The organism is Aeromicrobium flavum (assembly GCF_007992115.1).
Lineage (GTDB): Bacteria > Actinomycetota > Actinomycetes > Propionibacteriales > Nocardioidaceae > Aeromicrobium > Aeromicrobium flavum.
On record NZ_BJZQ01000010.1, the window covers coordinates 1 to 56892 of the forward strand.

Consider the following 56892-nt stretch of genomic DNA (forward strand, 5'->3'; position numbering starts at 1 on the left):
CCCGCCACTCGCCGAGTGGCGGGCGTTTCTGCGCCACTCGGCGAACCGGTGTGCGCCACTCGGCGTCAGGCGCGGCGACGGGAGAAGCGCACGACGTCACCGGGACGCACCTGCGCCAGTGCGTCGGTGTCGGCGTCGACCACCACGCCGATCACAGGGTAGCCGCCGGTGACGGGATGGTCGGGGCCGAGCACGACCGGTCGGCCCGCGCCCGTCACCTGGATGCTGCCGCGCACCACGGGCTCGCTCGCGAGCTCACCCGGCCGTGCTCGCTCGAGCGGCGGACCCTCCAGGCGCACGCCGATGCGGTCCGAGACCGGATCGACGCGCCAGGCGGTGGACAGCAGGGCGTCGACGGCGCTGGCGGTGAACCAGTCGTCCCGGGGGCCGAGCACGACCCCGACCGTCACGCCGCCGGACGAGAGATACGCCGGGTGGGTCTGCAGCGAGACGGGCCCGGCCGCCGAACCGACCGTCAGTTCGTCGCCGACGGTGAGCGGCGCGGGTCCGAGGGAGGCCAGGGTGTCGAAGGAGCGGCTGCCGAGCACCGGGGCGGCGGTGAAGCCCCCGGCGACGCCGACCGTCCACCGCATCCCCACCACCGGCGCACCCAGCCTGAGGACGTCGCCCGGCCGGAGCGCCAGGACCCTTCCGGAGTCCATCGGCCGGCCGTCGATCGAGACCGGACCGGCGGCCCCGGTGACGGCGACGACGTGCGGGCGGGTGGCCAGCAGGGCCAGCCCGCCGCCGAGGGACTCCACGACCGCACCGTCGCCGGGGTTGCCCGCGAGGTCGTTGGCCTGGCGGAGCGCCCGTCGGTCGAACGCCCCCGACGCGCCGACGCCCAGGTCGGCCAGTCCCGGCCGGCCGAGGTCCTGCAGCACGCTCAGGGCGCCGGCGTGCATGACGCGCAGGCTCATCGCTCGACCGCCACGAAGCGCACGGTGTCGCCCGGGTGCAGGAGGGCCGGGTCGTCACGGGTGAGGTCCCACAGGGGCGCGTCCGTGCGGCCGATCAGCTGCCAGCCGCCGGGGGAGGGGCGCGGGTAGATGCCGCTGAAGGGACCGGCGAGACCGACGGAGCCCGCCTCCACCCGCGGTCGCGGCCGGTCGAGGCGGGGCACCTCGAGCCGCGGGTCGCCTCCGCTGAGGTAGGCGAAGCCGGGCGCGAATCCCGCGAAGGCCACGCTCCAACGCGACGCCGTGTGCCGGCTCACGACGTCGTCGACTTCGAGGCCGCAGTGGGCCGCGACCGCCTCGAGGTCGGGCCCGTCGTACACGACCTCGATGACGATGTCGCGCCCGCGAACCGGGGCGGCGTCACCGACGTCGGTCGCGGCGACGAGCGCCCTCAACTCCTCGGGCCGGCCACGCAGCAGGACGGTCGTGGCGCCGAGGGCGGGTGACCGGTCGCGCAGTGCCACGTGCCACCGGCGCGCCTCGTCGGCGTCGGCGCAGTCCAGCAGGACGGCGCGGTCGCCGCAGGGCAGGACGCGCACGTCAGCCGAACGCCCGGACGTCGACGTCGTGCTCCGCGAGGACCTCGCGCACCCGGGCGAGCAGGCGCTCGGCGCCCGCACTGTCGCTGTGGACGCAGAGCGAGCCGACGGAGTCGGCGAGGGCGAGGGCCTGGGCGGCGGCGACCTCGGGGTCGGTCAGGACGGCGCCGGGCTGGTCGCGCGGGACGAGCGAGCCGTCGTCGGCGTAGGCGCGGTCGGCGAACCCCTCCAGCACGGGGCGGATCCCGGCGTCGGCGGCGATCTCCAGGGCCAGCGACCCCGGCATCCCGACGAGGGGCAGGGGTGTCCCGTCGGCCAGCAGCGCCTCGACGACCGCCTCGGCCTGGTGGATGTCGTGGGCGATCCGGTGGTAGAGCGCGCCATGGGGCTTGACGTAGGTGACGAGCCCTCCCGCCGCGTCGGCCAGCGTGCGCAGGTGGTCGACCTGGCGGCGGACCTCGTCGACGAGGTCGCGCGGCGGCAGGTCGACGACGCGTCGTCCGAAGGCCTCGCGATCGCGGTAGCCCACCTGGGCCCCGATCGCGACGCCCTCGGCGACGGCCGCCTCACACGTGGCGCGGATGAGGTCGTCGTCGCCCGCGTAGGCGCCGCAGCAGACGTTGGCGCTCGTCACGAGGGTCAGCAGGCGGCGATCCTCGCCGGACCGCCAGCGCTCGGCGGACTCGCCGAGGTCCACGTTGAGGTCGACGGCGCCGGTCATGGCCCGACGCTATCGCGGGTGGGGCAACGCTGGGAGTGACGTTCCGGGGGTCACCACCGGCGTGTCGACCCCGCGAACGTCACGCTCAGCGTTCCCGCGCGACCAGGAAGGCGCGACCCTCGCCGGCGACGCGGGTGAGCACCACCGTGGCGGTCCGGGAGCCGCTGAGCTTCAGCCGGGCGATGAGGCGCTCGGGGACGATGTCGATGCCGCGCTTCTTGACCGTGAGGGTGCCGATGTCGCGCTCGCGCAGGGCGGCGCGCAGCTGCTTCTCGCGGAACGGCAGCTCGGCCTCGACCCGGAAGGCACGCCCGAACGGCTCGGCCGCGGGGGAGTCCGTGGTGATCCAGGCGATGTGCGGGTCGAGCAGGTGGCCCCCGAGGTCGCCGGCCAGCTCGGCCACCAGGCCGGCGCGGATGACGGCGTCGTCCGGCTCGACGAGGTGCGACAGCAGCGGCCCGGTCGCGGCCTCGGCGTCCCGGCCCGTCAGCGTGGCGGCGGCCGGCAGGACGGTGGCTCGGCGGTGCGTCGGCAGGTCGAACCCGGCGCCCCACAGCGAGGCCTCGACGAGGTCGCCGCCGTCGGACACCCACTCGGCCTGCACACCCGGCGGCACGGCGTCGTGCGCGATGCCGGGCATGACCTTCGCGACGGCGCGTCCGTGCAGCAGGCCGGTGACGAAGTCCCACGACGGGACGAGGGCGTCGAGACGGAAGGTGCGGCCGGAGCCGTCGCGGCGCGCCGGGTCGACGAAGGCCACCTCGTCGGGCGCCGGTGCGATGGTCGTGGCGTCGCCGACCTCGACCGTGCCCTCGAGTCCGAGCGCCGCCAGGTTGGCGCGCGCGATCGCGGCGCGGACGGGGTCCTGCTCGACGCCGTGCACACGGAGCCCGGCCCGGGCCGAGGCGATCAGGTCGCCCCCGATCCCGCAGCCGAGATCGACCAGGGCGGTGCCACCCAGCCCGGCCAGCCGGGCGGCCCGGTGCGCGGCGACGGTCGCCCGGGTGGACTGCTCGAGGGCGTCGGGCGTGAAGTACATCCGCGCGGCGTCTGAGCCGAACTTGGCGACCGCACGGCGCCTCAGGTGGTGCTGGGTCATGGCCGCCGCGACGAGCTCGGCCGGGTGGTCGCGGCGCAGGCGGGTGCCCAGGGCCAGGTCCGACTCGCCCGGCGCGGCGTCGGACACCCGCGCGAGGAGGTCCTGCCCGGCGGGCGCCGTCAGGGCGGCGAAGGTCTGCGGATCCACGCGCCGAGTCTGCCACCGCACCGAGACTGCTGGCACTCCGTTGGGGTGAGTGCCAGCCGGTGCTACGCTGGCGTTTGGCACTCCCCCCGGGTGAGTGCCAACTCGAACGTTACTCATCCGAAAGGGGAGGTCGACCAGTGTCGGTCACCATCAAGCCGCTCGAAGATCGCATCGTCATCAAGGCCGGAGAGGCCGAGCAGACCACCGCGTCGGGTCTCGTCATCCCCGACACCGCCAAGGAGAAGCCGCAGGAGGGCGAGGTCGTGGCCGTCGGCCCCGGTCGCGTCAGCGACAGCGGCGAGCGCATCCCCGTCGACGTGAACGTCGGCGACAAGGTGCTCTTCAGCAAGTACGGCGGCACCGAGGTCAAGCACGGCGGCGAGGAGTTCCTCATCCTCAACGCCCGCGACGTGCTCGCCGTCATCGCCTGAGTCCACCCGCCCAACCGTTTAGGGAGCACTCATGCCCAAGATCCTGGAATTCGACGAGGGCGCACGCCGCGCCCTCGAACGTGGTGTCGACAAGCTCGCCGACACCGTCAAGGTGACCCTCGGCCCCAAGGGCCGCTACGTCGTCCTCGACAAGAAGTGGGGCGCCCCCACGATCACGAACGACGGCGTGTCCGTCGCCCGTGAGATCGAACTGGACGACCCGTTCGAGAACCTCGGCGCGCAGCTGGCCAAGGAAGTCGCCACCAAGACGAACGACGTGGCCGGCGACGGCACCACGACCGCCACGGTCCTGGCGCAGGCGATGGTCCACGAGGGACTCCGGTCCGTCGCGGCCGGCGCCAACCCGGTCGGCCTGAAGAAGGGCATCGAGGCGGCCGTCGAGGCGGTCGTCAACGAGCTCCACTCGCGCGCCCGCCAGGTCGACTCCGTCGCCGACATGGCCGCGGTCGCCACGGTCTCCAGCCGTGACGCCGTGATCGGCGAGCTCATCGCCGAGGCCTTCGACAAGGTCGGCAAGGACGGCGTCATCACCGTCGAGGAGTCCAACACCATGGGCACCGACCTCGAGTTCACCGAGGGCATGCAGTTCGACAAGGGGTACCTGTCGCCGTACATGGTCACCGACACCGAGCGCATGGAGGCCGTCATCGACGACCCCTACATCCTCGTGAACCAGGGCAAGGTCTCGGCCGTCGCCGACCTGCTGCCCCTGCTCGAGAAGGTCGTCCAGTCGGGCAAGAGCCTGTTCATCATCGCCGAGGACGTCGAGGGCGAGGCCCTGTCCACGATCGTGGTGAACAAGATCCGCGGCACGTTCACGTCCGTCGCGGTCAAGGCTCCGGCCTTCGGTGACCGTCGCAAGGCGATGCTGCAGGACATCGCGACCCTCACGGGCGCGACCGTCGTGACGCCGGACGTCGGCCTCAAGCTCGACCAGGTCGGTCTCGAGGTGCTCGGCACCGCGCGTCGCGTGGTCGTCACGAAGGACGACACCACGATCATCGACGGTGGCGGCGAGCAGGCCGAGGTCGAGGGCCGCGTGGCCCAGATCAAGGCCGAGTTCGAGCAGACCGACTCCGAGTGGGATCGCGAGAAGCTCCAGGAGCGCCTCGCCAAGCTGTCCGGTGGCGTCTGCGTCATCCGCGTCGGCGCGGCCACCGAGGTCGAGCTCAAGGAGAAGAAGCACCGCATCGAGGACGCCGTCTCGGCGACCCGCGCGGCCATCGAGGAGGGCATCGTCCCCGGCGGTGGCTCGGCGCTGGTCCACGCGGTCGGCGTGCTGGACAAGGACCTGAACCTGTCCGGCGACGAGGCCCTGGGTGTGCGCATCGTCCGCAAGGGCGCCGACGCCCCGCTGGAGTGGATCGCCCGCAACGGCGGCGTCTCCGGCGAGGTCGTGGTGTCCAAGGTGCGCGAGTCCGGTGAGGGCTACAACGCCGCCACCGACCAGTACGGTGACCTGCTCGCGCAGGGCATCCTCGACCCGGTCAAGGTCACGCGCTCGGCGCTGGCGAACGCCGCCTCGATCGCGGCCATGCTGCTCACCACCGAGACCCTCGTGGTGGACAAGCCGGCCGAGGAGAACGACGAGCACGCCGGTCACAACCACTGATCGACGCCTCGACGACGAAGGCCCCGGGCACTGCGCCCGGGGCCTTCGTCGTCCCCGCGTGAGACGGGGGCAGACAAGACGGGAGCCGCCCAATAGCCTAGGCCCCGACCCGGTGTCCGCACCCGTTGATAGGACGTCTTCCATGACAACGCCAGCGACCACCTGCCCGTGGTGGTGCACCGACCACCGATCCGGCCCGACGACGCAGGACGAGCAGCACGCCCGGGTGTTCCCCGTGCCCGACGGTGCGTGGGTCGCGATCCTGCTCGGCGCGCTGCCGTCCGACCGTCCCGAGCTGGCCTACGGCGCCGAGTCGTACACCGTCTCTGCGGGGGAGGGGCGGGCCTTCGCTGCGGCCCTGCACCACGCGGCCGACCTGTACGAGCGCATCGTCGACGAGCACGGGCGCCTCGGCCGGTCCGCCCGCGGCCGGGTCAGCGCTCGGGGGACTCCATGAACCTGCGCACCTCGAGCAGCAGTTCGCCCAGCTGCAGGCCCAGGGCCGACTCCAGCGCCAGGATCGTGTCGAGGCTGGGGTTGGCCGACGAGCGACCCGTCGCGTTGTTGTTGCGGTTGTTCTCGAGGTTCTGGATCTGGTTGCGGCTCAGCCCCGACTGGTGCGCGAGCTGCTCCTGCGTCATGCCTCGCTCCTCGCGGCGGCGGCGGAGCCAGGTGGCGAACGCGCTGGCGACGGCGGCCGTCTCGTCCGAAGGGGTGCGCTTGGGCATGCACAACAGCATGGGCCCCATGTTCGCACGGCGCAGCCCAATAGCGTAGGTGCCCCTCGTCCGGCCGGACGGTCGGAGAAAGTCCGTGACGTCGCTCACATCCTATGTTACATTCGCAATGTCACATTCGATCTGCCGAGGAGACCGCCATGACCGTCACCGACGATCGCACCGCCGTCGAGTTCCGCCAGTCCATCGCGATGGACACCGAGCTCGAGCGCCTGCTCGAGTCGGCTGCCGTCCTGTCGTACGACCCCGACCAGGAGATCGACTGGGACAAGCCGCTCGACCCGCACAAGTACGGGCTCAATCCCGAGTGGTCGACGCTGTACGGCACGCCGTTGTGGGACGCGATGACCGAGCAGCAGCGCATCGACCTCACCCGTCACGAGGTCGGCTCGATCATGAGCACGGGCATCTGGTTCGAGACGATGCTGCAGTCGATGGTGCTGCGCTCGCAGTACTCGGCCGACTACGGCGACCCGGAGTTCCGCTTCGCGCTCACCGAGATCGCCGACGAGTGCCGCCACTCGCTGATGTTCAGCAAGACCTGCAGCAAGATGGGCGTCCCGCACTACCGCCCCCGCCGGCTCTTCCACGAGCTCGCCCGGGTCTTCCGCACGACTGCGAACGGTGAGATGTCGTACGCGTCGATCCTCGTGGCCGAGGAGGTCCTCGACGTCATGCAGCGCGACTGGATGCGCGGCGAGAACGTCCTCGAGGAGGTGCGCACGACCAGCAAGATCCACGTGGTCGAGGAGGCGCGCCACATGAAGTTCGCGCGGATGGAGATCAAGGAGTACCTCCGGGGCATCTCCAAGCCGCGGCGCCACCTCGCCGCGTTCACGATCTCGATCGTCGCCGCGATCATCGTCGACTCCCTCGTCAACGACGACGTCTACGCCAACGTGGGCCTCGACCCCGAGGAGGCCAAGGCCGCGGTCAAGGCCAACACCCACCACCAGAACCTCATGCGGATGAGTTGCGTGCACCTCATGGACTTCCTGTCCGAGGTCGGCCTGCTCACGCCCGCCGCGATGCGGATGTACCGCACCGTCCACATGCTCTGACGCGCCTCGCCCGACGACCCGACACCCGAAAGATCCCGCCGTGGCCTACGCGATCACCCAGTCCTGCTGCAAGGACGCCTCGTGCGTCTCGGTCTGTCCCGTCGACTGCATCCACCCGACGCCCGACGAGCCCGACTTCGGCACGGCCGACATCCTCTACGTCGACCCGAAGGCGTGCATCGACTGCGGGGCGTGCGCCGACGCCTGCCCCGTCGCCGCGCCCAAGGCCATCGACCTGCTGAGCGGGTCGGAGGCGGTCTTCGAGCAGCTGAACGCCGCGTACTACGAGCGCCGCCCCGAGCGCGAGGCACCGCCGGTCCACACCTGGGAGGAGATGGGCGGCGACCTCGCGCGCACCCTCTCGATCGCGATCGTCGGCACGGGGCCGGCCGCGGCCTACACGGCGCGCCAGCTGCTGCTGTCCACCGACGCCAAGGTCACCATGATCGACAAGCTCCCGGTGCCCGGCGGGCTGGTGCGCGGCGGCGTCGCCCCCGACCACACGGACACCAAGAAGTTCGCCGACCTCTTCCACTGGGCCTACCGGCACCCGCGCACCAAGATGGTGATGAACGTCGAGGTGGGTCGCGACATCACGCACGACGAGGTGCTCCAGCACCACGACGTCGTCATCTACGGCGTGGGGGCGCGGCGCGACCGCGAGCTGGGCGTCCCGGGCGAGGACCTGTCCGGCGTGTACCCGGCGCCTGACGTGGTCGGCTGGTACAACGGGGCGCTCGACATCGACCCCGCCGACATCGTCCTGGCGGGCGACCGCGTGGTGATCGTCGGCAACGGCAACGTGGCCCTCGACCTGGCGCGGCTGCTCCTGCACGACCCGGCCGTGCTCGCGCGCACCGACATGCCCGACCACGCCGTGCGCGCCTTCGGCGACCTCGACGTGCGCGAGGTGGTCCTGCTCGGCCGGCGCGGACCGTCCGCCGCCGCGTTCACCCGGCCCGAGCTGCTGATGATGCCGCCGGGCATCGACGTCGTGGTCGCCCGCGACCAGTTCACCGAGGACGAGCTGGCGGAGGCCGAGCCCGAGACCAACGCCGCCGTGCTCGCCGGCCTGCCCCTGGTCGACGTCGACCTCACCACGCCGCCGGGCGACCGTCGTCGCCTCGTCTTCGCGTTCGGTCGTCAGGTCGTCTCGGTCGAGGGACAGGACCGGGTCGAGGCCGTGCAGGTCGCGCCGTCCGGCGTGCCCGAGCAGGCCGTCAAGGTGCCCTGCGGCACGCTGATCCGCGCCACCGGACACCGTGGCACCCCCGTCGCAGGACTCCCGTTCGACGAGGCGACCGCGACGGTCCCCAACGAGCACGGGCGCGTCGTCGACCCCGCCACCGGGCGGCCGGTGCCGGGCACCTACGTGGTCGGGTGGATCAAGCGCGGAGCCACCGGTGGCATCGGCACCAACCGCACGTGCGCGCACGAGACGATCGCCACGATCATCGCCGACGCCAATGCCGGGCAGGTGCCGTGGGCGCCGCGCCGACGACTCACCTTCGGGGCGTACGTGCGCGGCCGGGTCGACGGCGTCGTGGGGCGCCGGCGCATGCTCGCGATCGAGAAGGCCGAGGAGCGTCGCGGCGAGCGCGAGGGCCGTCCCCGGGTGAAGTTCGGGTCCGTCGACGAGATGCTCAAGGTCAGCCCGGCCACCAGCGTCCACTGACGGCCGAGATCATAGCCCGCGCGGTCGGGCGACGGTTTCGCCGCGGGTAGACTCGGGCCATGGTGGGCATCCCCGACAAGTTCGCGTCCCTCGGTCTGACCTACGACGACGTCCTGCTCCTCCCGGGCGAGACCGACGTCATCCCCAGCGAGGTCGACACCACGACCCGGCTCACGCGCGAGATCTCGCTGCGGATCCCGCTGCTGTCGAGCGCGATGGACACCGTCACCGAGTCGCGGATGGCCATCGCCATGGCCCGCGAGGGCGGCATCGGCATCCTCCACCGCAACCTCTCGATCGACGACCAGGCGTACCAGGTCGACCTCGTCAAGCGCACCCAGACGGGCATGATCCCCAACCCCGTCACCATCGGCCCGAAGGCCACCCTCGAGGAGCTCGACGAGATCTGCGGCGAGTACCGCGTCTCGGGCCTGCCGGTCGTCGACGAGGACAACACGCTGCTGGGCATCGTCACTAACCGCGACCTGCGCTTCACGCCGGTCGCCGAGTGGGCCACCACGCTCGTCGCCGACGTCATGACGTACATGCCGCTGATCACCGGCCCGGTGGGCATCTCCCGCGAGGACGCCTCGGCCCTGCTGCGCCAGCACAAGCGCGAGCGGCTGCCGATCGTCGACGCCGACGGCAAGCTCGCCGGCCTCATCACCGTCAAGGACTTCGTGAAGTCCGAGCAGTACCCGATGGCCAGCCAGGACGCCGAGGGGCGCCTGCTCGTCGGTGCCGCCGTCGGCTTCTTCGGCGACTCCTACGACCGCGCCAGCCGGCTGATGGAGGCCGGCGTCGACGTGCTCGTGGTCGACACCGCCCACGGCCATGCGCGCGCGCTGCTCGACATGGTGCGCAAGCTCAAGGCCGATCCGGCGTTCGCGCGCGTCCAGATCATCGGCGGCAACGTCGCCACGCGGGCGGGTGCCCAGGCGCTCGTCGACGCGGGGGTCGACGCCGTCAAGGTCGGCGTGGGTCCGGGCTCGATCTGCACCACGCGCGTCGTCGCCGGCGTGGGCGTCCCGCAGATCTCGGCGGTCTACGAGGCCTCCCTGGCGGCCGAGCCCGCCGGCGTCCCCGTCATCGCCGACGGCGGCCTGCAGTACTCGGGCGACATCGCCAAGGCGCTCGTCGCCGGCGCCGAGAGCGTCATGGTGGGCTCGCTGCTGGCCGGTTGCGAGGAGAGCCCCGGCGAGCTGATCTTCGTCGCGGGCAAGCAGTACAAGACCTACCGCGGCATGGGCTCGGTGGGCGCGATGGCCTCGCGCGGCAAGAAGTCCTACTCCAAGGACCGCTACTTCCAGGCCGACGTCACGAGCGACGACAAGATCGTGCCCGAGGGCATCGAGGGGCGCGTCGCGTACCGCGGCCCGCTGTCGTCGGTGGCGCACCAGCTGATCGGTGGCCTGCACCAGTCGATGTTCTACGTCGGCTCGCGCACGATCCCCGAGCTGCGCGAGCGCGGCCGCTTCACCCGCATCACGACGGCGGGCCTCAAGGAGAGCCACCCGCACGACATCCAGATGACGGTCGAGGCGCCGAACTACACGATCCTCTGATCGCCCCGCCTCGCTGAGTTGCACGTTCGGCCGCGCGACGACGGCGTGTCGCGGACGCAACGTGCAACTCAGCGGGGACGGCGGCCCCGATAGGCTGGGGCGCGTGAGCATCGACATCGGACTGGCCAAGCGCGGTCGGCAGGGTTACCACTTCGACGACATCGCGATCGTGCCCAGCCGGCGCACGCGCGACCCGCACGAGGTCTCCACCGACTGGCAGATCGACGCGTACCGCTTCGACCTGCCCATCATGGCCGCGCCGATGGACTCGGTCATGAGCCCCGAGACCGCGATCGCACTGGGCAAGTTCGGCGGCCTCGGCGTCCTCAACCTCGAGGGCCTGTGGACCCGCTACGAGGACCCGCTCCCGCTGCTGGAGGAGATCGCCCGGATCGAGCCGGCGCAGGTCACCCGGCGGCTGCAGGAGATCTACAGCGAGCCGATCAAGGCCGAGCTCATCACCGCGCGGCTGCAGGAGATCCGCGCCGCCGGCGTCACGGTGGCCGGTGCCCTCAGCCCGGGCCAGACCAAGCAGTTCGCCGACGCCGTCGTCAAGGCCGGCGTCGACCTCTTCGTGATCCGCGGCACCACGGTCTCGGCCGAGCACGTGTCGGGCAACGCCGAGCCGCTGAACCTCAAGGAGTTCATCTACGAGCTCGACGTGCCGGTCATCGTCGGCGGTTGCGCCACCCACCAGGCGGCCCTGCACCTGATGCGCACCGGTGCGGCCGGCGTCCTGGTCGGGTTCGGCGGCGGCGCCACGCACACCACGCGCAGCGTCCTAGGTGTCGCGGTCCCCATGGCCTCGGCGGTCTCCGACGTCGCCGCGGCGCGACGCGACTACCTCGACGAGTCGGGCGGTCGCTACGTGCACGTCATCGCCGACGGCTCGATCGGTCGCAGCGGCGACCTGGCCAAGGCGTTCGCCTGCGGCGCCGACGCGGTCATGATCGGCTCGCCGTTCGCGCGGGCCACCGATGCACCCGGCCACGGCTTCCACTGGGGCGCCGAGGCCTGGCACGACGACCTGCCGCGTGGCGAGCGCGTCGAGATCGGCACGGTCGGCTCGCTCGAGCAGGTGCTGTTCGGCCCCTCGCACGTGCCGGACGGCACGATGAACCTCGTCGGCGCCCTGCGTCGCGCGATGGCCACCACCGGCTACACCGACCTCAAGGAGTTCCAGCGGATCGAGGTCGTCCTCGGGTGACGCTGACCGTCGCGACCGGCCAGTTCGCCTCGGCGGGCGACGTCGAGGCCGACATCGCCACCGTCGTGCGGGCCGTCGGGCTGGCCCAGGGTGCCGACCTGCTGGTGATGCCCGAGCTGTTCCTGGGCGGCTACCGGATGCCTCCGGTCGTGGTCGGCGAGACCGACCCGCGCCTGCAGCCCATCGAGCGGGCGGCTGCGGCGGCCGGCACCGTCGTGCTGGTGGGGGCGTGCCTCGACGGGCCCGACGGGTTCACGATCTCCACGCTGGCGTTCGGGCTCGGCGACGACCCGGCCGGGCGCCGGGTCTACGACAAGCAGAACCCCTGCGACGCCGAGAACGACCACGTCGTGGCGGGCGCCGACAGCGTCATCATCGACGTCCGGGGCTGGTCCGTCGGCCTCTCGATCTGTTACGACGGCTGCTTCCCCGAGCATGCGCGCGCTCTCGCGCTGGCCGGGGCCGAGGTGTACGCCGCGTCGGTGGCGTACTTCGCCGGCAGCGCGCACCGGCGCGAGCTGTACTACCGCGCCCGAGCCCTCGAGAACGGCATGTACGCCGTCGTCTCCGGCCTCGCCGGCGCCGTCGCCGGCGCCGAGTTCGACGGCGGCAGCGCGGTGTACGACCCCGAGGGCCGCGTGGTCGCCGAGGTCGGTGGGGGAGAGGGCGTCGCCGTGGCCACGCTCGATCGCCCGGCGGTGAAGGCCACGCGCGCCCGCCACCCCATGCTCGCCGACCTGCGCGAGCCCGGCCCGGTCGTGCGCCGGTGACCTCCACGATCGTCGAGGTCGACTTCCTCGACCCGCGAGCCGTCGACCTGCGGGCGCGGATGGCCGCCGAGATGAGCGGCCTGTACGGCGCGCCCCGGCACGTCGGCGCCGAGGACATCGACCCGGCGTCGGTCGTCTCCTGCCTGCTGGTCCTCGACGGCGAGACGCCGGTCGGCACGGTCAGCCTCCGCCGCCTCGGCGACCTGGTCGAGGTCAAGCGGATGTTCCTGCTGCCGCAGACGCGGGGCACCGGACTCGCGCCTCGGTTGCTGGCCGCGATCGAGGGGCGCGCAGGCGCCGTCACCGACCGCGTGGTGCTGCACACCGGCGAGCGCCAGCGCGCCGCGATCGCGCTGTACGAGCGCTCGGGGTACCGGCCGATCGAGGTCTACCCGCCGTACGATCAGGTGCCCGAGTCGGTGTGCTTCGCCAAGTCGCTGGCTCCTCCGACGACGACGTAACTGCGATTCGCACGATGTGACACGCCCTGTGTCACATGACGGCCATCCGAGGTATTGTCCCTTCCATGCCCGATGTAGCCCAGATCACAGTCGCGCCCGCGCGCATCGCCGAGCTCACCGCCCTGATCCGGGCGACCGGCACCGAGACCCGGACCACCGTGACACCGCTGACCGGCGCCGACGTGGCCACGATCCCCGTCTCGACCGAGCAGGACGTGCTCGACGCCTTCGAGGCCGCACGGGTGGCACAGCGCGGCTGGGCGCGCACCCCACTGCGTCGCCGCACGAAGGCGCTGCTGAAGCTGCACGACCTGATCCTCACGCACCAGCGCGAGCTGCTCGACCTGGTGCAGCTGGAGTCCGGAAAGGCCCGCAGCCACGCGTTCGACGAGGTCCTGCACACCGCCCTGACGGGCCGCTACTACGGACGCCGGCTCTCGCGCATCCTCGGTCCGCACCGCCGCGCGGGCGCCTACCCGCTCATCACGGGGATCCGCCAGTACCACCAGCCGAAGGGCGTCGTCGGCCTGATCTCGCCCTGGAACTACCCGCTGTCGATGGCCCTCGTCGACGGCCTCGCCGCGGTGGCCGCCGGCAACGCCGTCGTGCACAAGCCCGACAGCCAGGCCCCGCTCACCGCCCTGGCGATCATCGAGCTCATGCACCGCGCGGGCTTCCCGCGCGACCTGTGGCAGGTCGTCAGTGGCGCGGGCTCGGTCATCGGGTCGACGATCATCGACCACGCCGACTACATCTGCTTCACCGGCTCGACCGCGACCGGCAAGCGCATCGCCGCCCAGTGCTCCGAGCGGCTCATCGGCTGCTCGCTCGAGCTCGGGGGCAAGAACCCGATGGTCGTGCTGCCCGGCGCCGACGTCGAGAAGGCCGTCGAGGGCACGGTCAACGCCGCGTTCAGCTCGGCCGGCCAGCTCTGCGTCTCGATCGAGCGGATCTACGTGCACGACTCGATCTACGAGCAGTACCGCGACGCGCTCGCCGAGCGGCTGGCCCGGGTCAGCTACGGCGCGAACGCCGACTGGGAGGTCGAGATGGGCACCCTCGTCTCGCCCGCGCAGCTGGCCACGATCGAGAAGCACGTCGCCGACGCGCTGGACCACGGCGCCAGCCTCGTCTCCGGCGGCCGCGCGCGTCCGGACATCGCGCCCTGGTTCCACGAGCCGACGGTGCTCGAGAACGTGCCCGAGTCGGCGCTCTGCTTTGCCGAGGAGACCTTCGGACCGCTCGTCTCGCTCTACCCGTACCGCAGCGTCGGCGAGGCGGTCGCGATGGCGAACGACACCGTCTACGGCCTCAACGCCAGCGTCTGGGGGCCGGTCAAGCAGGCTCGCAAGGTCGCCCCGAAGATCAAGGCCGGCACGGTCAACGTCAACGAGGGCTTCGCCGCCACGTTCGGCAGCATCGGCGCCCCGATGGGCGGCATGAAGGAGTCCGGCACCGGCCGCCGCCAGGGTGCCGAGGGCCTGCTGCGCTTCACCGAGGTCCAGTCCGTCGCCGTGCAGCGGGTCATGCCGGTCGGCGGCCCCGCCGCCGTGCCCAAGCGCACCTTCGCCGCGGCGATCACCGTCGGCCTGCTGCTCCTGCGTCGCTTCACCCGGAAGGCCTGAGAGGGATCATCATGAGCGAGTTCGACTACGACGTCGTCATCATCGGCTCGGGGTTCGGCGGCAGCGTCTCCGCGCTCCGGCTCACCGAGAAGGGCTACAAGGTCCTCGTGGTGGAGGCCGGCCGGCGCTTCGCCGACGAGGAGTTCGCGAAGAACTCCTGGCACCTGCGCGAGTACCTGTGGGCGCCGAAGATCGGGTGCTACGGGATCCAGCGGATCAACCTGCTGCGCAACTCGCTGGTGCTGGCCGGCGCCGGCGTCGGCGGCGGCTCGCTGGTCTACGCCAACACGCTCTACGAGCCGCTCGACCCGTTCTACGAGGATCCGGCGTGGAGCCACATCACCGACTGGAAGAGCGAGCTGGCGCCGTACTACGACCAGGCCAAGCGGATGCTCGGCGTCAACCCCGTCACGGCGATGAGCCCGGCCGACACCGTGGTCAAGGAGACGGCCGACCGGCTCGGCTACGGGGACAGCTTCCACTTCGCGCCCGTCGGCGTGCTGTTCGGCGAGCAGGAGGGCCAGGAGGTCGGCGACCCGTACTTCGGCGGCGTCGGACCCTCGCGCCGTACCTGCCTGAACTGCGGCGAGTGCATGTCGGGATGCCGCCACAACGCCAAGAACACGCTCGTGAAGAACTACCTCTACCTCGCCGAGCAGGCGGGGGCGGAGGTCCGTGAGCTGACCACCGTGGTCGACGTGCGGCCGGCCGCCGGCGGCGGGTACGAGGTGCATGCGAAGTCCACGAGGAAGTGGCGCGGCAAGCAGCCCGTGATCCGGGCCGAGCAGGTCGTCTTCTCGGCCGCCTCGCTGGGAACCCAGCGCCTGCTGCACCGCCTCCGCGACTCCGGCAGCCTGCCGCGCATCTCCGACCGCCTCGGCCTGCTGACGCGCACGAACTCCGAGGCGCTGATGGGCTCGGTCGCGATGAACCGCGACGTCGACTACACGCGTGGCGTCGCGATCACCTCCTCGATCCACCCGAACGACACCACGCACATCGAGCCGGTCCGCTACGGCAAGGGCTCGAACCTGATGATGTTCGTGCAGATGGTGCTGTCCACCGACGGCAGCGGGCACGGCAAACCGAGCGTGCTGACCGTGCTGAAGAACATCGTCAAGGTCGGGCCGAAGCTGCCGAAGCTCTACGACGCGTTCCACTGGTCCGAGCGCACGGTCATCGCGCTGGTGATGCAGGCGCGCGACAACTCGATCACGACCTACACGAAGCGTCGGCTGTTCGGCGGGCGCAAGATGACCACGAAGCAGGGCTCGGGGGAGCCGAACCCGACGTACATCCCCGAGGCGCACCGCGCGGTCACCGAGATGGCCGACTACATGGACGGCGTCCCGGGCGGCATCGTCACCGAGCCGATCGGCATCCCGATGACGGCGCACTTCCTGGGCGGCTGCGCGATCGGCGACTCGCCCGCCACGGGTGTCATCGACCCGTACCAGCGGCTGTACGGCCACGAGGGCCTGCACGTCATCGACGGCTCGGCGATCAGCGCGAACCTGGGCGTGAACCCCTCGCTGACGATCACCGCGCAGGCCGAGCGCGCCGTCTCCCTGTGGCCCAACCGCGGCGAGCGCGACGAGCGCCCGCCCCTCGGCGCCGCCTACCGCCGCCTCGAGCCGGTCATGCCCAAGAACCCCGTCGTCCCCGTCGACGCCCCCGCCGCCTACCGGCTGCCGATCGTCGGCGTGTCCTGATTCCCGCCTCCGGCGGGCGAGATCTGTAGCGTTTCCCACCCGTTTCGCCCCGAGAACGGGGAAAGGCGGTGGGAAACGCTACACATCTCGGTCCCGCGAGGGACGGAAGACTCCGGCCGGCGTGAGGACCAGGTCGACGGGGCGGTCGTGCGGTTCGTGGGGGACGTGGGGGAGCAGCTCGTCGTCGTGCACGAGGGCGCAGACGACGCCGGGGAAGTCGGCCAGGGCGCGGTCGTAGTAGCCGGCGCCGCGACCGAGACGGTTGCCGGCGTGGTCGACGGCCAGGGCCGGCACGAGGGCGATGCCGCACGTCGCGAGCGCCCCGGGGCCCAGCGGCCGACCCGACGGCTCGGGCACGCCGAGCGGACCGGACTCGACGGCGCCGGCCGTGTGCTCGACCCAGTCCATCGAGCGGTCCGCGCGGCCGACCGGCACGAGGACCGGCACGTCCCGCCCCGCGAGCCACGCCAGCAACGGACCAGTGCCGGGCTCGCTCGGCAGCGACAGGTACGCCGCGACCCGGGTGGCCCGTGCCAGGGCCGGCAGCGCCGCCGCGTGCAGGGCGATGGCCTCGGCGGCGGACTCCCGCTCCGCCGGCGTCCGCGCGCGCCGTCGCGTGAGCAGCGCCTCGCGCAGGTTGACCTTCTCGACCGCCGTGCTCGCCGACATGGCGCTAGCCTAGGGCCGATGAAAGCACTGGCAGACGCACAGGACAAGATGCGCTCGGACGGACTGCCCGAGCAGGCGATCGACGTCTTCACGGCGTTCTACCACCAGCTCGAGGGAGGTGCCTCGGGCCTGATCCCCGAGGCCGAGGTCGAGCCGCTCACGGACGTCGCGAGCATCGCGAGCCTGGACTACGACGAGGACACGCTGCGCCGCGCGGCCGCCGAGACGGTCGTCATCAAGCTCAACGGCGGCCTGGGCACCACGATGGGCATGCAGCAGGCCAAGTCGCTGCTGCCGATCAAGCACCGCCTCAGCTTCCTGGACCTCATCGTCGACCAGGTCACCCACGTGCGGCAGACGCTCGGGGTCGACCTGCCGCTGCTGTTCATGAACAGCTTCCGCACCCGCGACGACACGCTCGCCGCGCTGGCTCGGTACCCGAAGCTCGCCGTCGGCGACCTGCCGCTGGACTTCCTGCAGAACCGCGAGCCGCGTCTGCGGGCCGACACCCTCGAGCCCGTCGAGTGGCCGGCCGACCCGTCGCTCGAGTGGTGCCCGCCGGGTCACGCCGACCTGTACACGGCGCTCGACGCCTCGGGCGTGCTCGACCAGCTGATCGAGGCCGGCTACCGGTACGCGTCGATCTCGAACGCCGACAACCTCGGCGCCGTGCCCGACCCGGCGATGATGGCGTGGTTCGCCGAGACGGGCGCCCCCTACGCGGCCGAGGTCTGCCGCCGCACGCCCGCCGACGTCAAGGGCGGCCACCTGGTCGTGCGGCGCTCGGACGGTCGCCTGATCCTGCGCGAGACGGCGCAGATCGCCCCGGAGGACCGGAAGGCCGCCGCCGACCTGACGGTGCACCGCTACTTCCACACCAACAACCTGTGGTTCGACCTGCACGCCCTGCGTGCCGAGCTCGACAAGGCCGAGGGCGTCCTCGACCTGCCGCTGATCCGCAACCAGAAGAAGGTCGACCCCACCGACTCCTCCAGCCCGGACTGCATCCAGATCGAGTCCGCGATGGGCGCGGCGATCTCGGTCTTCGAGGGGGCGACGGCGATCGAGGTCGACCGCGCCCGCTTCCTGCCGGTCAAGACCACCGACGACCTGATGCTGCTGCGCTCGGACGTGTACGACGTCGGCCCCGACTACCAGCTGCGCGCCCGCGTCGACGACGTCCCGTCCGTCGAGCTGGACAAGCGCTTCTTCGGCGCGATCGGCGAATTCGACCGCCGCGTGCAGTTCCCGGTGTCCCTCGTCTACGCGTCCTCGCTCACGGTCCGCGGCGACTGGAGCTTCGGCGAGAGCGTCATCGTGCGCGGCGACGTGGTGCTCGAGGACGAGGGCCGGCCGCGCCACGTGGCCTCCGGAACGGTGCTGTCCGGGATCTGAGGCGGATCGCCGGTTAGGCTGGCACGCATGTCGTCAGGAGCACTGCCCCCGCGGACGCGTCCCGTCAGCGTGGCGCCCGGTCGACTGACCGTCGAAGACCATCTCGAGACCATCCTGCGCGGCGTCGGACCGCTCGCGGCCTACGACCAGCCGGTCGTGGAGTCCCTCGGCCTGACCCTGCATGAGGACGTCGTCGCGAACGACGACCTGCCGCGCTTCTCGTCGGCCGCCGTCGACGGGTACGCCCTGAACGCCACCGACGTCGTGGGCGCGCGCCCCGGCGAGCCGGTCGAGCTGCCGGTCGTGGCCGAGATCGTCCCCGGCCTGGGCAAGCCGTTCGCCATCAGCGGCGGCTCGTGCGTGCGGATCATGGCCGGCGCGCCGCTGCCGCGTGGCGCCGACGCCGTCGTCCCGGCCGACTCCACCGACGGGGGCCGCACCAAGGTCGGCATCGGCCGCGCGGTGCTGGCCGGCGCCAACGTGCGGCACGCCGCCGGCGACCTGTCCCGCGGCGGCGTGGCGCTGCCCGAGGGAGCCGTCCTCGGCCCGCGTGAGATCGGGTTGCTGGCCGCGATCGGCCGCGACCGCGTCAAGGCTCGCCCCCGCCCGCGCGTGGTGATCATGTCGACCGGCCGCGAGCTGCGCGAGCCCGGTGCGCACCTCGACGCTGACTCCGTCTTCGACGCCAACTCCTCGATGCTCGCCGCGGCCGTCCGCGACCTGGGCGCCATCGCCTACCGGGTCGGCGTGGTCGACGACGACCCCGCCCACTTCAAGCGCGTGCTGTCCGACCAGCTGGTCCGTGCCGACCTGGTGGTCACCACCGGCGGCATCACCGGCGACGAGCGGGCCCTGGTGAAGCAGACGCTGCTCGAGGTCGGCGAGGTCACCTTCTCCGACATCGCGATCGCGCCCGGCCGCACACACGGCTTCGGCCGCGTCTTCGACGAGCAGACACCGGTCATCACCCTTCCCGGCGATCCCGTCTCGGCGTACGTCGGCTTCGAGGTCTTCGTCGTGCCCGCGATCCGCCGGATGCTCGGCCGCACGCCCTACCGACGTCCGCAGGTGCACGCCGTCCTCGCCGAGGACCTCACGTCCGACACCGGCCTGCGCGAGTACCGCCCGGCGTTCTTCGAGGTGACGCACCGCGGCGCCAAGGTCACGCCGCTGCCGCACACCGGGCCGCACCTCGTGGGGGCGCTCGCCAAGGCGAACGCGCTGATCGTGGTGGGCGAGGACGAGAGCGCACTCAATCTCGGCGACACCGTCCGCACGCTCGTGCTGGACCGCAACTTCTGATGGCGCGCGGGTGGCCGGCGACCCTCTCGGACGGCCTGGTAGGGGTGCGCCCGCTGGTGCGTCGCGACGCCACCACGTGGGCGCGCCTGCGCAGTGAGAACGCCGAGTGGCTCGGCCCGTGGGAGGCCACCATGCCGCGGGGCGAAGGACTCGCTCCCGAGTCGTACGGCGCCACGATCGCCACCTTGCGCCGCCGGGCCCGCGACGGCCAGGCGATGCCGTTCGCCGTCACGTGGGCGGGCGACATGGTGGGCCAGGTGACGGTCAGCGGCATCACGCGGGGATCGGCGCTGTGGGCCAGCATCGGCTACTGGGTCGCCCGCAGCCACGCCGGCCGCGGCGTCACCCCGACGGCGGTCGCGCTCGTGTGCGACCACCTGTTCACGCGGGTCGGGCTGCACCGCATTGAGATCTCGATCCGCCCGGAGAACGCCGCGAGCCTGCGCGTCGTCGAGAAGCTGGGCTTCACCGAGTTCGGCCTGGCGCCGCGCTACCTGCACATCGCCGGCGACTGGCGCGATCATCGCGTCTTCCAATTGCTGCGCGAAGACGTGCCCGAGGGAGTGCTGAGCCGGGTGCACCGGAGCCGCCCCACGTCCTGAGTCGGACGGGACGGTGGTGAACTCTGGTGCGACACACCCGAGTCGCTCCCACGGATCACGCCCGGCTGGACCTACGGTTTCAAGCGTGGAGGGTTCCAGCGGATTGATCGTCGCGTTCGTCGTCGCACTGTGGGCGGCGTACTTCGTCCCGCTCGTCCTGCGTCGGTACGACGAGGCGGGCAAGAACTCGTCCCTGGACCACGACGGACCCACCCGTCGCGTCGTCGAGCCGCGCCGCGCCAGCGTCGCCGCGGAGGAGCGCCCCGTCGTGAAGCAGGCCCCCGTGCAGCAGGTCGCCGTGCAGCAGGTCGCCGAGCCGACCGCTCCGGCCGCCGAAGACAAGACTTCCCCTCGTGTCGACCGGACTTCTCCGGCGGTCGACACGCAGCGTCCGCGCCTCTCGCGCGATGCCGCCAGGATCGCCGCCCGTCGCCGTCGCAACGTGCTGCTGACGCTGGTCGGCGTACTGGCGGTGCTCACCGGCCTGACGATCGCCAAGGTCGTCGCGGTGTGGACCCCCGCCATCGGCGTCGGCCTCATCGTCGCCTGGCTGGTCCTGTGCCGCGTCATGGTGCGCCAGGAGCGCGGGATCGCCCGCGAGCGCACCGGCGCCGCCACCAGCGCCGTCTCGCGCGGGCTGCGTGCCGTTCCGGCCGCCACCGTGCGCGCGTTCGGCTGGGCCTCCGGTCGCGTCACCGACCGCACCGCCGCGGCCAGTACGCGAGGCACGGCCGGCGACGAGGAGATGACCGTCGTCGTCTCCGACCAGGTCGAGGATTTCGACCCGAACCGTCGCAACGTCATGGAGCTGGACGCGCCGCTGGGCTCCGACGCCCTCGACGAGCAGCTGCAGATCGCGGTGCCGAGCGTCTCGGCCACCTCCGGCGAGCCCCTCTGGGACCCGCTGCCCATCACCGTCCCGACGTACGTCAGCAAGCCGCGCGCGGGCCGCACGGTGCGCACGATCGAGTTCGGCCAGCCCGGCGCCTGGACCTCGGGTCACGTCGAGGGCGAGCAGACCGAGCTGCCCGGCCTGGCCGACGACGACCGCGACACCGGCACCGAGCAGCGCGCCGTCGGTCACTGACCGACGCCGCACCGACCCCGCGCATGGGAAGCGGCGGACGGTTTTGCTAGGCTGGACCACGGCCTTGGGGCATTGGCGCAGTTGGTAGCGCGCTTCGTTCGCATCGAAGAGGTCAGGAGTTCGAATCTCCTATGCTCCACCAGTGAAGAGCCCCCGGGATCCCGGGGGCTCTTCGCATGTCCGGCTCGATCGAGGGAGACCGATGCACCAGCCGCCGCCGTGGACGCAGCCGGGCCTGCTCGCGCTCGTGCTGCTCGGTGGAGCCGCCGGGACCGGGGTCCGTGCCGCGCTCGAGCAGGCGTCCCCGGCGGCCTCCGGCGCGTGGCCGTGGTCGACGTTCGCCATCAACGTCCTGGGCTCGTTCCTGCTGGGCCTGCTGGTCCTCGTGCTGGCTGGGGTGGGGGACGAGGGCACGCGTCGCCGGCTGCGGCTGGCTCTCGGGACGGGCGTCCTCGGCGGGTTCACCACCTACAGCACCTTCATCGTCGAGGTCGACGGCCTCCTGCGCGACGGCGCCACCGGTCTCGGCGTGGCCTACGCGCTGGTCAGTGTCGTCCTCGGCGTCCTGGCGGCGGCCCTGGGGATGCTGCTGGGCGGCCGGTTCGCACGCGAGGCACGACCGTGATCGCGCTCGTGGCGCTCGCCGGAGGGGTGGGCGCGGTGCTGCGCCTCGTCGTCGACGGTCTGGTCTCGCGCTCGGTGCGGACGAGCGTCCCGCTGGGCACGCTGGTCGTCAACGTCACCGGCTCGTTCCTGCTGGGGCTGGTCGTCGCCCGCACGACGGGCGGAGGCGACGTGGCGCGAGTCGTCGGCATCGGGCTGCTCGGCGGCTACACGACCTTCTCGTCCGCCAGCGTCGAAGCCGTCGAGCTGGCGCGGCTGGCCGGTCCGCGGGCTCTGCGGACCGCCGTCGCGCACGCCGCGACGATGCTGCTGCTCGGCCTCGCCGCGGCGGCGCTGGGGCTGTGGCTCGGCTGAGCCTCAGAGCACCAGCTCGGCCATCATCCGCAGCGTGGTGGCGTCGCCGCCGACCATCAGCGTCGTGACGACGGACTCGTGCCACGCGGCGAGGTCGTCGCGGATCTTCTCCTTCGGGCCGATCAGCGCGATCTTCTCCACGAGGTCGAGCGGGACGGCGGCGGTGGCCTCGTCCTTGCGTCCCTCGAGGTAGAGGTCCTGGATCTTCGTGCAGGCCTCCTCGTAGCCCAACCGCGCCACGGCGTCGAAGTGGAAGTTGGCGCCCTTCGCGCCCATGCCGCCCACGTACAGCGCGATGAACGGGCGGATGAAGTCGGCCGCCGCCTCGAGGTCGTCGCTGACGATGACCTGCACGGGGCACGCGATCTCGAACTGCTCGCGGGGGAGCCGCTCGGGAGCGCGCTGCGCGAAGCCGGCCTCGAGGGCGTCGTGCGCGAAGGTGGCGTCGTAGGGGGAGTAGAAGAACGGGATCCAGCCGTCGGCGATCTCGGCCGAGAGCGCGATGTTCTTCGGACCTTCGGCGGCCAGCAGCAGCGGGATCTGCTCGCGCACGGGATGCAGCGTGGAGCGCAGCGCCTTGCCCAGACCCGTCGACTTCATGCCGTACCGGTCGACGTAGGGAATCTGGATCTGGGCGCCGTCGTGCTCGACGCGCTCGCGGGCGATCGTCTGGCGCAGGACGTCGAAGTACTCGCGCGTGCGGGCCAGGGGACGGGGGTACGGCTGGCCGTACCAGCCCTCGACGACCTGCGGCCCGGAGACGCCCAGGCCAAGCATCATGCGGCCGCCGGACAGGTGGTCGAGGGTCATCGCGGCCATCGCGGTGGCGGTGGGTGTGCGGGCCGACATCTGCACGATGCCGGTGCCCAGCTTGATGCGCGACGTCGAGGCGCCGAGCCACGCCAAGGGGGTGAGGGCGTCGGACCCGTAGGCCTCGGCCGTCCAGACCGAGTCGTAGCCGAGCTCCTCCGCCAGCGCGAGCTGGTCGGCCTGTCCCGGCGGCTGTCCCTTGCCCCAGTAGCCGAGGCTGAGTCCGAGCTTCATCGTGCACCTCCGTCGTCCGGGCGCCCTTCGCCCGTGCTCTGGATCACCGTGTCACATCGGTGCGCCGGCGACGACGGACGGCCACCACGACCGCACCGACGAGCCCGATCGGCAGCAGCCACGGGACCAGGAAGCCGGCCGCCTCCACGACGGCGTTCGTCGCGTCGACCAGGGCGTTCCACCCGCGGGTCAGTCCGCCGGTGAAGCCGTCGGGCTCGACCGCTCGCACCGAGTCCTCGGAGTACAGCGAGACGTGCACGGTCGCGAGCGAGGTCCGGTCGCGGAGCACCCGGCGCTGGGCCTGGAGGGCCTCGAGGTCGGACTGGCGGCGGGTCAGCTGGGCCTCGGCGTCGAGCAAGTCCCGGGTGGTCGCCGACTCCGCGATGATCGAGCGCAGCCGCGCGATGGACGCCTCGAGCGAGTCGATGCGGGCCTGGACGTCGGCCACGCGTGCGGCCTCGTCGACGCGTTCGATGCTGACCGTCCCGACCTCGCCGAGGTCGTCGAGCTCGGCGCGCAGGGCCGGGACGGCGATCGCCGGGACCCGGACCGTCAGGTCGGCGTAGGGGCTGGTGCCCTGCTCGACCGTCTCGCCGTCGATGCGGCCGTCGCGGGCCACCGCGAAGGCGTGGAGGGCTTCGACGGCGGCTTCGACGTCGTCGACCCGCGCGGACAGCGAGCCCGTCGTGACGACCGTGGTGGCCAGTGGTGCGTCCTCGACCTGGCTCTCCGCGTCGACCTGCGCTCGGCTCCCCGCGGCGTCCGGCTCGGCCCGGGCATCCTCGTCGGCGGCGCTGATCGAGTCGGACCCGCTCGTGGTCCTGTCGAGACCGACGCCCACGCCGATGCCGGCGATCGCGACGACGGCGGCGGCGGCCGCGCCCACGAGGGCCGTCCGCATCCGGCGGCGGCGGTGCGTTGCAGTTCGCTCGGCCGACTCGACCTCGTCGAGGACGTTCGCGCGCATGCGCGCGACCCGTTCGGGTGCCACCTCGGCAGGCTCAGTCATGGTCATCTCGAACTCCCTCCTCACGCAGGTCGCCGCGCAGCCGGGTCCGCAGTCGCGAGACGCGGTTGCGGACGGCCCCGTGGGTCACGCCCAGCTCGGCGGCCGCCTGCTCGTAGGTGCGGTCACCGTCGACGCACAGGTCGAAGAGGCGCCGGTCGACGGGGGAGAGCCGCGCGACGGCCGCCTCGATCGCCGCGGCGACGGCGGCGGCGTCCGCCCGGTCGGTCGGGCTCGGTCCGGTGTCGACCGGCTCGTGCTCCAGCGACACCGCGCGCCGGCGGGCTCGCCTGCGTCCGGCGTTCAGCGCCGTGAAGCGGGCCGTGACCATGAGCCAGGGCAGGACGGAGCGGTCGACGATGGTGATGTCGTCCAGGCGCCGCCACGCGGTGACGAACGTGTCCTGCGTGACGTCCTCGGCCTCGTCGGGGTCGCCGACGACCTGGTGGGCCCGCCAGTAGACCGCGCTGACGTGCCGGTCGAACAGCGCGGCGAACGCCACCGTGTCGCCCCGACGGGCCCGCGCGAGCAGGCCGGCGTCGTCGACCGGGTCGTCGGTCGGCGCACGCTCGGCCGGGTGGGCCATCGTCTCGATCCTCGCCTCCACGACCATTCATGTCGCGGATGAGCCGATCGTCTCAGATCCAGCGGTCCCACCAGATGCGTTCGTGCCACTGGTCGTGCGTGATGATCCGGTTGGACAGGAGCGGGTACCAGTACCAGAACGCGGCGATGACGATGCCGACGAAGGCCGAGACCCCCCACCACCAGAAGCGGTCGGGGATGCGACGGCGGATCGCCGCCAGCACCAGGCACAGCGCGATGATCATGAAGGGCACGATCGCGACGGCGTAGAAGGTGAAGATCGGGCGTCCCGAGGTGATCCACCACGGGGCCCACGTGGCGAGGACGCCCACGAGGGGCAGGCTCCAGCGCCAGGTGGGGTTGCGGATCCAGGCCACGAGCGCGGTGATGAGGCCGATCGTGCCGACCCACCACAGGGCGGGGTTGCCGAGGGTGAGGACCTGCCGGACGCACTTGGAGCCCTCGCGAGCCCCGCACACGTCGGCGGCCATGTCGAAGTTCGAGGAGACGTTCGTGGGGCGCCACTGGATCAGCCAGCCGAACGCGTTGCTCTCGTACGGGTGCGACTTGGAGGCCAGGTACTCGCCGGTGTGGAACGCGTAGGTCATCTGGTGGAAGCCCCACAGGGACCGGAAGGCGTCGATCACCCCGCCGAGCGGACCGCCGGTGGGATCGCTGACGCTGCCCCACACGGGCTCGTCGCCGTAGCCGTGGCCGAAGCGGGCCTCGAACACGTCGTGGTTGAGGAGCCAGCCGGTCCAGGTGAGCAGGTAGACAACGAGCGCGACGCCGACGAGCCAGCCGAACGCCGGCAGGCCGACCCGCAGGACGCGGGTGATCGCCTCGCGGGGGGAGGTGATGCGGCCGCGCGCCCAGACCTCCCAGATCACGACGGTGACGCCGAACGCGGCCAGCACGTAGAGACCGCTCCACTTCGTGGCCACGGCCATGCCGAAGCAGGCGCCGGCGGCGAGCTGCCACGGCCGCCACGCGCGGTACCGGTCGTCGACGGCGAGCCGCTCGCCGAGCCAGTCGCGGTCGGCGGCGAGGCAGGCGACGGCGCAGAGCACCCAGAACGCCAGGTAGATGTCGAGCAGGGCGATGCGCGACATCGTGAAGTGCAGGCCGTCGAGGGTCAGCAGCAGTCCGGCCAGGCAGCCCAGCGCGAGCGAGCCGGTGAGGCGCAGGACCAGGCGGGCCAGGACGAGGACCATGAGCGAGCCGACCACGACGGCCGGGAAGCGCCAGCCCAGCGGATTGAGACCGAAGAGCCCCTCGCCGGCGGCGATCAGCCACTTGCCGCCGTCGGGGTGGACGATCCAGGTCGGGTCCTGGGTGAAGACGTCGGTCTCGCCCTTGATGATCCGCTCGTTGGCGCCGTCCACACCGTCGCGGGCGTAGCCGCCGTGGATCAGTCCCCACGCGTCCTTGGCGTAGTACGTCTCGTCGAACGTGAGCGAGTTGGGGCTGCCGACCTTCCAGAGTCTCAGGACGAACGCCAGCAACGCCACGGCGATCGGCCCGATCCATCCCCAGGCGCGCAGGCTGATCTTGTCCAGCAGAGTCACCCGCCACACCCTAGCCAGACTCGGCCCTCAGCGGGAGGTTCCGTGAACTCCGAGTTACATCGGCCCCGCTCGCGACACCCGGGGCCGTGGCAGGATCGAGGGGTGCTGATCCTCGCCGCGACGCCCATCGGGACGGTGGCCGACGCGTCGGGCCGCCTCGCCGCCGCGCTGGCCGGGGCCGACGTCGTGGCGGCCGAGGACACGCGTCGCTTCCGGCGCCTCGCCGGCGACCTGGGGGTCGAGGTGACCGCCCGCGTGGTGTCGTACTTCGAGGGCAACGAGGTGCAGCGCACCGTTGAGCTGATGGACGAGCTGCGGGCCGGCCGCACGGTGGTCCTGGTGACCGACGCGGGGATGCCCAGCGTGTCCGACCCGGGCTACCGCATCGTGGCCGCCGCCGTGGCCGAGGACCTCCCGCTCACGGCGATCCCGGGCCCGTCGGCCGTGCTGACGGCACTGGCGGTCTCGGGCCTGCCGGTCGACCGGTTCTGCTTCGAGGGGTTCCCGCCCCGCAAGGCCGGTGAGCGCGCCCGCACCTTCGCCTCGCTCGCCGCGGACCCGCGCACCCTGGTGTTCTTCGAGTCGCCGCATCGCACGGCCGCCACCCTGGAGTCGATGGCCGAGGCCTTCGGGGCCGACCGCCGGGCCGCCGTGTGCCGCGAGCTGACCAAGACCCACGAGGAGGTCGTGCGCGGGCCCCTGTCCGAGCTGGCCGCGTGGGCCGGTGACGGCGAGCGGGTGCGCGGCGAGATCACGATCGTCGTCTCGGGCGCCGAGCCGCAGGAGCCGGCCGACCTGGCCGAGGCCGACCTCGCCGCGCTGGTCGAGGAGACCACCGCCGAGGGCCTGAGTCGCAAGGACGCGATCGCCGACGTCGCGCGACGCACCGGAATCTCCCGCAAGGTCGTGTACGCGGCCGCCCACGCACCGAAGGAGTCCTCATGAGTCAGCCGCTGAAGCTGGGGTACAAGGCGTCCGCCGAGCAGTTCGGCCCGCGCGACCTCGTGGAGTACGCCGTGTCCGCGGAGGCGCACGGCATGGAGTCGGTCTGGACGAGCGACCACTTCCAGCCGTGGCGCCACACCGGCGGCCACGCGCCGTTCTCGCTGGCCTGGATGGCGGCGGTGGGCGAGCGGACCGAGTCGGTCGTGATCGGCACCTCGGTCATGACGCCGACGTTCCGCTACAACCCGGCCGTCATCGCGCAGGCGTTCGCGACGATGGGCTGCCTCTACCCGGGGCGCATCGTGCTGGGCGTCGGCACCGGCGAGGCGCTCAACGAGATCGCCACCGGGTTCCGCGGCGCGGGCGAGCAGGACTGGCCCGAGTTCAAGGAGCGGTTCGCCCGGTTGCGCGAGTCCGTGCGCCTGATGCGCGAGCTCTGGGCGAACGAGCGCGTCTCGTTCGAAGGCGAGTACTACTCCACCCACGACGCCTCGATCTACGACCGTCCCGACCAGCCGATCCCCGTCTACGTCGCCGCCGGCGGACCCATGGTGGCGCGGTACGCCGGGCGCGTGGGCGACGGCTCGATCTGCACGTCGGGCAAGGGACCCGAGCTCTACACCGAGAAGCTCCTGCCGGCGTTCCGCGAGGGCGCCGAGAAGGCCGACCGCGATCCCGACGCGGCCGACCGGATGATCGAGATCAAGCTGTCGTACGACACCGACCACGACGCCGCGCTGGAGAACACGCGGTTCTGGTCGCCGCTGTCGCTGACGCCCGAGCAGAAGCACTCCATCACCGACCCGGTGCAGATGGAGGAGGCCGCCGACGCCCTGCCGATCGAGCAGATCGCGAAGCGCTGGATCGTCGGCTCCGATCCCGACGAGGTGGCCGCGATGATCGGGCAGTACGTCGACTGGGGCTTCAACCACCTGGTCTTCCACGCGCCCGGGCACGACCAGCAGCGCTTCCTCGAGGTGTTCGAGCGCGACCTGGCCCCGCGCCTGCGCGACCGCTGAGCCGGGTCAGAGCGCGATCTCGGGCTTGATCTGCGAGACGCGCCAGATCCGGCGGCGGTAGGCGGCACCCGCGGAGATCGCGACGCCTCCCACGACGTAGGCGGCCAGCACCGCGATGTCGCGCGGCAGTGAGTCGAGGTTCGCCCCGTACATCAGGTGCCGAATCCCGTCGATCGCGTAGGTCATCGGCAGGACGTGGTGGATCGACTGCAGCGTGGGCGGCAGGGTCTGCCACGGGAACGTTCCCCCCGCACTGGCCAGCTGGAGCACGAGCAGCACGAGCCCGAGCAGCTGTCCGACGGGACCGAGCCAGGCGTTCAGGGCGTGCACGATCGCCACGAAGGCCGCTCCCACGAGCAAGAGGAAGAACGCCACCTGCGTCGCGCGCAGGACGTCGATGCCGACGACCGACATCACCACGGCGAGCATGATCAGCACCTGTGCCGCAGCGAGTGCGGCAGGCGTGAGCCAGCCACCCAGCGCGGTGCGCCACGGCGACTGCCGCGCCGCGATCGCGCGGTTCGACAACGGGCGGACCAGCAGGAACATGACGTAGCCGCCCACCCACGCGCCGATCGCGAGGAAGAACGGCGCCAGCCCGGCGCCGTAGCTGTCGGCGGAGGCCTGGGCGACGTCCTCGGTCCGGATGGGCGAGGCGATCGTGCGCGCCGTCTCGTCGCGGCGCTGCTCGGAGAGGTCGGGGATCGACCGCACGCCGTCGGCGAGCCCGTCGGCCAGCTCGCGGGAGCCGTCGCGGGCGCTCTCGAGCCCGGAGGCGAGGGTGCCCGCACCGTCGGCCAGCTGGGCGGCGCCGTCCCGCGCGTCGGTCTGTCCCGCGAGCAGCTCGGCGTTGCCGTCGCGCGCGGTCTGCAGGCCGTCACGCAGCGTCCCGGCGCCGTCGGAGAGCCGGGTGGCTCCAGCGCGGAGCTCGCCCGCACCTGAAGCAACGCGGTCCGCCCCGTCGGCCAGCTCGTCGATCTGGCCGGTGGTGGTCTGCACCCGCTCGTCCAGGTCGTCCAGGGGCTGGCGCAGGTCGTCGAGCGAGGCGAGGATCGCCTCCTGCTCGGCCGGGTCCAGGCCGGAGGCGGCCAACCGCTCGGCGATGTCGGCGCGTGCCGTGTCGAGATCGCCGTTGGCGCGGGCCGACGCCTCGGCGATGCGGTCGGCGACGGTGGCCAGCTCGGCGTTGCCGTCGGCGACCTGCCGGGCACCCGAGGCGAGCTCGCCGGCGCCGTCGGACAGCGTGTCGGCCCCGGAGGCCAGCGTGCCGGCTCCGGTCGCGGCGTCGTCCAGGCCCGCGCCGAGGGCGTGCTGGCCCTCCACCAACCGGGCCTCGCCCGCGGAGAGCTCGGTGGCGCCCGCGCTGAGCCGCTGGGCACCGTCGTGCGCATCGACGAGGCCGTCGGCGAGCGTCTCGGCGCCCTCGCCGGCCTCCTTCAGCTGGTCGTGCAGCGTCGAGAAGCCGAGCAGGAAGGAGGAGGCGGCCCGCTCGCTGACGTTCTCGGCGATGGAGGAGCTGACCTTCGTCAGCACCTGCTCGGCGATGGTCGAGGAGAGGTAGTTGTTGGCCTCGTTGGTCGTGAGGATCAGCGTGCCCTGCGCCGGGTCGAAGTCCGCCGTCGACGCGAGGGCGGTGGAGAAGCCGCGGGGGATCGTGAGGGCGAACAGGTAGGTGCCGTCCTCGACCCCGGCCGCGGCCTCGTCGGACCCGACCTCCTGCCAGTCGAACGAGCCGTCCTCGACGAGGTCGCGGGCCACGTCCCGCCCGGCGTGCACGGTGCCGCTCTGGGCGCTGTCGGCGGGCACGTCCTCGACGACGAGCGCCGCCTGTACGGAGGCGAGCTTCCCGTACGGGTCGTGGTTGGCCCACAGGTAGAGGGAGGCGTACATGGTCGGGATCAGCACGATCGCGAGCACGGCCAAGCGCGGCATCCTGCCGGCGGTGAGACGGCGCAGCTCGCTCAGGGCGAGCCTCAGCGCGGTCACCGGGCACCTCCGAGGGTCGCGTGCGAGGTCCTGACGTTCCGCAGCGAGTTGGTGGTCAGCTGCAGGCACACCGCGAGGCCGCGGTCGGCCAGCTCGTGCGCCACGCCGAGCGCCGCGTGGGGATCGGCGCCGTACCGGTCGGGGCAGCACAGGACGAGAGCCGTGACACCGGGCCGCCGGGCGGCGACGTCGGCCAGCAGCGCGAGCCGCACGTCGGGTGGGACGTCCTCCACGCGGGTGCGCCGCCACTCCTGCGCGCCGCGCTCCTCGAGCCAGTCGCGGACGTCGCGTCGACCCGCGGGCCGGCGCGCCATCGCCAGCTCCTCGCCCATCGTGGTGGCCAGTGAGACGACGTCGTCGGGCTCGGAGACGTCGGGAACGTCCACGAGCGCCACCTCGTCGCGCAACCGCGGCCCGTCGACCTCGCCGTCGATGAGCACCCGTCCCGAGGACGGCACCAGCCGCCCGCCGAGCAGCAGGCTGAACGCGGTGTGGCCGGTGCCGGGCGGGCCGTCGACGACGGTCACCCCTCCGGACTCGATGGTGGCCGACGTCGGCTCCAGCACCGCGGAGTGCGGGCCGTCCACCGAGGTGGCGATCGCTTCGATTCTCATGATTCTCGCTCCCGGGGCCGGGGAGGTGGCCCGACCTTCCAGTCTCCAGCGTCACCCGCGGTTGCCCCAAGGGCGAGGCGGGTGATTCCCGTTACGCGCGCCGGGCGGTCCGGACCCCGTCGGCGCGATCACTAGACTCGGACTCGTGCCCGAACCCACCTTCTACGCCACGACGCCGATCTACTACGTCAACGACGCGCCCCACATCGGTCACGGCTACACGACCACGATCGGCGACGTCATCACGCGGTGGCACCGCCAGCGCGGCGAGCGGGTCCAGTACCTCACCGGCGTGGACGAGCACGGCCAGAAGGTGCTGCGCAAGGCCGAGGCCAACGGCGTCTCGCCGCAGGAGTGGGTCGACCGCCTCGTCGAGAGCGAGTGGCTGCCGATGCTGCGCACGATCGACGCGGCCAACGACGACTTCATCCGCACCACCGAGGCCCGCCACGAGAAGGGCGCCCAGGCGTTCTGGCAGGACCTCCACGACCGCGGCGAGGTCTACCGGGGCGAGTTCTCGGGCTGGTACAGCGTCGGGTCCGAGGAGTTCGTCGCCGACGAGTACGTGGCCGACGGCGAGGGCGAGGACGAGGGCTTCAAAGTCTCGACGCTCGACGGCAGCCGCCTGGAGCACGTCACCGAGGAGAACTACTTCTTCCCGCTGAGCAAGTACGCCGACCGGCTGCTCGCCCTCTACGAGGAGCATCCCGAGTTCGTGCAGCCCGAGTCGGCGCGCAACGAGGTGCTCGCGTTCGTCCGTGGCGGCCTGAAGGACCTGTCGATCTCGCGCTCGACGTTCGACTGGGGCATCCCGCTGCCGTGGGACGACTCGCACGTCATGTACGTCTGGATCGAGGCGCTGCTGAACTACGTCACGGCGGCCGGCTACGGCGTCGACGACGAGCGCTTCGCCGACCTGTGGCCCGCGAACGTCCACTTCGTGGGCAAGGACATCGTGCGGTTCCACGCCGTCATCTGGCCGGCGCTGCTGATGGCCGCGGGCCTGCCCGTGCCGCACCGCGTCTTCGCCCACGGCTGGCTGCTGGTCGGCGGCCAGAAGATGAGCAAGAGCAAGGCCAACGGCATCCACCCCAACGAGATCGTCGCCACCTTCGGCTCGGACGCCTACCGCTACTACTTCACGCGCGCGCTGACGTTCGGCAGCGACGGCTCGATCTCGTGGGAGGACATCGGCGCGCGGTACCACGCCGAGCTGGCCAACGGCTTCGGCAACCTGGCGTCGCGCGTGGCCGCGATGATCGGCAAGTACTTCGACGGCGAGCTGCCCGCCGCGGGCCCGCTCGGCGACGCCGAGCAGCACATCGTCGACACGGTCGCCGCCGCGGTGGCCGAGGCCGACGAGGCGATGGAGCGCATCGCGCCGCAGGACGCGGTGGCCGCGATCTGGCGCATCGTCGACGCGCTGAACCTCTACATCACCGAGACACAGCCGTGGGCCGTCGCGAAGGACGAGGCGCAGCGCGAACGGCTCGGCACGATCCTCAACACCGCGGCGGAGGGCCTGCGGGTCCTTGCGGTCACGCTGCACCCGGTGCTGCCGAAGGCCACGGTCTCGCTGTGGGAGTCGCTCGGCGCCGAGCCCGCGCTGGGGGCGCTGGCCGATCAGCGCATCGACGAGGTCGCCACGTGGGGCCGGCTGCAGCCGGGCGCCACGGTCACGAAGGTGCCGTCACTCTTCCCGCGCATCGACCTCGCCGAGGCCTGAGCCGTGGGCTTCACCGAGGGCTGGCCCGACGCGCCCGAGCCGCTGCCGAGCCCGGTCGTCGACAACCACTGCCACCTCGACACGCCGATCCGCGGCGGAGTGATGATCCCCGTCGACGAGGCCCTCGACCGCGCCGCGGCCGTCGGCGTCACGCGCACGGTGCAGGTCGGGTGTGACCTGGAGGGCTCGCGGTGGGCGGTCGAGGTCGCCCGGCAGCAGCCGAGCGTGGTCGCCGCGGTGGCGATGCACCCCAATGACGCGGCGCGCAGCGAGACGCTCGAGGCCGACCTGGCCGAGATCGACCGGCTCGCGGCCGACCCGGTCGTGCGTGCCGTCGGCGAGACGGGCCTCGACTACTTCCGCACCGGGCCCGAGGGGCGCCCGCAGCAGCAGCACAGCTTCCGCGCCCACATCGAGATCGCGAAGCGGCACGACCGCACCCTCGTCATCCACGACCGGGACGCGCACGACGACGTGCTCGCGATCCTCGACGAGGTGGGCGTGCCGGACCGCGTCGTCATGCACTGCTTCAGCGGCGACGCCGACTTCGCCCGCCGGTGCCTCGACCGGGGCGCCCACCTCTCGTTCGCGGGGACGGTCACCTTCAAGAACGCCGAGTACCTGCGCGACGCCCTGCGGATCGCGCCGCGCGACCGGATCCTCGTCGAGACCGACGCGCCGTTCCTCACGCCCATGCCGCACCGGGGCGAGCCGAACGCGTCGTTCCTCGTCCCGCACACGGTGCGGTTCATGGCGGAGGTGCTCGACACCGACCTCGCGGGGCTCTGCCGGGCCATCGACGCGAACACCGATCGGGCGTTCGGAGGACACTGGCCCGAGCGTTTCGCTAGTGTCTCCTGAGTCACAGGATTTGAAATAACCGCCACCAACACGCATGGTGGAAAGGTTGTGTCTCCCACCCTTGAGGTAGTTTGTGCCCCGTTTGTTGCCTGAAGTCACCCCCCGGAACACCGTCACGATGGGTCTGCTGGCCCTCGGACTGGCCGTCGCGGTCGGCGGTGTCGTCCACGCCTCGACCTATGACGACCTCGTGCGCTTCGACGTCGACGGCGTCGTCACCGAGGTCCGCACCGAGAGCGAGACCGTCAGCGAGCTCCTCCGGGAGAAGAACGTCGACCTCGCGGCCACCGACAAGGTGAGCCCGGCTCCCGTCACCGAGCTCGACGACGGCGACGTGGTCAAGGTCCGTCGCGCCAAGGCCGTCACCCTCGTCGTCGACGGGAAGATCAGCCAGAAGACCGTCCACGACGTCGACGTCGCCGGCGCGCTGAAGACGCTCGGCGTCACCCCGAAGGAGGGCGCCGCGTTCTCGATGGCTCCCGACGAGCGCCTGGGCCTCGACGGCAACAGCGTCGTCGTCAGCAACCCCAAGCCCGTCACCTTGAAGGTCGACGGCAAGAAGCAGCGGCTCACCACCTCCGCGCCCACGATGCAGGCGCTGCTCGCCCAGCGCGGCGTCGAGATCGGGCGCCTCGACGAGGTCAAGCCGGGCCTGGGCGCCTACCTCAAGCCGCGCCAGGCGCTGCGCGTCGTGCGGATCGAGAAGGTCACCCGCACCGAGAAGATCCCAGTCGACCACACCGTCACGTACACCAACGACGCGTCGCTGCTCGCCGGCGACACCAAGGTCGTCAAGGAGGGCCGCGACGGGCTCGACCGGGCCAAGGTCCAGCTCGTCCTCGCCGACGGCAAGGTCCGTGAGCGGCGCGTGATCTCGCGCAGCTCGGTCCGTCCGCCGATCGCCGAGGTGAAGAAGCGCGGCACCAAGAAGCCCGACACCGGCTCCGACGACTCGGTCGACGGTGGCGTCTGGGACCGCATCGCCAAGTGCGAGTCCGGTGGCAACTGGAGCATCAACACCGGCAACGGCTACTACGGCGGCCTGCAGTTCTCCGCCGCCACGTGGCACAGCGTCGGCGGCCCCGGGCTCCCGCACCAGCACAGCAAGGCCACCCAGATCAAGTACGCCAAGATCCTGCAGGCGCGCTCCGGGTGGGGCCAGTGGTCCTGTGCCGCCAAGGTCGGCGTCCACTGAGCACGTCCGGCGGTGAGATCCGCCTCCTGGGCGCGGCCGACATCCGTCGGCTCGCCGAGGAGGCGGGCGTCCGGCCCACGAAGCAGAAGGGCCAGAACTTCGTCATCGACGGCAACACGGTGCGTCGCATCGTCGAGGCCTCCGGTGTGGGCCCGGACGACGTCGTCGTCGAGATCGGTCCGGGCCTGGGCTCGCTGACCCTCGCGCTGCTCGACAGGGCGCGCCACGTGACCGCCGTCGAGATCGACGACGCCCTCGCCAGCCGGCTGCCGGCCACGATCGAGGAGTTCGCGCCCGGCGCGCAGGACCGGTTCGACCTCGTGCACGCCGACGCGATGCGGGTCCGTGAGCTGCCCGGCCCCGCGCCGACGGCGCTCGTGGCCAACCTGCCGTACAACGTCTCCGTGCCGGTGCTGCTGCACTTCCTGGAGACGTTCCCCTCGCTGCGCACCGTCCTGGTGATGGTGCAGGCCGAGGTGGCGCACCGGCTGGCCGCCGGTCCGGGCTCGCGCACCTACGGCATCCCGAGCGTCAAAGCCGCCTGGTACGCCGACGTGCGCCTGGCCGGCAACATCGGCCGCAACGTGTTCTGGCCGGCTCCCAACGTGGACTCCGCGCTGGTCGCCATGACCCGCCACGAGCCGCTGCCCGGCGACCGCAGAACCGTCTTCGCCGTCGTCGACGCCGCCTTCGCCCAGCGCCGCAAGACGCTCCGGGCCGCGCTGTCGGGCTACGCCGGCAGTGGCACGGCGGCCGAGGAGGCCCTCGTCGCCGCCGGCATCGACCCGCGCACCCGCGGCGAGCAGCTGACGGTGGAGCAGTTCGCGGCCGTCGCCGAGCACCTGCCGCCGCGCTCCCGTTAGGTTGGGGCACGTGGTGTCGAGGGTGACCGTGAGCGTTCCGGCCAAGATCAACCTGTGCTTGGGCGTCGGACGCGTGCGCCCGGACGGGTTCCATCCGCTCGCCACGGTCTACCAGGCGGTCGACCTGCACGACGAGCTCCGCATCTCCTCGCGCGAGGACGGCGAGCTGACGGTCGCCATGCACACCGAGGTCGAGCTGCCCGAGGGGTCGACCGTGCCCGAGGGCGACGACAACCTCGCGGTGCGCGCGGCCCGCCTGTTGCGCGAGCGGCTGGGCGATCCCGGCCTCGGCGCCGACATCGCGATCCGCAAGGTCATCCCCGTCGCCGGCGGCATGGCCGGCGGGTCCGCCGACGCGGCCGCCGCGCTGGTCGGCTGCAACGAGCTGTGGGGCGGCGGGCTGTCCCGCGCCGATCTCGAGCCGCTCGCCGCCGAGCTGGGCAGTGACGTCCCCTTCCTGCTGCACGGCGGCAACGCCATCGGCGGCGGCCGCGGCGAGACCGTCAGCCCGGTTCTGGCGCGCGGCGGCTACCACTGGGTGTTCGCCACGGCGACCGAGGGACTCTCGACCGCGGCGGTCTACGCCGAGTTCGACCGGCTCCACCCCGATGCGCCCGCCGAACCCGAGGTGCCCGACGCCCTGCTGAACGCCCTGCGGGCCGGCGACGCCCACGCGCTCGGCCAGGCGCTGTCCAACGACCTCACCGAGGCCTCGCTGTCCCTGCGCCCCGAGCTCGCCGACACGCTCGAGGTCGGCCTGCAGGCCGGCGCCCTGGGCGCGATCGTGTCCGGCTCCGGGCCGACGACGGTCTTCCTGGCCGCCTCCGAACAGCACGCCCTCGACCTCGCGATGGCGCTGACCAGCGCCGCCGCCGCGGCCGACGTCATCCAGTCCCGCGGCCCGGTGTCCGGGGCCCGGCTCGTCTGATGCCGCCCCTCGTCGTCGCCGAGCGCATCGGCCAGTCCTTCCCCTCCGGCACGGTCCTGGAGGACGTCACCGTGGGAGTCTCCGAGGGCGACCGCATCGGCGTCGTCGGCCGCAACGGCGACGGCAAGTCCACGCTGCTGCGGATCCTGTCCAAGACGTTCGAGCCCGACTCCGGCCGCGTGACCTGGCGGCGCGACCTCCAGGTCGGCATCGTCGAGCAGTCGGACTCGCTGGACTCCGGCGACAGCGCGATCGCCGCCGTCGTCGGCGACCGCCCCGAGCACGAGTGGATGTCCGACCCGGCCGTCCGTGACGTCCTCGGCGGGCTGATGGGCGACCTCGACCACCATGCCGCGGTCAGCACGCTCAGCGGTGGCCAGCGCCGCCGCGTGGCCCTGGCCCGCACGCTGGTCAAGCGCTGGGACCTGCTGGTGCTGGACGAGCCGACCAACCACCTCGACCTCGAGGGCGTCACGTGGCTGGCCGAGCACGTCAAGCGCCGCAGCGAGGCCCTCATGGTCGTCACGCACGACCGCTGGTTCCTCGACGAGGTCTGCACGCTGACGTGGGAGGTGCACGACGCCCGCGTCGACGCCTACGAGGGCGGCTACGCGGCCTACGTCCTGCAGCGCGTCGAGCGCGACCGGCAGGCGGCCGCGTCCGAGGAGCGGCGCCAGAACCTCATGCGCAAGGAGCTTGCGTGGCTGCGGCGCGGCGCCCCGGCCCGCACCTCCAAGCCGAAGTTCCGCATCGATGCCGCCAACGAGCTGATCGAGCGCGAGCCGCCCGTGCGCGACTCGGTCTCCCTGGCCAAGCTCGCCACCGCGCGGCTGGGCAAGGACGTCGTCGACCTGCTGGACGTCTCGGTCGAGTACGACGGGCGTCCCGTCCTGCGCGACGTCGAGTGGCGCATCGGACCGGGTGAGCGCGCCGGGATCCTGGGCGCCAACGGCGCGGGCAAGAGCACGCTGCTGGGCCTCGTGACCGGCGCGGTGACGGCGTCGTCGGGCCGCGTGAAGCGCGGCAAGACCGTCAAGATCGCCGCTCTGACGCAGGACCTGGCCGACCTCGACGCCGTGGCGGACGACCGCGTCAGCGACGTCGTGGCGCGCCGGCGCGCGTCGTACGTGGTCGAGGGCAAGGAGATGACCCCGGGCCAGCTGCTGGAGCGGCTGGGCTTCACGTCCGCCCAGCTGTCGACGCCGGTGCGCGACCTGTCCGGTGGCCAGCGACGCCGGCTGCAGCTCATCCTGATCCTGCTCGACGAGCCGAACGTGCTGATCCTCGACGAGCCGACGAACGACATGGACACCGACATGCTTGCAGCGATCGAGGACCTCCTCGACACGTGGCCCGGCACGTTGCTGGTCGTGTCGCACGACCGGTACCTGCTCGAGCGCGTCACCGACCACCAGTTCGCGGTGCTCGACTCGCGCCTGCGGCACCTGCCCGGCGGCGTCGACGAGTACCTGCGCCTGCGGGCCGCCCAACCCGCTGAGTTGCACGTTCCGCCCGAGACACGCCGTGCGAACGAGGCGCAACGTGCAACTCAGCGGGGAGGACAGGCCGAGCGCCAGGCGAAGAAGGACGTCGTCCGGCTGGAGCGCCAGATCGAGCGGCTCACGGCCCAGATCGCCGACCTCGAGCGGGCCATGGTCGAGGCGTCGACCGAGCCCGCCCGGCTGATGGAGCTGGAGCGCGAGCGCGGCCCGCTCGTCGAGGAGCTCGAGCGCGCCGAGGAGGCCTGGCTCGAGGTCTCGGCCGCCCTCGAGGGCTGAGTGGGGTCCGGTCCTCAGAGCTCTCCGGGTTGCCTCAGCTGTTGATCGAGCTCGTCCAGCACGTGAGGCAGGGCCCCGTCCGACTCGGTCGTCGGCGCATAGACCACGAGCGAGTGGAAGACGAACCGGACGACGAACGCGACGAGCAGGGTCATGGCCGTGGCGACCACGGCGGAGACGTGCCAGGTCTCGACCATGAAGGCCAGCACGGGGATCCTGATCGCCGCCTCGACGTTGTTGAAGCCGAACGACTTGGCGAATCGCGCCCACCCGGAGCCCGCGTTCCGCCGGAGATCGGCGAAGACGAAGTGCTCGATGAGCAGGAAGTTCCCCACGATCGTCACTTCCGCGGCAACCACCGCCGCGGCGACGTAGCCGAGGCCGAGCATCGTCAACAGCCAGACGATGGCGATGTTGGCGACGGCACCGAGCGCACCGATCATGGCGAACCCGGACATGCGGCCGAACCGGAGACTCGCGAGCTGGAGCAGGAATCGGATGCCCTGCGTCAAGGACGCCTTCGACTCGCCGGCGAAGCGTTCGGCGAAGTGGAAGGGGATCTCCGAGACGGAGAGGCTCTGTCGCGCGAGGATCTCGAGGAGGATCTTGAAGCCACGCGGCTGGAGTCCGGCGAAGTCGACCCGGTCACGGGACACCAGGAAGAACCCGGTCATCGGATCGGTCACGGCTCTGAGCCGGACCGGGAACATCGCCTTCGTGACGAGGGTCGAGGCGCGTGAGACCAGGACGCGGACGAACCCGGACAGGCCGTCGTTGGTGCCGTCGCCCACGTAGCGGGAGGCGACCACCACGGCGCCGTCGGTCCGGTCCGCCTTCGCCAACAGCTCGGGGATCTTCTCCGGCGGATGCTGCAGGTCGCCGTCCATGACGACGCACCGGTCGTGGGCCGCCGCGCGGATGCCCTCGACCACCGCACCGCCGAGACCGCCCCTGGCCTCGTCGGGGTCACGGTGGATGAGTCGCACCGGCAGCTCGCTGGTCGCAGCGACCGCGCGAATCACGTCGGGAGTCTCATCCGTGCTGTCGTCGACGAAGACGATCTCGGCTTCCAGGCTCCCGAGCGATGCGCTCACGCGTCGAACGAGCTCAGCGACGTTGGGTGCCTCGTTGAAGACCGGCACGATCACACTCACACCCGTCACGATCGCCTCTTCTCTCTCCTCCACCACGGAGGGCGCTCAGGCCACAAAACGCTTGTCAGTGCAGCGGATATCCGGGTTCGAGGCTATGCCAGATCATCCGAGCGCGTGCATGAATCCCCGTCCTCGCATCGTCTATTCGAGCGGAGTCAGGCGAAACAGGAACGTCGAGGGCCCGGACCACGCGAGGGTCGCTCGTAGGCCCTCCCGGGCGAACAGTTCGTTGGCACGGTCGACCGAATTGACACGTCCCCGGGCCACGAGAGCCCAGGACCGACCCGACGCGCGGAGTTCGTCCGCCGATGTGCTCAGGTCCGCGCCCCGGCCCCACATGGCGTCGGACTCCTGGGCCGAACTGACGATCCCCACGTCCCTCAGGCGCTCGAACTCGCTCGGATAGGCCTCGAGCGCGCGCCGCGGGCTGCGCGGTTCGCCGCCGTCCGGAACGAACACGACCGCGTCACCTTCGGTCGCGGAGGACTCGAGTCGCGATGCCGCGGCCTTCCAGTCCGAGGACTCCTGCGCGAACCGGCCTCGTTGCTCCACCGCGACGAAGCCGCATGAGACCACGATCGCTCCCAACAGCAGGATTCGTGCGGCCCGCGGGAGACGCACCAGGCCCGTCGCGGCCAGCATCGCCGCCGCCGGTGCACAGAATGCGAGGTACCGGGGAGCGAAGACCGGCGTGGCGATCCAGGACACGAGTGCCAGGCACACTCCGGGGACGATGAGCCACGGCAGGGCCAGGAGCACCAACGGCGGCTGCTCCACGAGTGATCTCAACGGCACCAGTCCGGCCAGGATCGCCATCCAGGTGAGGGCGCCGACGATGATCGCCTCATCGAACCAGGCTGCGGCGGCGAACGTGCCGACGAACCGCACGGGTGTCAGCGGGGGGATCCACGAGATCTGTGCGGACTGTCCCGCGCCGATGACCACCAAGGGAGCGACCAGGGCCACGACCAGCGCGACGACGCCCACCCACCTGGTCCAGACCGTCCGCGAGGACCTGGACCAAGCGATGGTGAGCGCATGCGCCGCGATGATGGTCAGGGCGACCAGGGACAGGGCGGCGATCGCCGTCAGGGCCACACCGTAGGCCAGCCACCACCAGCCCCCGCGACGCATCCCGATCACCAGGAAGCCACTGGCGAGGGTGACCACTGCTGCCACCAACATCGGTGAGCGCGCCTCGGTCGCCCCTCCGAGCACCACGGGCATCGTGGCGATCAGGACGCCGGCCAGCCACGCGGTTCTCCGACCGGCGAGGGTCCAGGCGAGCATGACGGTCGCTGTGGTCACGACCCCGGCCGCCACGGCGGAGGGGAGGCGAAGGACCACCGGCGAGGGTCCGAAGACATCGGCGAACGGCTTGACCAGCGCGTAGTACACGGCGTGGACGGCGTCGACGTGGCGGAGCGTGTCCGCGAGGGTCGGTCATGACTTCGAGACTGCATTCACCGTGGCGACCTCATCGGTCCAGAGCGACGGGTTCCAGGACCAGGCGAATCCGAGGCAGGCGGTGAGGAGACCGAGGGCGGCCGCGGTGGGGAGGGGACGATCGAGGTGCATGGGCGACCCTGTCTCTGTGCCGGATCGGTGGCGTGCGGGATCCGGACGCCGTCAGCGTAGGGCCAGAGACGTCTTTCGCGGCGCCGTTCGAGCGATTCTGCGAGGGAGTGAGAACTGATGCTCCCGCGCTCAACCGTTGAAATGCGCCGTCAGGGTGCGCAGCGCCTGGGCGACGTGGTCGCGATCGGCGGCCGGCAGGTTCTCGAGGATCGCGCTCTCGAGCCCGAGCAGGGTGTCGAGCGCGCCGTCGACGCGCGCGCGACCGTCGGCGGTGAGACGCACCAGCACGCCGCGCCGGTCGGACGGCGCGGGCCGACGCTGCACGAGACCCCGCTCGACGAGCCGGTCCACCCGATTGGTCATGGTGCCGCTGGTGACCATCGTGGCGGCGACGAGGTGGCCGGGCGAGAGCTCGTACGGCTCGCCGGACCGGCGCAGGGCGGACAGGACGTCCCACTCCCACAGCTCGAGGCCGTGGGTGGCGAAGGCCTGCTTGCGCACCCGCTCGAGGTGCTTGGTCAGACGCGTGAGCCGGCTGAAGATCTCCAGCGGCGTGACCTCGACGTCCGGGCGCTCGCGGCGCCACGCCGCGACGATCTGGTCGACCTCGTCCATGTCGACCACGGTAGACCATCAAGAATCTTGACGTAGAGATAGTTCGGTCACGCCGCCCCGGGGCGACAGTCCGCAGGCGTGCCCTCCGGTAGCCTGAGACCGCCGTCCCCGGTTGGTCTGTCGGCAGGGCCCGCCTGACTTTGAATCAGGACTAGCGACGTAGGTTCGACTCCTACCCGGGGAGCCAGAAGGCCATCCGCCCGCCCCGCGGTTCCGGTAGCCTTCGACGGACTTTCAACGAGAACGGAAGCCCGATGAGAACTGGATTGAGACGGCTCGCGCGTCGTGCCGCCGAGCCGGTCGACCGGCTTCATGCCCGCCTCGTCCTGCCCGAGCCGTCGGGTCCGGTGCAACGAGTCACCGTGGTGGGGATCTATCGCGAGGGCGAGCCGATCGCGAGTGCCGCCGCCGAGCTGGCCGCCAGCCGGCACCACGTGGACTTCCGGCTGGGTGCGATGGGCGAGTCCGCCCCGCAGCTCCGCGACCGGACCGCGCAGGAGTGCATGAGCGCGGGCAAGTTCCAGAACCTGAACGACCTCGTCGAGGGCGTCGGGACGGAGTCGGACTGGCTCCTCATCATCGACGACGACGTGCTCCTCCCGCCGGGCTTCCTCGACCGGATGATCGAGGTGTGCCGGCGCTGTGACTTCGCGCTCGCGCAACCGGCGCAGTCCAGGACCAGCAACGCCAACTGGCCGATCGCGAAGCGCCACTTCCTGTCGCTGGCGCGCGAGACGCGGTTCGTGGAGATCGGTCCGGTCACGCTCGTGCGCCGCGACGCCGTGCAGCTGCTCACGCCGTTCCCGGCCGACCTCCGGTTCGGCTGGGGCCTGGACTTCGTGTGGTCCGACGTGATGAGGCGCCACGGATTGCGCCTGGGCATCGTCGACGCGCTCGCCGTCGAGCACTCGTCCCGCGCCGTGGCGAGCACCTACTCGTGGGACCGCGCGCAGGAGGAGGGCCGCGAGTTCCTGAAGACGGTGGACCACGCGCCCGTGAGCGTCACGGACGGCTCCGGGATCCGGACGTATCGACGGGCACCGCAGCCGCCGGCGCACTGACCACCATGCCGGCCGTCCCCTCGACTCCCTACACTCGAAAGGTCGTCGATCGAGGAGTGTCGTGAACGAGCAGGTCATCGCGATCGTCCTGGCCGCAGGTGCCGGGACCCGTATGAAGTCACGCCGAGCGAAGGTGCTCCACGAGGTCGCCGGGCGGCCGATGCTGGGGCACGCCCTCGACGCCGTCCGGTCCGCCGGGATCGACCGGGTCGTCACCGTCGTCGGTCACGACCGCGAGCAGGTCGAGGCGGCCGTCGGCCGGCTCGACCCCACTGCCACGATCGCCGTCCAGACCGAGCAGCGGGGCACCGGCGACGCGGTGCGCGTCGCCCTCGACGCGGCCGACGCCTCGGCCGAGACCTATCTGGTCACCTACGCCGACGTGCCGCTGCTGTCGGCCGAGACGCTGCGCGGGCTCGTCGACGAGCACCGAGCCGCCCGTCGTGCGGTCACGATCCTCACGTCCGAGCCCGAGGACCCGACCGGGTACGGCCGCATCCTGCGTGACGCCGACGGCGGGGTCGTCGCCATCCGCGAGCACAAGGACGCCTCCGACGAGGAGCGCGCGACCCGCGAGGTCAACAGCGGGATCCTCGTGGTCGACGGCCCGTTCCTCGACCGCGCCGTCCGAGCCCTGAGCACCGACAACGCGCAGGCCGAGCTCTACCTCACCGACATCGTCGGGCAGGCCGTCTCCGAGGGCCTCCCGGTCGGAGCCCACGTGCTCGAGGACGTCTGGCAGACCGAGGGCGTCAACGACCGCCGCCAGCTGGTGCGGCTGGGTCGCGAGCTCAACGCCCGCATCGTCGACCGGTGGCTGACCGAGGGCGTCACGATCCTCGATCCCGAGACCACCTGGATCGACACGGCCGTGACGATCGGGCGCGACACGACGCTGCTGCCGGGCACCCAGCTGCTGGGCGCCACGACGGTGGGGGAGGGCGCGACGATCGGCCCCGACACCACCCTGCGCAACGTCGAGGTCGGCGACGACGCCACGGTCGTGCGCACGCACGGATCGGACGCCGTCGTGGGCGCCGGCGCCTCGGTCGGGCCGTTCGCCTACCTCCGGCCCGGCGCGGTGCTCGCCACCGGGGCGAAGGTCGGCACGTTCGTCGAGATCAAGAACACCCGCATCGGCCCCGGCGCCAAGGTGCCGCACCTGTCGTACATCGGCGATGCGGAGGTCGGCGAGGGCACCAACCTCGGTGCCGGCGCCATCACCGCCAACTACGACGGCGTGAACAAGCACCGCACGACGATCGGCACCCACGTCAAGACCGGATGCCACAACGTCTTCGTCGCTCCGGTCACGATCGGTGACGGCGCGCACACCGGTGCCGGAGCCGTCGTCCGCGAGGACGTGGCGCCGGGGGCGCTGGCAGTGCCGGCGAGCGGACAGAGGACAATCGAGGGGTGGGTCGCGAGCCGGCGGCCGGGCACGCCTTCCGCCCATGCAGCGGACCAGAACACGCAGGAGACCAGCGGTGGCGACGAACAAGAGCCTCAGTAAGCGCACGCCCACGAGCAACCTCATGTTGTTCTCGGGCCGCGCGCACCCCACGCTGGCGAAAGAGGTCGCCGAGCTGCTCGAGGTCGACCTCGTGCCGACCACGGCCTACGACTTCGCGAACGGCGAGATCTACGTCCGCTTCGAGGAGTCGGTCCGCGGCTGCGACGCCTTCGTGATCCAGAGCCATGCGGCGCCGATCAACGAGGCGATCATGGAGCAGCTGATCATGATCGACGCGCTCAAGCGCGCCTCGGCCAAGCGCATCACCGTGGTCCTGCCGTTCTACGGCTACGCCCGCCAGGACAAGAAGCACCTGGGCCGCGAGCCGATCAGCGCGCGCCTCATGGCCGACCTGTTCCTCGCCGCCGGCGCCGACCGGCTCATGACGGTCGACCTGCACACCGCCCAGATCCAGGGCTTCTTCGACGGCCCCGTCGACCACCTGCTGGCGATGCCGATCCTCACCCGCCAGGTGCGCAAGCGCTACGGCAAGAAGCCGCTCGCCGTGGTCTCGCCCGACGCCGGCCGCATCAAGGTCGCCGAGCAGTGGGCCCGCCAGTTCGACAACGCCCCGCTGGCGTTCATCCACAAGACCCGCGACGTCACGCAGGCCAACGTGACGAAGGCCAACCGCGTCGTCGGTGACGTCGCCGGCCGCACCTGCATCCTGGTCGACGACCTGATCGACACCGGCGGCACGATCTGCCAGGCCGCCGAGGCCCTCATGGCCGGCGGCGCCGCCGAGGTCGTCATCGCCGCGACGCACGCCGTGTTCTCCGGCGAGGCCGTCGACCGGCTGAAGAACTCGGTCGCCACCGAGGTCATCGTGACCAACACGCTGCCGCTGGCCGAGGAGCACCAGTTCGACAAGCTCACCGTCCTGTCGATCGCGCCGCTGCTGGCGCAGGCCGTCTCGGCGGTGTTCGAGGACGGTTCGGTCACCAGCCTGTTCACCGAGTGACGGCACCATGACCACCGGGGCCGTGCTGCGGGCCGTCGTCGAGCTCGCGCTGGCCTACGCGGTCGTCGGCCTCGTCGGCGCCGGCGTCCTCGCGCTGGCCGCCGGTGAGTCCGGTGCGGACACCCTCGTCCCGATGGTGGTCCTGGCCGTCACCCTGATGTTCGCGGCCGTCGTCATCGTCGCCCTCGCGCGCCTCGTGGCCGGCTGGCTCGACGATCGCGTCGCCGAGCCCGAGGTCGTGGCGATCATGGTCGCGTGCGCGCTGGTCCTGCTCAGTGGTGTGCTGACCGTCCCCTCGCTGGGCCTGCTCGCCGTCGCCGTGGCGGCGGTGCTCGCGCTCGCGACGCACCTGGTGCTGACCCGCCGCTGGACCTGAGTCCTGCGCCTTGTTGCCGATTTCTTGACGTGGGTGGCCGTGGGATAGACTCGACGGGTTGCCTCGGCGAGGGTCCGGACGGACCGTGATCGACAGGGCGCTCCGCAGGAGTGCTGTGTCGAGCGCCGAGACCGACCGAGACCTAGACGAAAATCCCCCTCCGAGGAGAGAACCCCCGTGGCCGAGATCAAGCTTTCCGCCGAGCAGCGCACCGAGTTCGGCAAGGGTGCCGCCCGCCGCATCCGCCGTGACAACAAGGTCCCCGCCGTCCTCTACGGACACGGCACCGACCCCGTCCACGTGACCCTGCCGGGCCACGACACGATGCTGGCGCTCAAGACCGCCAACGCGCTCCTGGCCATCGACCTGGGCTCGGACAACCACCTCGCCATCCCGAAGGCCGTCCAGCGCGACCCGCTCAAGGGCTTCATCGAGCACGTCGACCTGCTGATCGTCAAGCGCGGCGAGAAGGTCACCGTCGACATCGCGATCAACATCGTGGGCGAGCCCGAGCCGGGCGTCCTGGTCGTCACCGAGAACGCCAGCGTGGCGCTCGAGGTCGAGGCCACCCACATCCCCACCGACATCGAGGTGTCGATCGCGGGCCTCCAGCAGGGCAGCCAGGTCCTGGCGTCCGACCTCGACCTGCCCGAGGGCGCGTCGCTGGCCGTCGAGGACGACCTGATGATCCTCAACCTGACGCACGCGCCGACCGCCGCCGAGGTGGACGCCGAGCTCGAGGGCGCCGAGGCCGAGGCCGGCATCGAGCGCGACGAGACCGAGGCCGAGACGTCCGAGGCCGAGACGCCCGAGCCGGAGTCCGAGCAGGGCTGATGACCTGGCTGGTCGTCGGGCTGGGCAACCCCGGCTCGTCCTATGCCGCCACCCGGCACAACGTCGGGTACCACGTGACCGATGAGCTGGCCGCCCGGATGGGCGGCCGGTTCTCGTCTCTGAAGGCGGCCCGGGCCGACGTGGTGTCGGGTCTGCTGTCGGGACAGCGCGCGGTGCTGGGACGGTCACGCTCGTACATGAACGAGAGCGGGGGAGCGGTCTCCGCCCTCCTGAAGTACTACGACGTCGCACCGGACCACCTCGTGGTGATCCACGACGAGCTCGACCTGCCGCTGGGGTCGCTGCGCTGCAAGCTCGGCGGCGGCGACAACGGCCACAACGGGCTGAAGTCGATCCGTCAGTCGATCGGCACCGGCGACTTCCTGCGCGTCCGCTTCGGCATCGGTCGCCCGCCGGGTCAGCAGACGGTGCACGACTTCGTGCTGAAGCCGTTCGCCAGGACCGAGCGCACCGAGGCCGACATCGTCGTGCAGGAGGCCGCCGACGCGGTCGAGAGCCTGATGACGGTGGGCCTCGAGAAGACGCAGAGCGCCTTCAACCGCTGAGCGGGCGTCGGGCTCAGCCCGCGTGGCGGGTTCTCGGCGAGCCCGGGGGGTCCTGGTCGCGCCGATCCCGTGAGCCGGTGCCTCGCGCCTCGATGCGGGCGAGGACGTGGTCGGTGATCGTGAACGTGAGCGAGCGCGACGCCTTCACGACGGCCGCGTGGTTCGACGAGCGGGACACGTGGGCGTCCACGAGGGAGAGGCCGTGCACGGCACGCCGCGGCTTGAGGGCCTCGAGGTCGAACCGGGTCGGCGGGTTCCAGTGCTCGGACGCGGCCTGCCACCGGATCCCGTGGAGCTGCGCCACCAGGGTCGCGAGGTCGATCGGTCCGGACGTGCTCGCCAGGACCGAGAGGAGACGGTCGAGCTCGACCATGGTGAAGGTGCGCGGCCGCGCAGCCGGGTCCATCCGGGCCACGGCGGATCGTTCGCGGGGGGTGGCGGTGACGATGAGCGCGGAGCCCGAGGTCAGGGTCGGCGTCAGTCGGGTGGAGCGATGGGCCCGGGCGAAGTCGCGACCCTTCGGCTGCTCCGCGACCAGCGCCTCGGCCTGCGGGCAGATCTCCTGGCCGGGGACGGCATCGGTGCCGGCACTCGCGATGTGCAGCCCGCTCTCCGACGAGCGCTCCGACGCGACGAACTCGGCCACCGCGGAGCGGCACACGTTGGCTCGGCACACGAAGAGCATCGAGGGTGCTCCGGTCTGCTGCACGATGTCACGTCCCTTCGGTGAGGCCGGGTGGCGAACGGGCCGGCGCGTCATCCATGAGACGCGGATCGCTCGGCACCGTGACGCCAGTGCCTCGATCCAAGTTTTCCAGAGGCGTCCTGATGAAATCACGGGTGGCTGACGGGTGCAAGCGAAACGCGGTGCTGGTGAGACCCGTGGGATTCGCGCCGCGTGTCGCCCCCGCGATCGATTGCCCGAACGCACGCACGAACCGAGACGCCGCCCCTAGAATCGCCGTGCGGCCACGGGCCGCCACGAACTCGCGGCGGCGTGAGTCGGCCGGTCAAGTCTCGAAGCGCGGTTCTCGATGAACGACACTCAGCAGTCCAGGTCTCGGCCGGCGCTGCGTACGGCAGGAGCCAGTGCGCTCGCGCGGCTGATCGTCCTGGCGATCAGCACGGGCCTGGGGATCGTCGTCACCCGACTCGTCATCGAGAACTACGGGGTCGACGCGTACGCCCAGTACATGCTGCTGGTGGGCCTGATCGCGCTCGTCCCCTTCGCCGACCTCGGCATCTCGGCGTCGATCATCAACACGGTGGCGGCCTCCGACGACCCACGCCACGATCCGCGCGTGCGCGGCGTGCTCGTCACGTGCGTGCGGATCCTCGCGGGGTCGATGGCCGTGATCCTGCTGGTCTCGGCGACGATCACCCTCACGGGGTCCTGGGAGACACTCCTCGGCGACGGACTGATAAAGGGGTCGGGGCCGATCGCCGCCGCCGCGTGCCTCGCGGTGTTCGCGATGACGCTGGGAATCGGGTACGGGCAGCGGATCCTCATCGCACTCGGCCAGAACCACGTCGTGATCCTGCTCGGCCTGGTCCAGACGCCGATCGTGCTGGCGTGCATCGCCGTGCTGCTCCTGCTCGACGTCGATGCCGGCGGCTACCTCGCCATCGCGGCGTACTGCGGCACCTTCGTCGCCGCGGCGATCGCGATGGTGCTCGCGAATCGTGCGGTGCGGCCGATGCTGCGGCTCGCCTACCGGGACGCGGTGCGCGTGCGATCCGTGCGGGGCGCCCGGGTCTTCGACACGGCGCTGCCCCTGCTGATCCAGATGATCGCCCTGCCGATCGCCATGCAGTCGAGCCGCATCGTCCTCAGCCACGTGGGGTCGCGGGACGAGCTGGCCCAGTACAGCCTGGCGGCCCAGATGTTCCTGCCCATCGTCGGCGTGGCCATGGCGGCGGGTGTGTCCCTGTGGCCGGTCTTCGCCCGGGAGCGGGCCGCCGGCGTCTCGTCCACCTCCTCACCGCACGTGATGGCCCTGTGGTTCGGCGGAGCGGCTCTCGTCGTCTCCGGGCTCGTCGCCGTGGCGTCGCCGTGGCTGGCCGAGATCGCCTCCGGCGGCGCGATCCGGCTCGACCTCGCCCTGGTCGTGGCCTTCGTCGTCTTCGTCGTCGTCCAGGCGGCCAAGAATCCGCTCGGCAACTACCTGACCGACGCGCGAGGGCTGCGGTTCCAGGCGGTCATGGTGACGCTGATGATGCCCTGGAACATCGTCGCCTCGGTGCTCCTCTCGATGCAGTGGGGCGCCATCGGTCCCGTGATCGCGTCGATCTCGGGCGTGCTGATCTTCCAGCTGGCCGCCAACTGGGTCTACGCCACGCGCACGAGGGCGGTGACGCGATGACGTCGATGGCCCACGTCGGGGCGTTCTCGATGTCCAACTACGGCGACCAGATCTACCCGGGGGTGTTCGGCGCGCTGTCGCGGCACGTGGGGATCCGGCCGCCTGACCGGCACTACGGATTGATCGCCGGGCAGCTGCCGGACGGCCGGGCGGTCGACCCGATCACGAGCTTCCGTCCTGAGGGCCTCGACGCCGTCCTGATCGGCGGCGGGGACATCGTCCGGGTCGACCGAGGCGTCGTCGCCATGGACCACCTGTGCGTCCCCACCGAGCAACGGCGACGCTGGATCAACCGGGCGCGAGCCCGGCGGTTCGCGCACCGCGCCATCGGCGACCGGCCCGGACCGTGGCTGGCGCGATCCTGGGGGGTGCCCGCGGCCTACGTCTCGGCCGGGGTGCACACCCTGCCGAGGTCGCCCGAGGTGCTGGAGGCGGTGGCTGCCCTCGCCGGCGCGTGGGTGCGGACACACCGTGGCGCCGACCTGCTGCGCGATGTCGGGATGAGTCCGGAGCGCGTTCTCGTCGGGCCGGACGCGGTCTTCGCGCTGCCGCTGGTCGAGTCCGCCGCCGACGCGGCCGAGCGCGGGTCGCGCGTCCTGGCCGATCGTGCCGGGCGGTCGGACGGCGTCGTGGTCTTCCACGCCGCGGCGTTCGCCGGGTGGACGTCCGAGCGGCTCGCGAGCCTCATCGAGGCGTGTGCTCCCGCGCCGTGCGTCGTGCTGCCCCTCGGCCGGTACGCCGGCGAGCAGGAGATGCTGCGCGAGGCGGCCGAGCGCGCGAGGGTGCCGTTCCTGGGGATCCTGCCGGCGAACGACGTGACGGCGGTGTTCGCGGCCGCCGGGTGCGTGGTGAGCACCAGCATGCACGCGGCGATCGTCGCCGCGACGTACGGCCGTCCGGTCGTCTCCCCGGGGGTCGCCAAGACCGCCACGGCGTTCGAGGCGTGCGTCGAGCCGCCGCCGCTTCACCAGGCGACCGATGCGCAGATCCCGGCGCTCGTGAACGAGCTGCGTCGGCGGGAGAGCGAGGAGCCGGGCGAGTCGAACCTGGCGGCGGTCGTCGACACGTACGAACGGATCGTCGCCCTCCTGGGGTCCAGGTGACCTCGGCACCGCGATCCCTGCGTTCGGACCCCGTCGCCGCGGCGGCGTGGGGCGTGCTCGCCACGATCGTCGCCTTCGTCGGCAGCTGGATCCCGTCCTTCTGGCTGGACGAGGCGGCGTCGCTGTCCGCGGCCGACCGCCCGCTGGGCGACCTGGCCGGACTGCTCGGGCGCATCGATGCCGTGCACGGCGCCTACTACCTCGTCCTCCACGGGTGGATCTCGGTCTTCGGGACGTCTGAGCTGGCGGTGCGGGCGCCGAGCGCGATCGCCGTGGGCATCGCGGTGGCGGGCACCTACGTCCTCGGGCGGCAGCTCTTCGCGGGCCGCGTGCCCGCCGGCGTCGCCGCAGCGATCCTCACGGTCCTGCCGCGGGCCACGTGGATGGGCCTGGAGGCGCGCTCCTTCGCCTTCGCCCTGGTGGTCGCGGTGTGGATGACCGTGGTCTTCGTGTGGGCGTCCAGGACCGGTGGGCGGCGGTGGACGGCCTATGCGGCCCTCGTGGCGATCGGCGTGATGTTCCACCTCTACGTGGCGCTGCTGCTCCTCGCCCATGCACTGGCCGTGCCGGCGTTCGTCCGCGGGCCGCGGGAGCGGGCCGCCTGGCTCGCAGCGGCCGCGGGAGGCGCGGTGGTCGCCGCCCCCGTCGTGCTCACGGCGCTCGGACAGCGAGGCCAGCTGACCCAGACGACGCTCACGGCCCCCGGCCTGGTCCGGCGCGCCGTCGTCAACCAGTGGTTCCTCGGAGAGACGCCGGGCGACGTGGCGGCGGGGCCCTGGCTGCCGGCGGCGCTCCTGCTCGCGCTGCTGGGGTGGGCCGCAGCCGCCGTCGGCGTGACGCGCGTCCTGCGGTCCGCGCGGTTGGGTGCGCGCGAGGGCTCGGCGGCCCTGCTCGTCGGGTGGGTCGTGATCCCGACCGTGCTGGTCGGCGGCTGGTCGCTGCTGGGTGGCTCGCTCTACCACCCGCGCTACTTCGGGTTCTGCGCTCCGGCGCTGGCGCTGTTGATCGCCGCCGGCGTGACCGCGATCCGCGGCCGCGTGACGCAGGTCGTGGCCGCCGGGGCGGCGGTGCTCCTGGTCGCCCCGGTCTATGCGTCCCAACGGGGCGAGAGCGCCAAGAGCGGCTATGACTGGTCCGTGGTGGCCGCTCGTCTCGAGGCCGACGCACGCGACGGCGACGGGGTCTACTTCAGCCCGTTGCGACGCGACGACGCCACCGTGGTCCGGGCCACCAGCCGCTCGATGGCCAGCGCCTACCCGCAAGCGTTCGAGGGACTCGTCGACGTCACCCGACTCTCGGAGCCGGACGACGACGTCCTGCTCTTCGCGGGTTCGCGCCAGCTCGCGGAAGCGGGTCCCGTGCTCGACGGGATGGACACGCTGTGGGTGGTCCGACGCACCGACCTCGAGTCCGAGGTCCGCAGCGGTGACGAGGCCGTCCTCGAACGACACGGCCTGCGGTTGACGCGGTCCTGGGCCGGTTCCCGGACCACCGTGGCTCGCTTCGACCGCCGCTGAGCGCGCCCGAGCGGTGCGGGGCCTACGGGTCCTGTGTCCCCGTGAGGGCGGCCAGGACCTCCGCGAGTCCGTCGGCCGTGCTGCGCACGTGTCGGGCGACCTCGCTGTGGCGCGCGGCGGACAGGTGGGCGTCCGGGATGTCGAACCGTCCGTCGTCCGGTGAGCGGCGGGTCGGAGCCGACGAGAGGGCGGACCGCTGGAGGTGCATGAGACCGATCAGCCGGGCGGTGCGCTCGGCCGCGGTCTCACCGGGGCTCAGGGCGTAGTCGGACTCGGTCAGCCGCGACGAAAGCCGGATCGCCTCGTACGCGGTGAAGGTGCGGCTCCGGCTCTCGGGCGACAGCTGGGCCAGGAGGCTGCGCTCGTCGCGCGACGTGGCGATGACGAGATCGGCGCGGTCCAGGGCGTCGGCCGTGACGGGCGTCGATCGATGACGCTCCAGGTCCTGCCGCGTGGAGGTCAGCCGACGCGCGAGCCGTGAGCAGGCGGGCCGGCCCGGATCGGCGTTCACGCCGCCGTCGAAGAGGGCGATGCGCGTCGTGCCGTGACGGCCGGCCAGGGCCCGACGCAGGAGGGCGACCAGATGGGGCGATCGGCAGATGTTCGCGTTGCACACCACGAGGACCGCGAACGTGTCGCGGGCCCGCAGTCCCGGAGTATGGACCTCGGCACTCCGCATGGGCAGATCATCGCAGAAGTCCGGCCGGTCCGGGCGGTGGATGATCCACTCGCTTCGGCTCCGGGACGGGCCGTTCGCCCCTACACTCGGTCGCGTGACTTCGCAGGCTGGCGCCAACGAACCGACGACGGGATGTCGGTCATGACGCTGCGCGCGTACGTCAAGACGATCCAGCGGCACCTCGCCGTCATCCTCGTCCTGGGGATCCTGGGAGCGCTGGTCGGTTTCCTGCACGCGAGCAACACGCCGCCGACCTACCGCGCGACCAGCCGCGTCCTGCTCACCACCGACCTCGGCGGCAGTGCCACCGACATCGTCCAGGGGTCCAACTACATCCAGAACATCGTCTCGTCGTACGTGCTGCTCGCGAACTCCGAGATGGTGCTCGAGCCGGTCATCGACCGGCTCGACCTCGACGTCACGCCGAGGCAGCTCGCCGGATCGGTGAGCGCGTCGTCGCCGCTCAACACCGTCGTGATCGACGTCGCCGTCGTCTCGGGCGAGCCCGAGCAGGCCCGCAGGATCGCCTCGGCGGTCACGCGCGAGCTCGCGGCCGCGGTCTCGGAGGTGTCGCCGGCGAGCAAGCGCGGCGACCCGGTCATCCGACTCACCACCGTCGGACCTCCCTCGACCCCCACGTTCCCCATCGCGCCCAACCGGCGGAACGAGACCGTCCTCGGTGCGCTGGTGGGCCTGGCCCTCGGCCTGGGGTACGCCTTCCTGCGGCGGTTCTTCGGTGCCTCGATCCGCGAGGTCGCCGACATCGAGGAGGTCACCGACCTGCCGGTGCTGGGCGAGATCGTCGAGTCCGGGCGCGGCGACTCCTTCATCCGCGCCGTCATCGCCGATCGCCGCGGACTGCAGTCGGAGTCCCTCCAGGGGCTCATCACCAGCCTGAGCTTCCTGAGGGTCCCCGACGGCGTCTCCTCGCTGGTGATCACGTCGGCGACGCCGGGCGAGGCCAAGAGCTCGGTCGCGGCCGGCCTGGCCGTCGCGGTCGCCGCCGGGAACATGAGGGTCCTGCTCGTGGACTGCGACCTGCGCTCGCCCTCGGTCGGGTTGGTCACGGGGCTGGAGTCGGCGGTCGGCGTCTCCAACGTGCTCTCGGGGCGGTTCGAGTTCTCGACGGCCGTCCAGGAGTGGATCCCCAACCTCGATGTCCTGGCGGCCGGACCCATCCCGCCGAACCCCGCTCAGCTGCTCAGCAGCTCGGCGATGAAGGACCTGATCGACCACGCGAAGGCCGAGTACGACTTCGTCATCCTGGACTCGGCGCCGGTGCTCGCCGCGGCGGACTCGGTGTGGCTGGGCCACATGACCGACGGGGTGCTGGTGCTCGCCCGGCGCGCCAAGATCTCGACGGGCAAGTTCGTCAAGGCGCTCGAGATCCTCGAGACGGGTCGGTCGCCGCTGCTCGGCGTCGTCCTGACGCGAGCACGTCGCCGCCACCGGTTCCGCTACGGGAGCGACGGCGTGTACGGCAAGCGGCCGCGCGAGCGGGTGGACGCGTGAGACCGGTCCACGTTACAGAGGCCGGATTTGCAGCCGTGCCCCGTGTTTGCAAGGATTTGCGAAGCAATCTCGGGATGTACATGACTTCGACGGAGTCGCGCAGCGCCGCGCGACGCGACCCGCTCACCCCCAAGGTTGACTCTTGATGACGAAACGACTGCTGCGCCGCCGCCCTGTCGCGGCCCGCTCCATCCCCCTGCTCCTCGGACTCGCTCTCATCGCGGGTGCCATGGCGGGCGCGGTGACCGCGTCCGCCGGCGCGACGGTGATCCAGGACGACTTCGACCGGAGCGTCGGCTCGGGCTGGGGCAAGGCGTCGAGCGGTCAGGCGTACACGACCGGCTCCGCCCAGCGGCTGTCGGTCAGCGCAGGCGCGGGTCGGGTCGACCTCCCGGCCGCCACCAACGCCGCGGCCATCGCCGAGGGCGTCAAGCTCGGTGACTCCTACGCCAAGGCGGTCGTCTCCTTCGAGCGCGTCGGGGACGGCGTCTCCAACGGAGTGTCCTCGTCGCTGCTCCTGCGCCGCAAGGGCCTGGGGTTCTACTACGAGGCGCGCCTGCGCCAGCTCGCGCCCGGTCGGTTCGGCCTGACGGTCCTGCGCAGCGACCGCACCTCGTCCGCCGCCATCGCGGGGGAGACCGTCGTCGCCACCAACGTCGCGTCCGGTCAGAAGCTGTCGGTCGAGTTCGTCGCGACGGGCAGTGCCACCGTCGACCTCAAGGCCAGGGCCTGGGTCAGCGGCGCGTCCATGCCGTCGTGGCAGGTGACGGGGCGCGACGCGTCGTCGTCCCGGGTCACCGAGGGATCTCCCGGCCTGAAGTTCGACGCGTCGGCCGGGTCGGCCCGCACCACCGTCCTGGTCCACCAGTACCGCGCGGCCGACACCGGCGAGAGCACGCCGAACACCGGCAGCACGCGTCACCTCGCCGACGACTTCTCGCGTCGCTGGACCGAGGGTTGGGGCGCGTCGACCAGCGGCGCCCTGTACGCGACCGGCGCGCCGGGCCGGCTCTCCGTCGACGGCTCCCGGGGACGGGCCGAGGTCCAGCCCGGCAAGTCCGCGGCCTCCGTCGCCGAGGGTGTCAGCCTGACCGACGCGTCGATCACGGCGGACCTGGCGGTCGAGACGGCCCAGCGCGGAGGCGGAGCGACGTCCGCCGTCCTGCTGCGGCGCTCGGTGTCCGGGCGCTACTACGAGGCGCGCCTGCACCACCTCGCCAGCGGCGGTCTCGGGCTCTCGATCCACCGCACCGCCGACGGTTCCACCACGACCATGGTGGCCCAGAAGACCGTGCTGGCGAGCGTGCCGGCGAACCGGTCGGTCACCGTCCAGTTCTCCACGGTCGGCGACGCGAAGGTCGACCTCAAGGCCCGGGCGTGGCTGACGGGCGCCGGCCCGGCACCCGACTGGCAGGTCGTCGGCTCGGACTCGTCCGCCGCCCGACTGCGGGCGGGCGGCGCACCCGGCCTGAAGTTCGACGTGTCACCGGACGGTGTCACCACGGTCGTCCGCGCCGACAACCTCGCGACGGCCGCAGCGGTCGCCGCGGGCACCCCGACGCCGACGACGCCCACCCCCACTCCGCCTCCCGCGACGGCTACCACGCCGGCGCCGACGCCCACCCCCGCTCCCACGACGCCCGCGCCGTCCGCTCCGTCGGCGGTCGGGTCCCTCCCGGTGGGTCAGGCCAGCTACCCGGTCCCCGCGAACGCCGTGTACGTGGCGCCGCTGGGGTCGCGGACGGGCCAGGGCACCAAGGCCGATCCGTACGGAAGCTTCGGCTACGCCCTCGAGAAGGCCAAGGCCGGCTCGACCCTCGTCCTGCGGGGCGGCACCTTCCACGAGAGTGTGCTGATCGACAAGTCCCTCACGGGCATCACCGTCCAGAACCATCCCGGCGAGGCCGTCTGGTTCGACGGCTCGAAGACGGTCTCCACCTGGGCGTCGAGCGGGTCGCGCTGGGTCGCCTCCGGTTGGAACGCCGTGTTCGACCACCGCATCATGTCCGGATCCACCGACGAGACGAGCCGCTGGGTCGATCCCGCCCGCCCCCTGGCCAGCTACCCCGACCAGGTCTGGATCGGGGACAAGGCCCTGACGCAGGTCGCCTCGGAGTCGGCCGTGTCGGCGGGCGAGTTCTACGTCGACAAGGCGGGCAAGCGCCTCGTCGTCGGTGACAACCCGGCCGGGAAGTCGGTCCGTGCCAGCGCGTTGAAGCGGGCGATGGAGATCCACGCGACGGACGCGGTGGTGCGAGGCATCGGCGTGCGCCGGTACGCGACGACGAAGAACGACTTCGCCGCCGTCATCGCGGGCGTGTCCGGGATCGAGTTCGAGAACGTGGTGGTGGAGGAGAACGCGTGGCTCGGCATCGCCGCCTGGGCCTCTGGCCAGCGCTACCGCAACGTCACGGTGTCGGAGAACGCCATCATGGGGTTCGGCGGCAACAACACCAACGACCTGGTGGTCGAGAAGTCGGTCTTCCGGGGCAACAACGCGCAGGGCTTCAAGCCGACTCCCGTGGCCTCGGGCATCAAGATCACCCGGGCGAAGGACGTGGTCCTGC

53 protein-coding genes and 2 tRNA genes (1 of these 55 only partly in view) are annotated in these 56892 nt (G+C 71.9%); 38 read left to right on the forward strand and 17 right to left on the reverse strand.

All coding sequences use genetic code 11. The features are described 5' to 3' along the window. Positions 1-65: 65 nt before the first annotated feature. The 4 genes from AFL01nite_RS10475 to AFL01nite_RS10490 all read right to left on the reverse strand — a co-directional run bounded on the left by AFL01nite_RS10475 (position 66) and on the right by AFL01nite_RS10490 (position 3465). Entirely contained in the window at positions 66-920 is an 855-nt protein-coding gene (locus tag AFL01nite_RS10475) for a 5-oxoprolinase subunit C family protein (RefSeq protein ID WP_146827629.1), read from the reverse strand. Further along, the gene (locus tag AFL01nite_RS10480) at positions 917-1498 is read right to left on the reverse strand and encodes a 5-oxoprolinase subunit B family protein (RefSeq protein WP_146827630.1); all 582 of its coding nucleotides are present in this window, start codon (positions 1496-1498) and stop codon (positions 917-919) included. The genes AFL01nite_RS10475 and AFL01nite_RS10480 overlap by 4 nt, the downstream gene beginning before the upstream one ends. 1 nt (position 1499) lies before the next feature. Further along, positions 1500-2219, reverse strand: a complete 720-nt coding sequence (locus tag AFL01nite_RS10485; RefSeq protein WP_146827631.1) for a 5-oxoprolinase subunit PxpA — start codon at positions 2217-2219, stop codon at positions 1500-1502. 85 nt (positions 2220-2304) lie between these two features. After that, the gene (locus AFL01nite_RS10490) at positions 2305-3465 is read right to left on the reverse strand and encodes a class I SAM-dependent methyltransferase (RefSeq protein ID WP_246119680.1); all 1161 of its coding nucleotides are present in this window, start codon (positions 3463-3465) and stop codon (positions 2305-2307) included. A gap of 137 nt (positions 3466-3602) precedes the next feature. On the opposite strand from AFL01nite_RS10490, the gene groES reads away from it, so the two are divergent. The 3 genes from groES to AFL01nite_RS10505 all read left to right on the forward strand — a co-directional run bounded on the left by groES (position 3603) and on the right by AFL01nite_RS10505 (position 5986). Beyond that, positions 3603-3896 carry a co-chaperone GroES gene (gene groES / locus AFL01nite_RS10495; RefSeq protein ID WP_146827633.1) on the forward strand — a complete coding sequence of 98 codons (294 nt, stop codon included), beginning with the start codon at positions 3603-3605 and terminating at the stop codon, positions 3894-3896. 31 nt (positions 3897-3927) lie between these two features. After that, positions 3928-5529, forward strand: a complete 1602-nt coding sequence (gene groL / locus AFL01nite_RS10500) for a chaperonin GroEL (RefSeq protein ID WP_146827634.1) — start codon at positions 3928-3930, stop codon at positions 5527-5529. 142 nt (positions 5530-5671) lie between these two features. Then, positions 5672-5986, forward strand: coding sequence for a hypothetical protein (locus AFL01nite_RS10505; protein ID WP_146827635.1), 315 nt, complete (start codon positions 5672-5674; stop codon positions 5984-5986). On the opposite strand, the gene AFL01nite_RS10510 is transcribed toward AFL01nite_RS10505, so the two are convergent. Beyond that, entirely contained in the window at positions 5964-6257 is a 294-nt protein-coding gene (locus AFL01nite_RS10510; protein ID WP_186813907.1) for a helix-turn-helix transcriptional regulator, read from the reverse strand. The genes AFL01nite_RS10505 and AFL01nite_RS10510 overlap by 23 nt on opposite strands. A gap of 149 nt (positions 6258-6406) precedes the next feature. Here AFL01nite_RS10510 and AFL01nite_RS10515 point away from each other — a divergent pair, with 149 nt between their 5' ends. The 8 genes from AFL01nite_RS10515 (at position 6407) to AFL01nite_RS10550 (ending at position 16342) form a co-directional block, all read left to right on the forward strand. Further along, the gene (locus AFL01nite_RS10515) at positions 6407-7327 is read left to right on the forward strand and encodes an AurF N-oxygenase family protein (RefSeq protein WP_146827637.1); all 921 of its coding nucleotides are present in this window, start codon (positions 6407-6409) and stop codon (positions 7325-7327) included. A 40-nt stretch (positions 7328-7367) separates the two neighbouring features. After that, entirely contained in the window at positions 7368-9002 is a 1635-nt protein-coding gene (locus AFL01nite_RS10520; protein WP_146827638.1) for an FAD-dependent oxidoreductase, read from the forward strand. 59 nt (positions 9003-9061) lie between these two features. After that, positions 9062-10567 carry an IMP dehydrogenase gene (gene guaB / locus AFL01nite_RS10525; protein ID WP_146827639.1) on the forward strand — a complete coding sequence of 502 codons (1506 nt, stop codon included), beginning with the start codon at positions 9062-9064 and terminating at the stop codon, positions 10565-10567. 109 nt (positions 10568-10676) lie between these two features. Further along, a complete protein-coding gene (locus tag AFL01nite_RS10530; protein ID WP_222593495.1) occupies positions 10677-11774 on the forward strand; it encodes a GuaB3 family IMP dehydrogenase-related protein in 1098 nt (365 codons plus the stop codon). Next, complete coding sequence (locus AFL01nite_RS10535; protein WP_146827641.1) at positions 11771-12544, forward strand: carbon-nitrogen hydrolase family protein; 774 nt, start codon at positions 11771-11773, stop codon at positions 12542-12544. Before AFL01nite_RS10530 ends, AFL01nite_RS10535 begins: the two co-directional genes overlap by 4 nt. Continuing rightward, positions 12541-13005: a GNAT family N-acetyltransferase gene (locus AFL01nite_RS10540; protein ID WP_146827642.1), complete on the forward strand. Its 465-nt coding sequence runs from the start codon at positions 12541-12543 to the stop codon at positions 13003-13005. Before AFL01nite_RS10535 ends, AFL01nite_RS10540 begins: the two co-directional genes overlap by 4 nt. Before the next feature lie 65 nt (positions 13006-13070). Beyond that, complete coding sequence (locus AFL01nite_RS10545; protein WP_146827643.1) at positions 13071-14630, forward strand: succinic semialdehyde dehydrogenase; 1560 nt, start codon at positions 13071-13073, stop codon at positions 14628-14630. Between the two features lie 11 nt (positions 14631-14641). Next, positions 14642-16342 (forward strand): GMC family oxidoreductase, encoded by a 1701-nt coding sequence (locus AFL01nite_RS10550; protein ID WP_146827644.1) that lies wholly within the window; start codon positions 14642-14644, stop codon positions 16340-16342. A 78-nt stretch (positions 16343-16420) separates the two neighbouring features. Here the strand turns inward: AFL01nite_RS10550 and AFL01nite_RS10555 are convergent, their stop codons facing one another. Continuing rightward, entirely contained in the window at positions 16421-17011 is a 591-nt protein-coding gene (locus AFL01nite_RS10555; RefSeq protein ID WP_146827645.1) for a 5-formyltetrahydrofolate cyclo-ligase, read from the reverse strand. An 18-nt stretch (positions 17012-17029) separates the two neighbouring features. Between AFL01nite_RS10555 and AFL01nite_RS10560 the strand changes: the two genes are divergently transcribed. From AFL01nite_RS10560 to AFL01nite_RS10590, 7 genes are all read left to right on the forward strand, one after another. Then, complete coding sequence (locus AFL01nite_RS10560; protein WP_146827646.1) at positions 17030-18406, forward strand: UTP--glucose-1-phosphate uridylyltransferase; 1377 nt, start codon at positions 17030-17032, stop codon at positions 18404-18406. Positions 18407-18433: 27 nt separating this feature from the next. After that, positions 18434-19708, forward strand: coding sequence for a molybdopterin molybdotransferase MoeA (locus AFL01nite_RS10565; protein WP_146827647.1), 1275 nt, complete (start codon positions 18434-18436; stop codon positions 19706-19708). Continuing rightward, on the forward strand, positions 19708-20310 hold the full coding sequence (locus tag AFL01nite_RS10570; RefSeq protein ID WP_146827648.1) for a GNAT family N-acetyltransferase: 603 nt from the start codon (positions 19708-19710) through the stop codon (positions 20308-20310). Before AFL01nite_RS10565 ends, AFL01nite_RS10570 begins: the two co-directional genes overlap by 1 nt. A gap of 85 nt (positions 20311-20395) precedes the next feature. Continuing rightward, positions 20396-21397, forward strand: a complete 1002-nt coding sequence (sepX, locus tag AFL01nite_RS10575) for a divisome protein SepX/GlpR (protein WP_146827649.1) — start codon at positions 20396-20398, stop codon at positions 21395-21397. Between the two features lie 66 nt (positions 21398-21463). Next, positions 21464-21539, forward strand: a tRNA-Ala gene (locus AFL01nite_RS10580). A 60-nt stretch (positions 21540-21599) separates the two neighbouring features. Next, a complete protein-coding gene (locus AFL01nite_RS10585; RefSeq protein ID WP_146827650.1) occupies positions 21600-22022 on the forward strand; it encodes a fluoride efflux transporter FluC in 423 nt (140 codons plus the stop codon). Then, entirely contained in the window at positions 22019-22375 is a 357-nt protein-coding gene (locus AFL01nite_RS10590) for a fluoride efflux transporter FluC (RefSeq protein WP_146827651.1), read from the forward strand. The genes AFL01nite_RS10585 and AFL01nite_RS10590 overlap by 4 nt, the downstream gene beginning before the upstream one ends. Before the next feature lie 3 nt (positions 22376-22378). Here the strand turns inward: AFL01nite_RS10590 and AFL01nite_RS10595 are convergent, their stop codons facing one another. The 4 genes from AFL01nite_RS10595 to AFL01nite_RS10610 are packed head-to-tail and all read right to left on the reverse strand — an operon-like array spanning position 22379 to position 26578. Further along, the gene (locus AFL01nite_RS10595) at positions 22379-23419 is read right to left on the reverse strand and encodes an LLM class F420-dependent oxidoreductase (protein ID WP_146827652.1); all 1041 of its coding nucleotides are present in this window, start codon (positions 23417-23419) and stop codon (positions 22379-22381) included. Positions 23420-23462: 43 nt separating this feature from the next. After that, positions 23463-24428, reverse strand: a complete 966-nt coding sequence (locus tag AFL01nite_RS10600; RefSeq protein ID WP_186813909.1) for a DUF4349 domain-containing protein — start codon at positions 24426-24428, stop codon at positions 23463-23465. After that, positions 24421-25011 (reverse strand): RNA polymerase sigma factor, encoded by a 591-nt coding sequence (locus AFL01nite_RS10605; protein ID WP_146827654.1) that lies wholly within the window; start codon positions 25009-25011, stop codon positions 24421-24423. Before AFL01nite_RS10605 ends, AFL01nite_RS10600 begins: the two co-directional genes overlap by 8 nt. A gap of 52 nt (positions 25012-25063) precedes the next feature. Next, positions 25064-26578: a dolichyl-phosphate-mannose--protein mannosyltransferase gene (locus tag AFL01nite_RS10610; RefSeq protein WP_146827655.1), complete on the reverse strand. Its 1515-nt coding sequence runs from the start codon at positions 26576-26578 to the stop codon at positions 25064-25066. A 102-nt stretch (positions 26579-26680) separates the two neighbouring features. Between AFL01nite_RS10610 and rsmI the strand changes: the two genes are divergently transcribed. Both rsmI and fgd read left to right on the forward strand, forming a co-directional pair. Beyond that, positions 26681-27523, forward strand: a complete 843-nt coding sequence (gene rsmI, locus AFL01nite_RS10615; protein WP_146827656.1) for a 16S rRNA (cytidine(1402)-2'-O)-methyltransferase — start codon at positions 26681-26683, stop codon at positions 27521-27523. Further along, a complete protein-coding gene (gene fgd, locus AFL01nite_RS10620) occupies positions 27520-28542 on the forward strand; it encodes a glucose-6-phosphate dehydrogenase (coenzyme-F420) (RefSeq protein WP_146827657.1) in 1023 nt (340 codons plus the stop codon). Before rsmI ends, fgd begins: the two co-directional genes overlap by 4 nt. Positions 28543-28548: 6 nt before the next feature. Here the strand turns inward: fgd and AFL01nite_RS10625 are convergent, their stop codons facing one another. Together AFL01nite_RS10625 and AFL01nite_RS10630 are read right to left on the reverse strand one after the other, a co-directional pair. Next, positions 28549-30528: a YhgE/Pip domain-containing protein gene (locus tag AFL01nite_RS10625; RefSeq protein WP_146827658.1), complete on the reverse strand. Its 1980-nt coding sequence runs from the start codon at positions 30526-30528 to the stop codon at positions 28549-28551. Then, the gene (locus tag AFL01nite_RS10630) at positions 30525-31142 is read right to left on the reverse strand and encodes a hypothetical protein (protein WP_146827659.1); all 618 of its coding nucleotides are present in this window, start codon (positions 31140-31142) and stop codon (positions 30525-30527) included. Before AFL01nite_RS10630 ends, AFL01nite_RS10625 begins: the two co-directional genes overlap by 4 nt. Positions 31143-31287: 145 nt before the next feature. On the opposite strand from AFL01nite_RS10630, the gene metG reads away from it, so the two are divergent. The 6 genes from metG (at position 31288) to AFL01nite_RS10660 (ending at position 38493) form a co-directional block, all read left to right on the forward strand. After that, a complete protein-coding gene (metG, locus tag AFL01nite_RS10635; protein WP_146827660.1) occupies positions 31288-32868 on the forward strand; it encodes a methionine--tRNA ligase in 1581 nt (526 codons plus the stop codon). Between the two features lie 3 nt (positions 32869-32871). Continuing rightward, positions 32872-33729: a TatD family hydrolase gene (locus AFL01nite_RS10640; RefSeq protein ID WP_146827661.1), complete on the forward strand. Its 858-nt coding sequence runs from the start codon at positions 32872-32874 to the stop codon at positions 33727-33729. A 118-nt stretch (positions 33730-33847) separates the two neighbouring features. Continuing rightward, a complete protein-coding gene (locus tag AFL01nite_RS10645) occupies positions 33848-34924 on the forward strand; it encodes a resuscitation-promoting factor (protein ID WP_146827662.1) in 1077 nt (358 codons plus the stop codon). Then, the gene (gene rsmA / locus AFL01nite_RS10650; RefSeq protein ID WP_246119683.1) at positions 34891-35787 is read left to right on the forward strand and encodes a 16S rRNA (adenine(1518)-N(6)/adenine(1519)-N(6))-dimethyltransferase RsmA; all 897 of its coding nucleotides are present in this window, start codon (positions 34891-34893) and stop codon (positions 35785-35787) included. Before AFL01nite_RS10645 ends, rsmA begins: the two co-directional genes overlap by 34 nt. 28 nt (positions 35788-35815) lie before the next feature. Next, positions 35816-36715: a 4-(cytidine 5'-diphospho)-2-C-methyl-D-erythritol kinase gene (locus AFL01nite_RS10655; RefSeq protein ID WP_246119681.1), complete on the forward strand. Its 900-nt coding sequence runs from the start codon at positions 35816-35818 to the stop codon at positions 36713-36715. Next, on the forward strand, positions 36715-38493 hold the full coding sequence (locus AFL01nite_RS10660; RefSeq protein ID WP_146827663.1) for an ABC-F family ATP-binding cassette domain-containing protein: 1779 nt from the start codon (positions 36715-36717) through the stop codon (positions 38491-38493). The genes AFL01nite_RS10655 and AFL01nite_RS10660 overlap by 1 nt, the downstream gene beginning before the upstream one ends. Positions 38494-38507: 14 nt before the next feature. Here the strand turns inward: AFL01nite_RS10660 and AFL01nite_RS10665 are convergent, their stop codons facing one another. The 3 genes from AFL01nite_RS10665 to AFL01nite_RS10675 all read right to left on the reverse strand — a co-directional run bounded on the left by AFL01nite_RS10665 (position 38508) and on the right by AFL01nite_RS10675 (position 41840). Beyond that, positions 38508-39656, reverse strand: a complete 1149-nt coding sequence (locus AFL01nite_RS10665; RefSeq protein ID WP_222593493.1) for a glycosyltransferase — start codon at positions 39654-39656, stop codon at positions 38508-38510. A 132-nt stretch (positions 39657-39788) separates the two neighbouring features. Then, complete coding sequence (locus AFL01nite_RS10670) at positions 39789-41045, reverse strand: glycosyltransferase family 39 protein (RefSeq protein ID WP_146827664.1); 1257 nt, start codon at positions 41043-41045, stop codon at positions 39789-39791. A 309-nt stretch (positions 41046-41354) separates the two neighbouring features. Continuing rightward, the gene (locus AFL01nite_RS10675; RefSeq protein WP_146827665.1) at positions 41355-41840 is read right to left on the reverse strand and encodes a MarR family winged helix-turn-helix transcriptional regulator; all 486 of its coding nucleotides are present in this window, start codon (positions 41838-41840) and stop codon (positions 41355-41357) included. Positions 41841-41945: 105 nt separating this feature from the next. Here AFL01nite_RS10675 and AFL01nite_RS10680 point away from each other — a divergent pair. The 7 genes from AFL01nite_RS10680 to pth all read left to right on the forward strand — a co-directional run bounded on the left by AFL01nite_RS10680 (position 41946) and on the right by pth (position 47151). After that, positions 41946-42027: transfer RNA gene (locus tag AFL01nite_RS10680), tRNA-Gln, on the forward strand. Between the two features lie 79 nt (positions 42028-42106). Then, the gene (locus AFL01nite_RS10685; RefSeq protein ID WP_186813910.1) at positions 42107-42901 is read left to right on the forward strand and encodes a glycosyltransferase family 2 protein; all 795 of its coding nucleotides are present in this window, start codon (positions 42107-42109) and stop codon (positions 42899-42901) included. A 61-nt stretch (positions 42902-42962) separates the two neighbouring features. After that, complete coding sequence (gene glmU / locus AFL01nite_RS10690) at positions 42963-44414, forward strand: bifunctional UDP-N-acetylglucosamine diphosphorylase/glucosamine-1-phosphate N-acetyltransferase GlmU (RefSeq protein ID WP_146827667.1); 1452 nt, start codon at positions 42963-42965, stop codon at positions 44412-44414. Between the two features lie 22 nt (positions 44415-44436). Then, on the forward strand, positions 44437-45375 hold the full coding sequence (locus AFL01nite_RS10695) for a ribose-phosphate diphosphokinase (RefSeq protein WP_281285735.1): 939 nt from the start codon (positions 44437-44439) through the stop codon (positions 45373-45375). Between the two features lie 7 nt (positions 45376-45382). Next, the gene (locus AFL01nite_RS10700) at positions 45383-45751 is read left to right on the forward strand and encodes a hypothetical protein (protein ID WP_146827669.1); all 369 of its coding nucleotides are present in this window, start codon (positions 45383-45385) and stop codon (positions 45749-45751) included. Positions 45752-45928: 177 nt separating this feature from the next. Continuing rightward, positions 45929-46585 carry a 50S ribosomal protein L25/general stress protein Ctc gene (locus AFL01nite_RS10705; protein ID WP_146827670.1) on the forward strand — a complete coding sequence of 219 codons (657 nt, stop codon included), beginning with the start codon at positions 45929-45931 and terminating at the stop codon, positions 46583-46585. Beyond that, entirely contained in the window at positions 46585-47151 is a 567-nt protein-coding gene (gene pth / locus AFL01nite_RS10710) for an aminoacyl-tRNA hydrolase (RefSeq protein WP_146827671.1), read from the forward strand. Before AFL01nite_RS10705 ends, pth begins: the two co-directional genes overlap by 1 nt. Positions 47152-47164: 13 nt before the next feature. Here the strand turns inward: pth and AFL01nite_RS10715 are convergent, their stop codons facing one another. Further along, a complete protein-coding gene (locus AFL01nite_RS10715) occupies positions 47165-47860 on the reverse strand; it encodes an arsenate reductase/protein-tyrosine-phosphatase family protein (RefSeq protein WP_186813911.1) in 696 nt (231 codons plus the stop codon). Between the two features lie 325 nt (positions 47861-48185). On the opposite strand from AFL01nite_RS10715, the gene AFL01nite_RS10720 reads away from it, so the two are divergent. From AFL01nite_RS10720 to AFL01nite_RS10730, 3 genes are read left to right on the forward strand one after another with little or no spacing between them, the layout of a single operon-like run. Then, positions 48186-49514 carry a lipopolysaccharide biosynthesis protein gene (locus AFL01nite_RS10720; RefSeq protein WP_146827673.1) on the forward strand — a complete coding sequence of 443 codons (1329 nt, stop codon included), beginning with the start codon at positions 48186-48188 and terminating at the stop codon, positions 49512-49514. Beyond that, positions 49511-50617: a polysaccharide pyruvyl transferase family protein gene (locus AFL01nite_RS10725; protein ID WP_146827674.1), complete on the forward strand. Its 1107-nt coding sequence runs from the start codon at positions 49511-49513 to the stop codon at positions 50615-50617. The genes AFL01nite_RS10720 and AFL01nite_RS10725 overlap by 4 nt, the downstream gene beginning before the upstream one ends. After that, positions 50614-52134, forward strand: coding sequence for a glycosyltransferase family 39 protein (locus AFL01nite_RS10730; RefSeq protein WP_186813912.1), 1521 nt, complete (start codon positions 50614-50616; stop codon positions 52132-52134). Before AFL01nite_RS10725 ends, AFL01nite_RS10730 begins: the two co-directional genes overlap by 4 nt. 22 nt (positions 52135-52156) lie before the next feature. On the opposite strand, the gene AFL01nite_RS10735 is transcribed toward AFL01nite_RS10730, so the two are convergent. Beyond that, positions 52157-52813: an arsenate reductase/protein-tyrosine-phosphatase family protein gene (locus AFL01nite_RS10735; RefSeq protein WP_146827676.1), complete on the reverse strand. Its 657-nt coding sequence runs from the start codon at positions 52811-52813 to the stop codon at positions 52157-52159. A 141-nt stretch (positions 52814-52954) separates the two neighbouring features. Between AFL01nite_RS10735 and AFL01nite_RS10740 the strand changes: the two genes are divergently transcribed. Together AFL01nite_RS10740 and AFL01nite_RS10745 are read left to right on the forward strand one after the other, a co-directional pair. Continuing rightward, positions 52955-54325, forward strand: a complete 1371-nt coding sequence (locus AFL01nite_RS10740) for a tyrosine-protein kinase domain-containing protein (protein WP_186813913.1) — start codon at positions 52955-52957, stop codon at positions 54323-54325. Positions 54326-54470: 145 nt separating this feature from the next. Next, positions 54471-56892: the 5' portion of a right-handed parallel beta-helix repeat-containing protein gene (locus AFL01nite_RS10745; RefSeq protein WP_146827678.1), read on the forward strand. Its footprint extends 728 nt past the window's final position; the window shows 2422 of its 3150 coding nt (coding positions 1-2422); its start codon is at positions 54471-54473; the stop codon falls past the right edge of the window.

Bases quoted from the DNA above. Each gene is read 5' to 3' on its own strand.
- AFL01nite_RS10475 (WP_146827629.1), bottom strand. From the start codon at position 920: ATGAGCCTGCGCGTCATGCACGCCGGCGCCCTGAGCGTGCTGCAGGAC.
- AFL01nite_RS10485 (WP_146827631.1), bottom strand. From the start codon at position 2,219: ATGACCGGCGCCGTCGACCTCAACGTGGACCTCGGCGAGTCCGCCGAG.
- groL (WP_146827634.1), top strand. From the start codon at position 3,928: ATGCCCAAGATCCTGGAATTCGACGAGGGCGCACGCCGCGCCCTCGAA.
- AFL01nite_RS10505 (WP_146827635.1), top strand. From the start codon at position 5,672: ATGACAACGCCAGCGACCACCTGCCCGTGGTGGTGCACCGACCACCGA.
- AFL01nite_RS10510 (WP_186813907.1), bottom strand. From the start codon at position 6,257: ATGCCCAAGCGCACCCCTTCGGACGAGACGGCCGCCGTCGCCAGCGCG.
- AFL01nite_RS10515 (WP_146827637.1), top strand. From the start codon at position 6,407: ATGACCGTCACCGACGATCGCACCGCCGTCGAGTTCCGCCAGTCCATC.
- guaB (WP_146827639.1), top strand. From the start codon at position 9,062: ATGGTGGGCATCCCCGACAAGTTCGCGTCCCTCGGTCTGACCTACGAC.
- AFL01nite_RS10545 (WP_146827643.1), top strand. From the start codon at position 13,071: ATGCCCGATGTAGCCCAGATCACAGTCGCGCCCGCGCGCATCGCCGAG.
- AFL01nite_RS10550 (WP_146827644.1), top strand. From the start codon at position 14,642: ATGAGCGAGTTCGACTACGACGTCGTCATCATCGGCTCGGGGTTCGGC.
- AFL01nite_RS10555 (WP_146827645.1), bottom strand. From the start codon at position 17,011: ATGTCGGCGAGCACGGCGGTCGAGAAGGTCAACCTGCGCGAGGCGCTG.
- AFL01nite_RS10560 (WP_146827646.1), top strand. From the start codon at position 17,030: ATGAAAGCACTGGCAGACGCACAGGACAAGATGCGCTCGGACGGACTG.
- AFL01nite_RS10565 (WP_146827647.1), top strand. From the start codon at position 18,434: ATGTCGTCAGGAGCACTGCCCCCGCGGACGCGTCCCGTCAGCGTGGCG.
- AFL01nite_RS10570 (WP_146827648.1), top strand. From the start codon at position 19,708: ATGGCGCGCGGGTGGCCGGCGACCCTCTCGGACGGCCTGGTAGGGGTG.
- AFL01nite_RS10585 (WP_146827650.1), top strand. From the start codon at position 21,600: ATGCACCAGCCGCCGCCGTGGACGCAGCCGGGCCTGCTCGCGCTCGTG.
- AFL01nite_RS10595 (WP_146827652.1), bottom strand. From the start codon at position 23,419: ATGAAGCTCGGACTCAGCCTCGGCTACTGGGGCAAGGGACAGCCGCCG.
- AFL01nite_RS10600 (WP_186813909.1), bottom strand. From the start codon at position 24,428: ATGACTGAGCCTGCCGAGGTGGCACCCGAACGGGTCGCGCGCATGCGC.
- AFL01nite_RS10605 (WP_146827654.1), bottom strand. From the start codon at position 25,011: ATGGCCCACCCGGCCGAGCGTGCGCCGACCGACGACCCGGTCGACGAC.
- fgd (WP_146827657.1), top strand. From the start codon at position 27,520: ATGAGTCAGCCGCTGAAGCTGGGGTACAAGGCGTCCGCCGAGCAGTTC.
- AFL01nite_RS10630 (WP_146827659.1), bottom strand. From the start codon at position 31,142: ATGAGAATCGAAGCGATCGCCACCTCGGTGGACGGCCCGCACTCCGCG.
- AFL01nite_RS10645 (WP_146827662.1), top strand. From the start codon at position 33,848: ATGGGTCTGCTGGCCCTCGGACTGGCCGTCGCGGTCGGCGGTGTCGTC.
- AFL01nite_RS10660 (WP_146827663.1), top strand. From the start codon at position 36,715: ATGCCGCCCCTCGTCGTCGCCGAGCGCATCGGCCAGTCCTTCCCCTCC.
- AFL01nite_RS10675 (WP_146827665.1), bottom strand. From the start codon at position 41,840: ATGGACGAGGTCGACCAGATCGTCGCGGCGTGGCGCCGCGAGCGCCCG.
- AFL01nite_RS10695 (WP_281285735.1), top strand. From the start codon at position 44,437: ATGTTGTTCTCGGGCCGCGCGCACCCCACGCTGGCGAAAGAGGTCGCC.
- AFL01nite_RS10700 (WP_146827669.1), top strand. From the start codon at position 45,383: ATGACCACCGGGGCCGTGCTGCGGGCCGTCGTCGAGCTCGCGCTGGCC.
- pth (WP_146827671.1), top strand. From the start codon at position 46,585: ATGACCTGGCTGGTCGTCGGGCTGGGCAACCCCGGCTCGTCCTATGCC.
- AFL01nite_RS10720 (WP_146827673.1), top strand. From the start codon at position 48,186: ATGAACGACACTCAGCAGTCCAGGTCTCGGCCGGCGCTGCGTACGGCA.
- AFL01nite_RS10725 (WP_146827674.1), top strand. From the start codon at position 49,511: ATGACGTCGATGGCCCACGTCGGGGCGTTCTCGATGTCCAACTACGGC.
- AFL01nite_RS10735 (WP_146827676.1), bottom strand. From the start codon at position 52,813: ATGCGGAGTGCCGAGGTCCATACTCCGGGACTGCGGGCCCGCGACACG.
- AFL01nite_RS10740 (WP_186813913.1), top strand. From the start codon at position 52,955: ATGACGCTGCGCGCGTACGTCAAGACGATCCAGCGGCACCTCGCCGTC.